The 56684-nt window shown below is 65.7% G+C and carries 50 protein-coding genes, 1 tRNA gene and 1 riboswitch (2 of these 52 running past the window's edge); of the genes, 24 read left to right on the top strand and 27 right to left on the bottom strand.

The genetic code is table 11. The features are described from left to right. Window positions 1–496: the beginning of a pyridoxal phosphate-dependent decarboxylase family protein gene (locus tag EP376_RS14635; protein WP_127656357.1), read on the bottom strand. It extends 899 nt beyond the left edge of the window; the window shows 496 of its 1395 coding nt (coding positions 1–496); the start codon lies at window positions 494–496; the stop codon falls past the left edge of the window. Window positions 497–753: 257 nt separating this feature from the next. Between EP376_RS14635 and EP376_RS14630 the strand changes: the two genes are divergently transcribed. Together EP376_RS14630 and EP376_RS14625 are read left to right on the top strand one after the other, a co-directional pair. Beyond that, on the top strand, window positions 754–2028 hold the full coding sequence (locus EP376_RS14630; protein ID WP_164744943.1) for a sulfite exporter TauE/SafE family protein: 1275 nt from the start codon (window positions 754–756) through the stop codon (window positions 2026–2028). Next, window positions 2025–2852, top strand: a complete 828-nt coding sequence (locus tag EP376_RS14625; protein ID WP_127656355.1) for a serine/threonine-protein kinase — start codon at window positions 2025–2027, stop codon at window positions 2850–2852. The genes EP376_RS14630 and EP376_RS14625 overlap by 4 nt, the downstream gene beginning before the upstream one ends. Here the strand turns inward: EP376_RS14625 and gcvP are convergent. The 3 genes from gcvP to gcvT are packed head-to-tail and all read right to left on the bottom strand — an operon-like array spanning window position 2831 to window position 7216. Continuing rightward, window positions 2831–5671, bottom strand: a complete 2841-nt coding sequence (gene gcvP, locus EP376_RS14620; RefSeq protein WP_127656354.1) for an aminomethyl-transferring glycine dehydrogenase — start codon at window positions 5669–5671, stop codon at window positions 2831–2833. The two genes, EP376_RS14625 and gcvP, sit on opposite strands and share 22 nt — an antisense overlap. 55 nt (window positions 5672–5726) lie before the next feature. Continuing rightward, window positions 5727–6086: a glycine cleavage system protein GcvH gene (gene gcvH, locus EP376_RS14615; RefSeq protein ID WP_127656353.1), complete on the bottom strand. Its 360-nt coding sequence runs from the start codon at window positions 6084–6086 to the stop codon at window positions 5727–5729. 8 nt (window positions 6087–6094) lie between these two features. Next, complete coding sequence (gcvT, locus tag EP376_RS14610; protein ID WP_127656352.1) at window positions 6095–7216, bottom strand: glycine cleavage system aminomethyltransferase GcvT; 1122 nt, start codon at window positions 7214–7216, stop codon at window positions 6095–6097. 183 nt (window positions 7217–7399) lie between these two features. After that, a riboswitch (glycine riboswitch) is annotated at window positions 7400–7500 on the bottom strand. Window positions 7501–7831: 331 nt separating this feature from the next. Here gcvT and EP376_RS14605 point away from each other — a divergent pair. Next, a complete protein-coding gene (locus tag EP376_RS14605) occupies window positions 7832–9196 on the top strand; it encodes a Do family serine endopeptidase (RefSeq protein ID WP_238928803.1) in 1365 nt (454 codons plus the stop codon). A gap of 61 nt (window positions 9197–9257) precedes the next feature. Here EP376_RS14605 and EP376_RS14600 read toward each other — a convergent pair whose 3' ends face one another. Next, a complete protein-coding gene (locus tag EP376_RS14600; protein ID WP_240652468.1) occupies window positions 9258–9728 on the bottom strand; it encodes a peptidoglycan-binding domain-containing protein in 471 nt (156 codons plus the stop codon). 300 nt (window positions 9729–10028) lie between these two features. Between EP376_RS14600 and EP376_RS14595 the strand changes: the two genes are divergently transcribed. Continuing rightward, window positions 10029–10352, top strand: coding sequence for a 2Fe-2S iron-sulfur cluster-binding protein (locus tag EP376_RS14595; protein WP_127656349.1), 324 nt, complete (start codon window positions 10029–10031; stop codon window positions 10350–10352). 3 nt (window positions 10353–10355) lie between these two features. Next, complete coding sequence (locus EP376_RS14590; RefSeq protein WP_127656348.1) at window positions 10356–11093, top strand: FG-GAP repeat domain-containing protein; 738 nt, start codon at window positions 10356–10358, stop codon at window positions 11091–11093. A 10-nt stretch (window positions 11094–11103) separates the two neighbouring features. Here the strand turns inward: EP376_RS14590 and cobS are convergent, their stop codons facing one another. Then, window positions 11104–11877, bottom strand: a complete 774-nt coding sequence (gene cobS / locus EP376_RS14585; RefSeq protein WP_127656347.1) for an adenosylcobinamide-GDP ribazoletransferase — start codon at window positions 11875–11877, stop codon at window positions 11104–11106. 71 nt (window positions 11878–11948) lie between these two features. Between cobS and cobT the strand changes: the two genes are divergently transcribed. Further along, window positions 11949–12965 (top strand): nicotinate-nucleotide--dimethylbenzimidazole phosphoribosyltransferase, encoded by a 1017-nt coding sequence (gene cobT / locus EP376_RS14580; protein ID WP_127656346.1) that lies wholly within the window; start codon window positions 11949–11951, stop codon window positions 12963–12965. Here cobT and EP376_RS14575 read toward each other — a convergent pair. Continuing rightward, window positions 12952–14886, bottom strand: a complete 1935-nt coding sequence (locus EP376_RS14575) for a cation:proton antiporter domain-containing protein (protein ID WP_127656345.1) — start codon at window positions 14884–14886, stop codon at window positions 12952–12954. The genes cobT and EP376_RS14575 overlap by 14 nt on opposite strands. 211 nt (window positions 14887–15097) lie before the next feature. Beyond that, window positions 15098–15556 (bottom strand): Lrp/AsnC family transcriptional regulator, encoded by a 459-nt coding sequence (locus EP376_RS14570; RefSeq protein WP_127656344.1) that lies wholly within the window; start codon window positions 15554–15556, stop codon window positions 15098–15100. 135 nt (window positions 15557–15691) lie between these two features. Here EP376_RS14570 and hppD point away from each other — a divergent pair, with 135 nt between their 5' ends. Then, the gene (hppD, locus tag EP376_RS14565) at window positions 15692–16801 is read left to right on the top strand and encodes a 4-hydroxyphenylpyruvate dioxygenase (RefSeq protein WP_127656343.1); all 1110 of its coding nucleotides are present in this window, start codon (window positions 15692–15694) and stop codon (window positions 16799–16801) included. An 84-nt stretch (window positions 16802–16885) separates the two neighbouring features. Here hppD and EP376_RS14560 read toward each other — a convergent pair whose 3' ends face one another. Next, window positions 16886–20449 carry a hypothetical protein gene (locus EP376_RS14560; RefSeq protein ID WP_127656342.1) on the bottom strand — a complete coding sequence of 1188 codons (3564 nt, stop codon included), beginning with the start codon at window positions 20447–20449 and terminating at the stop codon, window positions 16886–16888. Between the two features lie 184 nt (window positions 20450–20633). Between EP376_RS14560 and EP376_RS14555 the strand changes: the two genes are divergently transcribed. Continuing rightward, window positions 20634–21347, top strand: coding sequence for an SIMPL domain-containing protein (locus EP376_RS14555; protein WP_127656341.1), 714 nt, complete (start codon window positions 20634–20636; stop codon window positions 21345–21347). Between the two features lie 42 nt (window positions 21348–21389). On the opposite strand, the gene EP376_RS14550 is transcribed toward EP376_RS14555, so the two are convergent. Continuing rightward, entirely contained in the window at window positions 21390–22688 is a 1299-nt protein-coding gene (locus EP376_RS14550; protein ID WP_127656340.1) for an O-acetylhomoserine aminocarboxypropyltransferase/cysteine synthase family protein, read from the bottom strand. 188 nt (window positions 22689–22876) lie between these two features. On the opposite strand from EP376_RS14550, the gene EP376_RS14545 reads away from it, so the two are divergent. Then, window positions 22877–23332, top strand: coding sequence for a hypothetical protein (locus EP376_RS14545; RefSeq protein WP_164744942.1), 456 nt, complete (start codon window positions 22877–22879; stop codon window positions 23330–23332). Here EP376_RS14545 and EP376_RS14540 read toward each other — a convergent pair. After that, window positions 23329–24330, bottom strand: coding sequence for a hypothetical protein (locus tag EP376_RS14540; protein ID WP_127656464.1), 1002 nt, complete (start codon window positions 24328–24330; stop codon window positions 23329–23331). The two genes, EP376_RS14545 and EP376_RS14540, sit on opposite strands and share 4 nt — an antisense overlap. 112 nt (window positions 24331–24442) lie before the next feature. On the opposite strand from EP376_RS14540, the gene EP376_RS14535 reads away from it, so the two are divergent. Further along, entirely contained in the window at window positions 24443–24934 is a 492-nt protein-coding gene (locus EP376_RS14535; protein WP_127656338.1) for a hypothetical protein, read from the top strand. Between the two features lie 9 nt (window positions 24935–24943). On the opposite strand, the gene EP376_RS14530 is transcribed toward EP376_RS14535, so the two are convergent. The 3 genes from EP376_RS14530 to EP376_RS23025 all read right to left on the bottom strand — a co-directional run bounded on the left by EP376_RS14530 (window position 24944) and on the right by EP376_RS23025 (window position 27910). Beyond that, the gene (locus EP376_RS14530) at window positions 24944–25618 is read right to left on the bottom strand and encodes a sulfotransferase family protein (protein WP_127656337.1); all 675 of its coding nucleotides are present in this window, start codon (window positions 25616–25618) and stop codon (window positions 24944–24946) included. Window positions 25619–25752: 134 nt separating this feature from the next. Then, window positions 25753–27507 (bottom strand): NAD(P)/FAD-dependent oxidoreductase, encoded by a 1755-nt coding sequence (locus EP376_RS14525; RefSeq protein WP_127656336.1) that lies wholly within the window; start codon window positions 27505–27507, stop codon window positions 25753–25755. Between the two features lie 319 nt (window positions 27508–27826). Continuing rightward, a tRNA-Tyr gene (locus EP376_RS23025) sits at window positions 27827–27910 on the bottom strand. A 146-nt stretch (window positions 27911–28056) separates the two neighbouring features. Here EP376_RS23025 and rlmB point away from each other — a divergent pair. From rlmB to EP376_RS14505, 4 genes are all read left to right on the top strand, one after another. Beyond that, window positions 28057–28860, top strand: coding sequence for a 23S rRNA (guanosine(2251)-2'-O)-methyltransferase RlmB (rlmB, locus tag EP376_RS14520; RefSeq protein ID WP_127656335.1), 804 nt, complete (start codon window positions 28057–28059; stop codon window positions 28858–28860). Further along, window positions 28857–29168 carry a hypothetical protein gene (locus EP376_RS14515; protein WP_127656334.1) on the top strand — a complete coding sequence of 104 codons (312 nt, stop codon included), beginning with the start codon at window positions 28857–28859 and terminating at the stop codon, window positions 29166–29168. Before rlmB ends, EP376_RS14515 begins: the two co-directional genes overlap by 4 nt. A 103-nt stretch (window positions 29169–29271) precedes the next feature. After that, window positions 29272–29730: a YHS domain-containing (seleno)protein gene (locus tag EP376_RS14510; RefSeq protein WP_127656333.1), complete on the top strand. Its 459-nt coding sequence runs from the start codon at window positions 29272–29274 to the stop codon at window positions 29728–29730. A 220-nt stretch (window positions 29731–29950) separates the two neighbouring features. Then, a complete protein-coding gene (locus EP376_RS14505) occupies window positions 29951–30430 on the top strand; it encodes a CoA-binding protein (RefSeq protein ID WP_127656332.1) in 480 nt (159 codons plus the stop codon). Here EP376_RS14505 and EP376_RS14500 read toward each other — a convergent pair. From EP376_RS14500 to hisA, 3 genes are read right to left on the bottom strand one after another with little or no spacing between them, the layout of a single operon-like run. Next, on the bottom strand, window positions 30427–30738 hold the full coding sequence (locus EP376_RS14500) for a phosphoribosyl-ATP diphosphatase (protein WP_127656331.1): 312 nt from the start codon (window positions 30736–30738) through the stop codon (window positions 30427–30429). The two genes, EP376_RS14505 and EP376_RS14500, sit on opposite strands and share 4 nt — an antisense overlap. Further along, the gene (gene hisF, locus EP376_RS14495) at window positions 30735–31496 is read right to left on the bottom strand and encodes an imidazole glycerol phosphate synthase subunit HisF (RefSeq protein ID WP_127656330.1); all 762 of its coding nucleotides are present in this window, start codon (window positions 31494–31496) and stop codon (window positions 30735–30737) included. The genes EP376_RS14500 and hisF overlap by 4 nt, the downstream gene beginning before the upstream one ends. A 56-nt stretch (window positions 31497–31552) precedes the next feature. Then, window positions 31553–32281 carry a 1-(5-phosphoribosyl)-5-[(5-phosphoribosylamino)methylideneamino]imidazole-4-carboxamide isomerase gene (gene hisA, locus EP376_RS14490; protein ID WP_127656329.1) on the bottom strand — a complete coding sequence of 243 codons (729 nt, stop codon included), beginning with the start codon at window positions 32279–32281 and terminating at the stop codon, window positions 31553–31555. 126 nt (window positions 32282–32407) lie between these two features. Between hisA and EP376_RS14485 the strand changes: the two genes are divergently transcribed. Beyond that, window positions 32408–32803: a DUF2147 domain-containing protein gene (locus EP376_RS14485; RefSeq protein ID WP_127656328.1), complete on the top strand. Its 396-nt coding sequence runs from the start codon at window positions 32408–32410 to the stop codon at window positions 32801–32803. A 9-nt stretch (window positions 32804–32812) separates the two neighbouring features. Here the strand turns inward: EP376_RS14485 and hisH are convergent, their stop codons facing one another. From hisH to EP376_RS14450, 7 genes are all read right to left on the bottom strand, one after another. Further along, entirely contained in the window at window positions 32813–33454 is a 642-nt protein-coding gene (hisH, locus tag EP376_RS14480; RefSeq protein ID WP_127656327.1) for an imidazole glycerol phosphate synthase subunit HisH, read from the bottom strand. Further along, entirely contained in the window at window positions 33451–34038 is a 588-nt protein-coding gene (hisB, locus tag EP376_RS14475; protein ID WP_127656326.1) for an imidazoleglycerol-phosphate dehydratase HisB, read from the bottom strand. The genes hisH and hisB overlap by 4 nt, the downstream gene beginning before the upstream one ends. 106 nt (window positions 34039–34144) lie before the next feature. Then, window positions 34145–34894, bottom strand: coding sequence for a metallophosphoesterase (locus EP376_RS14470; protein ID WP_127656325.1), 750 nt, complete (start codon window positions 34892–34894; stop codon window positions 34145–34147). 211 nt (window positions 34895–35105) lie between these two features. Next, window positions 35106–38423 (bottom strand): error-prone DNA polymerase, encoded by a 3318-nt coding sequence (locus tag EP376_RS14465; RefSeq protein ID WP_127656324.1) that lies wholly within the window; start codon window positions 38421–38423, stop codon window positions 35106–35108. 39 nt (window positions 38424–38462) lie between these two features. After that, complete coding sequence (locus tag EP376_RS14460; RefSeq protein WP_127656323.1) at window positions 38463–40340, bottom strand: DinB/UmuC family translesion DNA polymerase; 1878 nt, start codon at window positions 40338–40340, stop codon at window positions 38463–38465. Between the two features lie 18 nt (window positions 40341–40358). Beyond that, entirely contained in the window at window positions 40359–41033 is a 675-nt protein-coding gene (locus tag EP376_RS14455; protein WP_338068405.1) for an ImuA family protein, read from the bottom strand. 214 nt (window positions 41034–41247) lie between these two features. Beyond that, entirely contained in the window at window positions 41248–42489 is a 1242-nt protein-coding gene (locus EP376_RS14450) for an ROK family protein (protein WP_127656462.1), read from the bottom strand. 172 nt (window positions 42490–42661) lie between these two features. Between EP376_RS14450 and xylB the strand changes: the two genes are divergently transcribed. From xylB to EP376_RS14435, 3 genes are all read left to right on the top strand, one after another. After that, window positions 42662–44101 carry a xylulokinase gene (gene xylB, locus EP376_RS14445; protein WP_127656322.1) on the top strand — a complete coding sequence of 480 codons (1440 nt, stop codon included), beginning with the start codon at window positions 42662–42664 and terminating at the stop codon, window positions 44099–44101. Window positions 44102–44114: 13 nt separating this feature from the next. Continuing rightward, a complete protein-coding gene (gene xylA, locus EP376_RS14440) occupies window positions 44115–45419 on the top strand; it encodes a xylose isomerase (protein WP_127656321.1) in 1305 nt (434 codons plus the stop codon). 152 nt (window positions 45420–45571) lie between these two features. Continuing rightward, window positions 45572–47002 (top strand): sulfotransferase, encoded by a 1431-nt coding sequence (locus EP376_RS14435; protein ID WP_164744941.1) that lies wholly within the window; start codon window positions 45572–45574, stop codon window positions 47000–47002. 3 nt (window positions 47003–47005) lie between these two features. Here EP376_RS14435 and EP376_RS14430 read toward each other — a convergent pair whose 3' ends face one another. From EP376_RS14430 to EP376_RS14420, 3 genes are read right to left on the bottom strand one after another with little or no spacing between them, the layout of a single operon-like run. Further along, window positions 47006–47521, bottom strand: coding sequence for a flavin reductase family protein (locus EP376_RS14430; protein ID WP_127656319.1), 516 nt, complete (start codon window positions 47519–47521; stop codon window positions 47006–47008). Further along, window positions 47521–48414 (bottom strand): aldo/keto reductase, encoded by an 894-nt coding sequence (locus EP376_RS14425; RefSeq protein WP_127656318.1) that lies wholly within the window; start codon window positions 48412–48414, stop codon window positions 47521–47523. The genes EP376_RS14430 and EP376_RS14425 overlap by 1 nt, the downstream gene beginning before the upstream one ends. Further along, window positions 48414–49571: an LLM class flavin-dependent oxidoreductase gene (locus tag EP376_RS14420; RefSeq protein ID WP_127656317.1), complete on the bottom strand. Its 1158-nt coding sequence runs from the start codon at window positions 49569–49571 to the stop codon at window positions 48414–48416. The genes EP376_RS14425 and EP376_RS14420 overlap by 1 nt, the downstream gene beginning before the upstream one ends. A 103-nt stretch (window positions 49572–49674) precedes the next feature. On the opposite strand from EP376_RS14420, the gene EP376_RS14415 reads away from it, so the two are divergent. The 6 genes from EP376_RS14415 to kynU all read left to right on the top strand — a co-directional run. After that, window positions 49675–50394: a GntR family transcriptional regulator gene (locus EP376_RS14415; RefSeq protein ID WP_127656316.1), complete on the top strand. Its 720-nt coding sequence runs from the start codon at window positions 49675–49677 to the stop codon at window positions 50392–50394. A gap of 1 nt (window position 50395) precedes the next feature. Then, window positions 50396–51487, top strand: coding sequence for a Gfo/Idh/MocA family protein (locus tag EP376_RS14410; RefSeq protein WP_240652470.1), 1092 nt, complete (start codon window positions 50396–50398; stop codon window positions 51485–51487). Window positions 51488–51603: 116 nt separating this feature from the next. Beyond that, window positions 51604–52785, top strand: coding sequence for a mannonate dehydratase (gene uxuA / locus EP376_RS14405; protein ID WP_127656315.1), 1182 nt, complete (start codon window positions 51604–51606; stop codon window positions 52783–52785). Beyond that, window positions 52775–55258 (top strand): hypothetical protein, encoded by a 2484-nt coding sequence (locus tag EP376_RS14400; RefSeq protein ID WP_240652467.1) that lies wholly within the window; start codon window positions 52775–52777, stop codon window positions 55256–55258. The genes uxuA and EP376_RS14400 overlap by 11 nt, the downstream gene beginning before the upstream one ends. Window positions 55259–55270: 12 nt before the next feature. Further along, the gene (gene bglB / locus EP376_RS14395) at window positions 55271–56353 is read left to right on the top strand and encodes a beta-galactosidase BglB (RefSeq protein ID WP_127656314.1); all 1083 of its coding nucleotides are present in this window, start codon (window positions 55271–55273) and stop codon (window positions 56351–56353) included. Then, window positions 56350–56684, top strand: partial view of a kynureninase gene (gene kynU, locus EP376_RS14390; RefSeq protein ID WP_127656313.1) — the 5' end (the start) only. Its footprint extends 856 nt past the window's final position; 335 of the gene's 1191 nt are visible here — the first part of the coding sequence; the start codon lies at window positions 56350–56352; its stop codon lies off the right edge, out of view. Before bglB ends, kynU begins: the two co-directional genes overlap by 4 nt.

The following is a 56684-nucleotide window of genomic DNA, read 5'->3' as shown; positions in this document are numbered from 1 at the left end:
CCAGCCCTTCACGGTTCCCGGCCCAGCCCAACGCCTTTTCCCGCATCGTCAGCACGGCACACAGCGTCGCGGTCGACGCGCTGTCCTGGATCGAGCCCGAGAACTGGTCGGGCAGGCCGACGGCCTGCCGCATCCAGTCGATGACACGGGTTTCCAGCTCGGTTGCCGCGGGCGACGTCTGCCAGAGCATGCATTGCGCGGCCATCGTGCTGACGTAATATTCCGCCAGAACGCTGACCGGTGCGGCGTTGGCGGGGAAATAGGCAAAGAACCGGGGATGCTGCCAATGGGTCATGCCGGGTAGGATGATCTCGTCCAGATCCCCAAGGATCGCCTCGATATCTTCGGCGGCATCCGGCGGCTGGTCCGGGATCTTCCCGGCGATCTCGCCGGGGCGTGTCTGGGCCCGGACCGGCCTGTCGCGCAGGCCTGCATGATAATCTGCGGCCCATTGGGCGGCGCGCGCGCCCTGCGTGGCAAAGTCCTTCCACTCCATCGTCTGACACCTCCGGATGTTCGGCCCCAATGGACCTTCTCGCCGGGCCCGACGCAAGGGGCGAGAGCCGATCCGGGCGGGCCCCGGAGTCAATCTTCACTTGCCGCGGCGCGGCAAGTGACACTACACTTGAGACTTGGCCGGATTGGCCGCGGCTTTCGGCCAAAGTTTTTATAACGCTTCTTATTCAGACGGACCTCTGGCCCCTCCATCCGGTCAGAGCGGACCCAAACCGGTCGATGGAACAGGACAGCCCTATGTCGGATCGGACTTCATCACTTCTCGACCCCCAGCAGATGCTTGACGAGGCGTGGAGCGCACGGCTCGATTCCCGCCAGTTCCGGACGCGATCGGCGATCGCGGTTTCGGCCAGTCTGACGGGGATTTGGCTTATCGCCATGATTTCCTTCGATTTGTGGGACAGGGTGATCGGCCTCTGGCCCGCGACGATCACGATGGTGTTCGGCAGCCTTGTTGCCGGGTCCACGCCGCAGGGCGGGGGCGTTGTGGCCTTTCCCGTCTTCACGAAGGTGTTCGGCATGCCGCCCGAGGTCGCACGCACCTTTTCGTTCTGTATCCAGTCGGTGGGCATGATGGCGGCCACGGCGTGGATCGTGATCAACCGCCGTCCGGTCGAATGGCGCACACTCGCCATCGTGACCGCCTCTGCGGTGGCGGGGCTCGCGGTGGCGGGCATCCTGTCGGCACAAAGCGATTTGCCGTTCCGGCCCGCCGCGCTTTCGGCGCCGTATGTGAAGATCACCTTCACCATCGTTCTGATCGCGATGGCCTTTGTCGTCTATGAAGGCACGCGCGTCAGCATCCGGGAGGTCCACCTCGGGCTGCCGGGGCTGAACGGCCGGATGCGGGCCACGCTGGTTCTGTGCGGATTTCTGGGCGGGGTCTCGTCCGCGCTGGTGGGCTCGGGGGCGGATGTGTTCCTCTATCTGGCGCTGGTGCTGTTCTTCGCGGTTGACCCGAAGGTGGGCGTGCCCACCAGCGTGATCTGCATGGCCCTGATCTCGGTGATCGGCATGGTGTATTTCGGTCTTGTCGACGGGCAGCTTCTGGTGGGGCTCAACGACGCGGGGCAGGTCGTCAGCGTGGGCGGCGATCCCGTGGGCCTGAACGAGGCCGGACGCCTGATCTATGGTGAAGGGGCGCCCGCGCCCGCGCGGCAATACGACGTGCTCGGCCTCTGGCTTGCCGCGATCCCGGTTGTCGTCTGGGGCGCGCCCGTGGGCACCTGGATCGCCGCGCGGCTGACCACGAGGAACCTCGTCCGCTTCGTGACCATCCTCGCCCTGTCCGAGGTGATTTCGACCGCGATCTTCCTCAAGCCGCTGAGAACCGACATGTTCCTGTTGTCCTATTTCATTATCGGCGTGGTCCTGACCGTCCTCGTCCTTCGGGTCGTCGCCAACAGGCGCGAGCAGATTTTCAATCTGCCTGAGGCCAACCTCGAGGCCAGTCTTCATGCCGACAGGCTCGATATCGGCGAGGGGTTTCGCCGCGAGGGAGGCACCCGATGAACCTGAGTGACTGGATCGATTACAAGGACCTGACCTATCTGGGCGAAAGCAACCACGGGACCTATTACCGCGCCCGCCCCCCGGCGCGGCTGGGCATCGCGGTCAAGGTCATGCTCAAGGTTTTGTATCGCGGGGCGAGCGATCAGCAATGGCACGCCGTCGCACGCGAAATCCGCCTGCTGAGCGGGATCAAGAGCAAATACGTGGCCTCCCTTCTGGATGCCGGGCACGACAACGGGCGGCTGTATTATGCGCTGACCTATCCCGCGCTGGGCACGCTGGCCGATCCTGTCAGGTCGCTGTCGCAGAGCGAGACCCTTCGCGCGCTCGAGGCCGGGGCACGGGGGCTGGATGTGCTGCACCGCGCCGCCGTGCTGCACCGCGATTTCAAGCCCGCCAAGATCTTCATCGGGGTTGATGGTTGCCGGCTGACCGATCTGGGCACCGCGGACGAGACGCAGGAACGGCAGGGCGCGCCGGTGCCGACCGGCTCCATCGGCTTCATGGCGCCCGAAGTGGCGCGCGGCTATCACGCGAGCGTGGCAAGCGATGTCTTCAGCCTTGGTGCCTCGATGCACCGGGTGCTGACGGGCAGGGACCTGTATCCCGATGTCCCGCGCGAGAACATCGTGGCTGCGCTCCGCCACCTGGCCTCTGCCCCGCCCACCATCATGGTGGAGGGTGTGCCCGAAGCGCTGCGCCCGGTGATGAAGGCCTGCCTTGCCGTCAAGCCGGCAGACAGGCCCGCAAGTGCGGCGATAGTGGCCGACGAAATCGCGGCCGCCATCACCGAAGAGCCGGTCTACTCCGCCGCTTCCTGGTAGCTTTCGACCGGCGGGCAGGTGCACACGAGGTTGCGGTCGCCAAAGACGTTGTCGACCCGGCCCACCGGTGGCCAGTACTTGTCCACCCGGAAGGCGCCGGGCGGGAAACAGCCAACTTCACGCGGGTATTTCCGGTCCCATTCGGCCACGAGATCCTCGACCGTGTGGGGCGCGTGATGCAGCGGGCTGTCGGCGGCCGCGATATCGCCGCGTTCGACCTCGCGCACCTCGTCCCGGATTGACAGCAGCGCCGCGATGAAGCGGTCGATCTCGGCCTTGGTCTCGCTCTCCGTGGGCTCGACCATCAGCGTGCCCGAGACGGGCCAGCTCATCGTCGGCGCATGGAACCCGTTGTCGATCAGCCGCTTGGCCACGTCATCGACCGTGATCCCCACCTCGGCGAAGGGGCGGGTGTCGAGGATGCATTCATGCGCCACGCGACCGCGATTGCCCATGTAAAGGATGTCATAGGCGCCGCGCAGGCGGGCCGCGATGTAATTGGCGTTCAGGATCGCGACCTTGGTGGCCTGCGTCAGGCCCGCACCGCCCATCATCAGGCAATAGGCCCATGAAATCAGCAGGATCGAGGCCGATCCCATGGGGGCCGCGGACACCGGGCCTTCGCCGCCACCGGTTTCGGAATGACCGGGAAGGTAGGGCTCTAGATGGGCTTTCACCCCGATCGGCCCCATGCCGGGCCCGCCGCCGCCATGGGGAATGGCAAAGGTCTTGTGCAGGTTGAGGTGGCTCACGTCCGAGCCGATCTCGCCCGGTTTCACCAGCCCGACCATGGCGTTGAGGTTTGCACCATCCAGATAGACCTGACCACCATGATCATGGGTGATCTGGCAAATCTCGCGCACCGTTTCCTCGAACACACCGTGGGTCGAGGGATAGGTGATCATGCAGGCCGCCAACTTGTCGCCGGCCTGTTGGGCCTTGTCACGGAAATCGTCGAGATCGACATCGCCGTTGGGCGCGGATTTCACCACGACGACCTTCATCCCGGCCATCTGCGCCGAGGCCGGGTTCGTGCCATGGGCCGAGACCGGGATCAGGCAGATATCGCGATCCGCCTCGCCGCGGGCGCGGTGATAGGCGCGGATCGTCAGAAGGCCGGCATATTCGCCCTGCGCGCCCGAATTGGGTTGCATGGACATGGCGTCATAGCCGGTGATCTCGCACAGCCTGTCCGACAGATCGGCGATGGCCTCGGCATAGCCCGCGGCCTGTTCGGCTGGGCAGAATGGATGCAGGGCGCCGAATTCAGGCCATGTGAGCGGCATCATCTCGGCCGCGGCATTGAGCTTCATCGTGCAGGACCCCAGCGGGATCATGGCCCGGTCCAGCGCCAGATCGCGATCCGACAGCCGCCGCATGTAGCGCATCATCTCGGATTCGGCGCGGTTCATGTGAAACACCGGATGCGTGAGATAGGCGCTCTGGCGCAGCATCTCGGACGGGAAGCCGAGTGTGGCGCGATGGGGCGGCGCGATATTGATGCCGAAGGCGCGCAGCACCCGCATCAGCACCTTGTCATCGGTCGTCTCGTCAAGGCTGATGCCCACGCGATCGGTGCCGATCTTACGGAAGTTCAGCCCCTCGGCCCGCGCGGCCGCCAGAATGCCCGCCTGTCCGACCCCCACCTTGACGGTGATCGTGTCGAAAAAGGCCTTCGGGCTGACCTTGGCGCCCGCGGCGCGCAGCGCCTTGGCAAGCCGGACAGTGCGGAAATGCACGCCTTCGGCGATGGATTTCAGCCCCTCTGGCCCATGGAACACTGCGTAAAACGAGGCCATGACGGCCAGCAGGGCCTGCGCGGTGCAGACATTCGACGTGGCCTTTTCGCGGCGGATATGCTGCTCGCGCGTCTGAAGCGACAGCCTGTAGGCCTTGTTGCCGCGCGCATCGACCGACACCCCCACGATCCGACCCGGCATGGAGCGTTTGAGCGCATCCGTGCAGGACATGAAGGCCGCGTGCGGGCCGCCATAGCCCATCGGCACTCCGAACCGCTGGGACGAGCCCACCGCGATATCGGCGCCCATCTGGCCCGGTTCCTTGAGCATGGTCAGCGCCAGAAGATCGGTCGCCACGACGGCAATCGCCTTGGCCGCATGAAGGCCCGCGATGATGTCGGTGAAATCCGTCACATGGCCATAGGTGCCCGGATACTGGAACACCGCGCCAAAGACGGTTTCGGGATCGAGATCCTCGGGGGCGCCGACGACCACGTCGATGCCAAGGGGGGCGGCCCGCGTCTCGACCACGCCGATCGTCTGGGGATGGCAATTGCGGTCGACGAAAAAGGCCGTGGCCTTCGATTTCGATCCGCGCCGCGCCATCGTCATGGCCTCGGCCACCGCCGTTGCCTCATCCAGAAGCGAGGCGTTGGCCACGGGCAGGCCCGTCAGGTCCGACACCATTGTCTGATAATTCAGAAGCGCCTCGAGCCGGCCCTGTGCGATTTCGGGCTGGTAGGGGGTATAGGCCGTATACCACGCCGGGTTTTCGAGGATGTTGCGCTGGATCGCGGGCGGCGTGACCGTGCCAAAGTAGCCCTGGCCGATGAGAGAGGTCATGACGGTGTTCTTCGCCGCGACCTCGCGCATCTTGTCCAGAAGGTGATGTTCGGTCATCGGCGCCCAGGTCAACGGGCGGTCCTGACGGATGCTGTCGGGCACCGTCTCGGAGATCAGCGTATCGAGATCGGGCGCGCCCACGACGGCCAGCATCTCGGCCATCTCGGCGGGCGAGGGGCCGATATGGCGGCGGTTCGCGAAATCGTAGGTGTCATAGGTCGTCGGTTCGAATGTCATCGCAATGTCTCCGGCGGGGGGACCAAAATTCTCGAATTTTGGTGGCGGCCCGTGGTTAGCCGATCAATTCCTGATACTCGTCTTCGGTCATGTATTCGTCGACGACCGACAGGTCGTCGACCTTGACCTTGAAGAACCAGCCTTCGCCCAGCGGGTCGTCGTTCACCAAGGCGGGGTTGTCGCTGAGCGCCTCGTTGACCTCGACGATCTCGCCGTCCACGGGGGCGAGGATGTCCGACGCGGCCTTGACGCTTTCGATCACGACGACCTCGTCATCCTTGGCGACCTGTGTCTCGATCTCGGGCAGTTCGACAAAGACGATGTCGCCCAGCTGCGTGGCCGCATGTTCGGTGATGCCCACGACGATCAGGTCGCCATCGACGCGCAGCCATTCGTGTTCTTCGGTGAATCTCATTGCTGTCCTCAACGTTTGAAGGAGTGGGGGTGGAACGGAAACGTGGTGATGGTGACGGGCAGGTCCTTGCCACGGACGCGGCCCGCAAGTTCGGTGCCCGGGTCGGCCAGCGGCGCAGGGACATAGCCCATGGCCACCGGCGCGCCGACCGAGGGGCCGAAGCCGCCGGAGGTGACCTGTCCGACCTCCGCACCTTGCGCAAGAAGGACCGTCCCCTCGCGCATGGGGGCGCGGCCTTCCGGGCGGAGCGCGACGCGGGCGCGCGCGGCGCCATTGGCCAATTCGCTCAGGATACGATCGGCACCCGGAAAGCCGCCCGCGCGGTCGCCGCCCGCGCGGCGCGCCTTCTGGATCGACCATGCAAGCCCGGCCTCGACCGGGGAGGTCGTCTCGTCGATGTCGTGGCCATAAAGGCAAAGCCCGGCCTCGAGCCGCAGCGAATCCCGCGCGCCGAGCCCGATGGGCAGAACCTCCTCCATCGCCAGAAGCGCGCGGGCAAAGCCTTCGGCCCCGGCGTCGCTCACCGACATTTCGAACCCGTCCTCACCGGTGTAGCCCGAGCGGGAGATCCACAGGCTTCCGAACTCGGGATGGTCGGCCTCGATCACATCCATGAAGCGCATGTCTGCGACCTGCGGCACGAGCCGGGCCAGAGCGGCCTCGGCCTCGGGGCCCTGCAGCGCCAGAAGGCAGCGGTCGGTGATGGCGATCACCTCGGTCGTGTCCGACAGGCCCGCCTGCATCAACGCCAGATCGGCGGTCTTGCAGGCGGCGTTGACGACGACGAAGAGGTCATGCCCGCGATTGGCGAACATCAGGTCATCGAGGATGCCGCCCGTGTCATTCGTGAAGAGCCCGTATCTCTGGCGCCCTTCGGGCAGGCCGAGAACGGCCGCGGGCATCAGCGCCTCGAACGCGAGTGCCGTGGCCTCGGCCCCGCCCTTCGGCACCAGCCGGACCTGGCCCATGTGGCTGACGTCGAACAGGCCCGCATGGGCGCGGCAATGCAGATGTTCGGCCATGACGCCTGCGGCATATTGCACGGGCATGTCATAGCCCGCGAACGGCACCATGCGCCCGCCAAGTTCCTTGTGCAGCGCGTCCAGCGGCAGCTGTTTCGTGTTGCTCATACGTCCCCTCCGACCGGCCCGGGTGCTGGGCCGGGCATCATTGCGATGGCCGGAATGGCCGCCGCGGCGATGCCCCCTCTGTCCCTGTCCTGCCGGCCTGTGACCGGGTCAGACGCCTGAGATCGTTATCCCTTCGGCGGGCGGGCCCGGCATGCGGAACCACCACTCTCCAGAGTGTCTTACGTTCGAGGCACGGTCCTTTTGCCTGAGAGTTTACCGGGGCGGATGCTCCTTCGGCACCGTTTCGACCCTTCGGCCTTGACGGATTCTCCCGAACCTCGCCCCATTGGTAGACGCAAGAACTGGCCCGGCGCAAGAGGTGCCGCGCCGCCGCTTCACATCCTGGTGACAGAGGATCGGTTTATTTGCGTTGCATGACCTTCGGACTACATTCACATTTCGATGAACGACGGACCGCATCCGCCGCGCGCCCGACAACGAGGATTTCAAGGGGAGAGACCCGTGAGAGAACAGGCAAGAGCCATCGCGATAGCACAATCCCGGCAAGAGAGCCGAAAATCCTGGCAAATTGCAGGCACGCTTCTGCTTGGGGCCGCCCTTGCACTGGGCGCCGCGATCGAGACCCGCGCACAGGAGATCGATGCCGCCAACGTCATGCCCGATGGCCGCCCCGTCAGTTTTGCAGAGCTGGCCGAGCGGGTCAGCCCGGCCGTCGTGAACATCACCACCTCGACCACGATCGCCGGGCCGACCGGGCCGCAGGGGCTGGTGCCGGAAGGATCGCCCTTCGAGGATTTCTTCCGCGACTTCGAAAACGGCGGGCCTGACGCGCCGCGCCGTGCCTCGGCCGCGGGGTCCGGCTTCGTGATCGGCGCCGAGGGCCTGATCGTGACCAACAACCACGTGATCGCCGATGCGGACGAAATCCTGATCGAGTTTCAGGGGGGGGACACGCTTCCGGCCGAACTGGTCGGGACAGACCCCACGACCGATATCGCGCTTCTCAAGGTCGAGCCGGAAGAGCCTCTGCCCTTCGTGTCCTTCGGAGACAGCGATGCCGTGGGCAGCCGTGTGGGCGACTGGGTGATGGTCATCGGCAACCCGCTGGGCATCGGCTTCTCGGCCTCGGCCGGGATCGTCTCGGCCCGCAACCGGGCGCTTTCGGGCACTTACGATGACTACATTCAGACCGACGCGACCATCAACCGGGGCAATTCGGGCGGGCCGCTGTTCAACATGGATGGCGACGTGATCGGCGTCGTGACGGCGATCCTGTCGCCCGATGGCCGCTCGATCGGGATCGGCTTTGCTATGTCGTCAGCGGTGGCCACGAACGTGGTCGCCCAGCTCGAGGAATATGGCGAGACGCGCCGCGGCTGGCTGGGTGTGCGCATCCAGAACGTGACGCCTGACATGGTCGACGCGATCGAGGGCCTGACCGAAGCCGCTGGCGCCATGGTTACCGACGTCCCCGAAGGCCCGGCGGCCGACGCGGGCATTCTGGCCGGCGACATCATCCTGACTTTCGACGGGCAAGATGTGGCCGACACCGGAGAGCTGGTGCGCATCGTCGGCAATTCGCCGGTGGGCAAGGTCGTAGATGTCGAGGTTCTGCGCGATGGCGAGATGACGAATGTCGCCGTGACGCTTGGCCGCCGCGAAGAGGCCCAGGGCGTCGAGCCCGAGGTCGAGCAGGAGCCTGAACCCCCGGCACCGGCCGAGATGCAGATGCTGGGCCTGACCCTGTCGGAGCTGAGCCAGGACCTGGCCGATGAATACAGCCTGCCCGAGAGCGAAGGCCTCGTGATCACCGGGATCGAGCCGATGTCGGATGCCGAAGCCAAGGGCCTGTTGCCCGGTGACGTGATTACCGAGGTCGGCCAGCAGGCGGTGACCACGATCGATCAGTTCGAAGAGCGGATCGAGCAGGCGCGCGAGGCGGGCCGGAAATCGATCCTGCTTCTGGTGCGCCGCGCAGGTGACCCGCGCTTTGTCGCTCTGGTTCTCGACGACGAATAGGACCGCTCGACTTTGCTGAAATGGCAGGCACCCCCGGATCGCATCCGGGGGTGTCTCCGCTTCAGGGCCCGGTTCCGAACGGAGAGGCGTTGAGCGCCTCGATCTGTTCGTCGGACAATTCGACAAGGCCCAGTTCCCGGGCCGCGGCGATCCACAGAAGCGGGCTGTCGGGGCCGTCGCGGCGCTGGTAATCCTGCACCGCACGGCCCGTGGCCGTATCCATGACCCCCGTGATCTCCCCGCCATAGAAGCCGCGCGCCCGCAAGGCCCGCTGCAGCGAGGCGACGAAGACCTCGGTATAGGCCGGGGGGCAGAGCGTTTCGAAGGCGACTTCTTCGCGTTCGCGGGTGATCTGCTGGCGGATCGCGCTTTCATAGCGGGCCGGGCTGAGCAGCGTGCCATCCTCGTCATAGGTGGCCTGCTGGACCAGAACCTGCTCGGTCAGGGTTTCGATGATGGCGGGCGTGATGTCGCGCCCATAGCAGCGGCCGTCCTCACCCGCCTCGATCTCGGCGGCGATGAAGCTTGGCACATTGGGGGCCTCCACGGGCGGCAGCTGCGTGCTGCACGCCGCAAGAAACCCTGCGAAAAAGGCAAAAGTTACTGGTTGAACCCTGCTCAAGGGGGCCTCGGTCCGATTTGCTTTTGTACGCGCCATCTAGGACCCCGCTCTGACGCCGGCCAATAGCAGACTGCGCGGCGCTTCAAGTTTGCGCGAATATGTTCCCCCCGGCCCACAAGGTCAGGATGTCTGCCAAATCTTCTGGCCCCCGCGGTCCAGAGGCACTAAATGAGAACCAACCGAAAATCTCTGTGACGGAGCGTAACGAAAATGGCGAAGATCACTTACATCGAACATGGCGGCAAGGAACACGTGATCGACGTGCCGAACGGTCTGACCGTCATGGAAGGCGCCCGCGACAATGGTGTGCCCGGCATCGAGGCCGATTGCGGCGGCGCGTGCGCCTGTTCGACCTGTCATGTCTACGTGGCCGAAGAGTGGGTCGAAAAGCTGCCCGCCAAGGACCCGATGGAAGAAGACATGCTCGATTTCGCCTATGAGCCCGATCCCAAGCGGTCGCGCCTGACCTGCCAGCTCAAGGTCAGCGATGCGCTGGATGGTCTTGTCGTGCAGATGCCCGAAAAGCAGATCTGATCCATGCACCGCGCAGGGCTGGTCGCTGTTCTGGCGCTATGCGCCGGGGCGGCCTCTGCGCAAGACGCGCCCGCGCGGATAGACGGCGCCCGCTATTCAGAACCGACCACGCGTTATGCGCATGGCGTTCTGGGCGATGACGAGGAATGGGGCGCGTTTGTCCTTGATGTCGTGATCTGCCCCGGATGCGCCGAGGAGGCATCGCAGGAGGTCATCATTCGTCTGCCCGAGGCGCGGGTCTTCGAAGATGTGGCCCCCCGGCTTGTTGATGTTGACGGCGACGGCGACCCCGAGGTGATCGTTGTCGAAAGCGACCAGTCACTTGGCGCGCGCCTTGCGATCCATGACGAGACGGGCCTGCGCGCGGCCACGCCATTTATCGGCCAGCGCTTTCGCTGGCTGGCTCCGGTGGGGGCTACCGATCTCGATGGTGACGGCCGGATCGAGATCGCCTATGTCGACCGCCCGCATCTTGCCCGCACCTTGCGTGTCTGGCGGCTGGAGGAGGGCACTCTCGTCCAGCTGGCCGAGATGCCGGGCCTGACCAACCACCGGATCGGCGAGACCGATATCGCAGGCGGCATCCGCGATTGCGGGGCGGGGCCCGAGATGATCGTCGCGGATAGGGACTGGTCCCGCCTGATGGCCGTCACTTTCGACGGGCAGGCCCTGACGGCGCGCGATATCGGGCGGCACGAGGGACGCGCCTCCTTTGCGCGGGCGCTGCGCTGCGAGGGCTAGGTCACCGCGCTCAGCTCGTCAGAACCAGCAGGACGATCCCGCCCGCCATTTCCGACAGAACCTGAGCCGCGCCAAGGATATCGCCCGTCTGCCCGCCGATCCGCCGCATGGCGATCAGCGCCCATGCCGCACCTGCCAGCGCCATGGCCAGAGCCAGAGGAACAGCGTTCACGCCAAGTGCGACAAGCGCGATACCGAGGCCGAGGATCACGGCGATCCCGGTCGTGACGGGCCCCGGGCGACCCACGGTCGCGCTCAGCCCGTTGTCGCGGGCATGGGGCAGGGACGCCATCAGGACAACCATCGACACCCGGCTGGCCGCGCCCAGCGCCACGAGAACCGCGATGGGCGACAGGCCGGTCTCGATGAGGTGGACGAGGATTTGCCATCTGAGCGCGAAGGTCAGGATTAGCCCGGTGACGCCAAAGGCGCCGATATGGCTGTCCTTCATGATCTCGAGCCGCCGGTCCCGCGTCCAGCCGCCCCACAGACCGTCAAGGCTGTCGGCAAGGCCGTCCTCATGCATCGCGCCGGTTGTGGCAACCTGCAGGGCAAGGGCGAGAAGCGCCGCGATTGCGGGGGGCAAACCGGCGGCAAGGGCGACCCATGCGATGGCGCCGGCAAGCGTGCCCACCACCAGGCCGGCCAGCGGCCAGGCCCAGGCCGCCCGCGCACCGCGGGCCACCGCGGCCTCCCCGTTGACGGGGATCGGCAGACGGGTCAGCAGGCCAAGTGCGGCGGGCAGATCGACCGGCGCCAGAATGTCGGTTTTTTCCCGTGCCATGACTTCTCGGGCCTTTCCGCTGCGTGCCGAACCGTTAGACAGATCACCAGACCAGTGCAACGAGGACAAAGATGGCCGCACCCTTCTCCAATTTCGCCGAATTTAGCGAGTGCCTGTCGCGCGCACCATCCCCTGATGCCGCGGCGGCACGCGGGGCCACCGAGCGCAACGCGATGCTGACCAAGCCGCCCGGCGCGCTGGGCCGGCTGGAGGATCTGGCGATCTGGTATGCCGGCTGGCGCGGCGACGCGCGGCCACGGATCACGGCTCCGCAGATCGTGGTCTTTGCCGGCAATCACGGGGTGACGGCGCAGGGTATCTCGGCCTTTCCCGCCGAGGTGACGCACCAGATGGTCGCCAATTTCGAGGCCGGCGGCGCGGCGATCAACCAGCTGGCCCGGACCTTTGGCGCGCGCATGGATGTGGTTGCGCTCGATCTCGACCGGCCCACGGCCGATTTCACCCAGGGCCCGGCGATGACCGAGGCCGAATGCACCGCCGCCCTTGCCGCCGGATGGGAGGCCGTCGACCCTGACGCGGACCTTCTGGTCACCGGCGAGATGGGGATCGGCAACACCACCTCTGCCGCGGCGATCGCGCATGCGATCCTGGGCGGTGCGCCCGCGGACTGGGCCGGGCGCGGCACCGGCATCGACGACGCGGGCCTTGCCCGCAAGGCCGATGTCGTGGCGCGGGGCGTTGCCGTCAATCCAGGGCTCGTCGCCACGCCGCTGGGCGTCCTTCAGGCGCTGGGCGGGCGCGAGATCGCGGCCATGGCGGGGGCGATCGCGGCGGCGCGGGCGGCGCGTATCCCGGTCATCCTCGACGGCTTCATCTGCTCTGCCGCGGCGCTCGTCCTGCACCGGGCGATGGCCGGCGCGCTGGATCACGCGGTTGCGGGACACCTGAGCGATGAGGCGGCGCATGGCAGGATGCTCGATGCGCTGGGCAAGGTTCCCCTGCTGGACCTGGGTCTGCGGCTGGGCGAAGGCTCGGGTGCGGCGTTGGCCATCGGCGTGATGCAGGGGGCCGTTGCCTGCCATTCCGGGATGGCCACCTTCGGCGAGGCCGGTGTCAGCGACGGTTGAGCCCGCCCTTGCTCTGGAACCCGGAGGCGGGCTGCGTATCCGTCCCGTCTTCGGCGGCCTTGCGGACGGTTTCCACGCGACTTGCGAAGATCGTCTCGAGTTCCTTGTTCAATTCGCGCGACCGGGCGACGTATTCCGGATTGTCCGCCGTCTTGACCCCGGGCTTCCACAGGGGGGCCAGCTCGCGCACTGCCGCGCGGTCCCGCTGGTAGAAGGTCACCTCCGCCTCGGCGGCCTCGAACTCGCTCAGCCCGATATTCTCGAGCACATAGCGCCCGGCGCGCAGACTGGAATCGAACATCTCGCGAACGATGTCATTGGCGCCCGCACGGTAGAGTTCATAGACATGCACGCGGTCATAGGCCCGGGCCACGATGTGCAGATCAGGCCGGTCCCGCCGGGCATAGGCCACCAGCCGGTTGGCCGCGTCCCGGTCATCCAGCGCCACGACAAGGACCTTTGCGGTCTGAAGCCCGGCCGCATGCAGGATGTCAGGCCGCGTCGGATCGCCGAAATAGCCGCGAAAACCGAACCGGCGCATGGTGTTGATCGTTTCCATGTCGTGATCTAGCACGACCGTCTGAAAACCCGCGCTTTGCACCATCCGGTTCACGACCTGACCGAACCGGCCGATGCCCGCGATGATGACGGTGCCGGTCTCTTCGATCTTGTCGGCGGGCTGGTCGCTGACGCCGGCATCGACGAATTTCAGCTTTTCAAAGAGGATGAACAGAAGCGGCGTGATCAGCATCGACAGGGCCACGACCAGCAGCATCAACTCTGACATGTCGCGGCTCAGAACGTTCTGTTGCGACGAGAACGAGATCAGGACGAAGCCGAATTCCCCCGCCTGGGCCAGGCCCAGCGTGAACAGCCACCTGTCGCGCCCGCGAAGGCCGAAGGCCATCGCAAGGATCAACAGGATCACGCCCTTCAGGACCATCATCCCCAGCGTGATCGCAAGGATCGTGAGCGGCGCACCCAAAAGGGTGTCGAAATTGATGCCGGCCCCGACGGTGATGAAGAACAGCCCCAGAAACAGGCCCTTGAAGGGCTGAAGGTCGCTTTCCAATTCGTGGCGGAATTCGGAATTTGCCAGCAGCACGCCGGCGAGGAACGTGCCCAGCGCGGGCGAGAGGCCCACCAGCGACATCAGAACCGCGACGCCAACCACCATCAGAAGGGCAAGCGCGGTATACATCTCGCGCAGGCGCGCATGGTGGATATAGCGGAAGACGGGCCGCGTGGCGAAGATACCCAGAAGGATGACAAGCGCGACGGCTGCTACGGTCACCAGCGTCACACCCCAGCCCGGCAGACCCTCGACAAGGCTGATCGCGCCATGCCCGGCGCCGTGGTCCCCGTTATCGATATGGATCGATCCATCGGACTCGAAGACCGGGGCCAGCGTCCCCAACGTCAGGAGCGGGATGACGGCCAGCATCGGGATCACGGCGATATCCTGCGACAGCAGAACCGAAAAGATCGACCGCCCGCCCGGGGTGGTCATGAGGCCCTTTTCGGTCAGGGTCTGCAGAACGATGGCGGTCGATGACAGCGCGAGGATCAGCCCGATGGCCAGCGACGTCTGCCATGGCAGACCAAAGACATAGGCGCCCCCCATCACCGCGAGAGTGGTGATGCCGATCTGCAGTCCACCCAGCCCGATCAGCCGGTTCCGCATGTCCCACAGGGCGCGCGGCTCAAGCTCGAGCCCGATCAGGAACAGCATGACGACCACGCCGAATTCGGCGAAATGGCGCAGGTCCTCGGTCTGGGAGCCGACACCGGGCAGGAACCCGATAACGATGCCCGCCAGCAGATATCCCAGAACCGACCCAAGACCCAGACGCGCGGCAAGCGGCACCGCGATGACCGCGGCGCCAAGGTAAATCGTTGCCTGCAGGAGGAAGACGTCCATGGGATCACCTTCGCAAGCGCCGGACGTATTGGCAACGTCAATGGCGCCGTAAGGCGGCCGGAACCGGACGCCGGGCGGCCCTAACCGGGGTCAGGCGCGCGGGATCGGCCCCGAATTCCGGCCAGTGACAGGGTCGCTGCTCTCCCGCCACGGAAGAACCCTATGATTCAAGTTGGTTAACAGGAGATTAACCATTGGAAATCCGCAAGGGTCACAACGGCAGGGGCGCATCTTTTTTAAGCTGATCCATGACGATCTGGCTCTGGACCCGGCCCACGCCGGGATGCGCGAGAATCACGTCGTGGATGAGCCGGTTCAGCCCGGCGAGATCCGGCGTCCAGACACGCAGCAGGTAATCTGCCTCACCAGTCAGGGTCCAGGCGCTTACGATTTCGGGCCGCCGCTCCACAAGCCGGGCAAAATCGCGCCCGGGGCCCGGACCGTGCTGGCTTAGCTGAACCTGAACGAAGGCCTGCACATCGAGCCCCAGCCGCGCCGGATCAAGCCGCGCGGTGTAATGGGTGATCACGCCGCTCTGCTCGAGACGCAGCTTGCGCCGGCCCGCCTGACTGGGCGAGAGGTTCAGCCGCGCGCCCAGGTCCTGCGATGTCATCTGCGCATCGGTCTGGAGCAGGGCGAGGAGGCGAATGTCGGTGGCATCGAGGTTCATGCGGTGATCATGCGACAGATCCGAGTGATACGCAATTTTTCCGCATCTAGTGCTTCAAGAGGATGAAGAATGCGCACTATCGGCGCTGAGGATCGCGGAAGATCGTGCCACACCGAATTTGAACAGGAGGGTCCCATGGGTCCGTTTCCGCATGACGCGCCACGTGCCAAGATCACCGCAGATAATCCCGCAGGCACCGACGGGTTCGAATTCGTCGAGTTTGCCCATCCCGATCCGGATGTGCTGCGCCGGCTGTTTGCACAGATGGGCTATGCCCACGTCGCGACCCACAAGACCCGCGCGATAGAATTGTGGCAGCAGGGCGATATCACCTATGTGATCAACGACGCGCCCGGCAGCCATGCCCGTGATTTCGCCACGGAACATGGCCCCTGCGCCCCGTCGATGGGCTGGCGGGTCGTCGATGCGGCCCATGCGCTGCGCCATGCCGTGGCGCGCGGGGCCGAGGAATACACCGGCCCCGGCAAGACGATGGATGTCCCGGCCATTCGCGGGATTGGCGGCAGCCTGATCTATTTCATCGACCAGTATTACGAGACCAACCCCTACAACGCAGAATTCGATTGGGTGTCGGACGCGCATCCGCAGGGCGTGGGGTTTCACTACCTCGATCACCTGACCCACAACGTTCACAAGGGAAACATGGATACCTGGTTCCGGTTTTACGGTGACCTGTTCAATTTCCGTGAAATCCGGTTCTTCGATATCGAGGGCAAGTTCTCCGGCCTGCTGAGCCGCGCGCTGACGTCGCCGTGTGGCCGCATCCGTATCCCGATCAACGAGGATCGGGGCGAGACGGGACAGATCGTCGAATACCTCAAGCGGTATAACGGCGAGGGGATCCAGCACATCGCGGTTGGGACGAAAGACGTCGAGATATACGATGCCGTCGACGCCATCGCCGAACGTGGCATCCGCTTCATGCCGAAGCCGCCCGCCAGCTATTACGAGCTGAGCAAGGATCGCGTCCAGGGCCATGACGAACCGCTCGACCGGATGGCGCAACACGGGATCCTGATCGACGGCGAGGGCGTGGTCGACGGGGGAGAGACCCGTATCCTGTTGCAGATCTTCTCGAAAACTGTGATCGGCCCGATCTTTTTCGAATTCATCCAGCGCAAGGGGGATGACGGCTTCGGCGAGGGCAACTTCAAGGCGCTTTTCGAATCGATCGAAGCCGATCAGGTGGCCCGGGGCGTGCTGTCCACCGAACCGGCGGACTAGCTTTGCGCATCTTGCGATGATGTCTTGGGCTGACCCGCGTCCCCGGCCCATTCAGGGCGCGCGGGACAGTCGGGTCTGGGGGGATCAGCCGCTGGGGATTTCCAGCGTCACGTTCCGACCGCTCTTGACGTAGCTGAGCGTGTTGTCCTCGATCGCGGCCACCCGGCCGCCGTCAAGCCTGTCTCCGACCCCGACCCGCACATAGCGGCCGTTCGATAGCCGGACAAGCGCGCGACGATCGCTGGGCCGCCCATAGACGCCGATCAGGTTGATCTGGCGGAGGTTGATCGCGTTTTCCTGAGTTGCGGCAGAGGCGACGGTCTGTGGCACGGGGCCGGTCGGTTGCGCGGCCGCGTTCGACACCGCCTCGGGTTCGGATGCTGCCGCGGGGGCAGATGCGGCGGGAGCCTGGCTCTGTCGGGAACGGGCCTGCTGAACGACACGATCGAAATTGTTGGGCCGGCTGTCGGGCCGGATCGCCGAGGCAACGGCGTTCGGTGTCGCCGAGGCCAGAGGATCGGCCGCGCCCTGGAGAATACCGGCCAGCGCATCCTCCACCTCGTTGGCGGGGGGCGCCTCTTCTTCCGCCGGGGCCTCGGCCGGATCAGGCTCGGGCGCCAGGCCTTCGGGCCGCGGCGACGGGCGCGGGCCTGCAAAGGCGGCAAGCTGCACTTCGGGCAGCAGGTCTTCGGGAACGGCGTCGTCAGGCCGAACGTTCGGACGGATACCGTTGAGCGAGATTGCAGCAGCATTCAGCGAACCGGCGGTTGAGATCCGCGCATCGGGCCGGACGGGCGCCTGCTCCAGAACGGCAAGCGCCTGAGGCGCGAGGCTCTCGGTCGCGTCTGCGACGATCGGATCTGCGGGGGCGGCTGGTTCGGGCTCGGGCAGAGCGGCTGCAAGGTCCGTAGCCTCCGAAGACGCCTGTGGCGTCTCTTCGACCGGGGCGGGGGCCTCGGCGATTTCAGCTGCGGGAGGAGCTTGCGGCTCAGCGATGACCGGCGGCGTGCCCGGGCGCGTCGGCGGCACGATGGAGGGCGATCCGGCATAGATGGTCAACCCGTAGGGCGTAACCGTGCCTTCGGGCGTGGCAAGCAGGAAGCCCCTGTCATCCCGTTCAAAGCGCATATCCGGCGGCGGCGGGTTTACTTGGGCGACAAGGACCGCATCGGGTGCGGTCTGCGGCAATTGCGGTGTCGGGCCCAGGGCGGGCGGCACCTCGCTCAGGGTGCGGACCACGGTGCCGAGAGGCTCGGGTTGCGGCTCGACCGGCAGGCGCGGTGCGCGGAGCCAGACGCCCGTGGCCGCGTAGAACCGTTCGGCGGCGGCGGGGCTCAGCACCGCGCCTGGCACCTCGGCCACGGCCTGTGCCGGGGTCGGCGCAGACAAGGCCCGCAGAAGATCGGGGTCGGGCAGCAGGGAGCCCGTCTCGGACAGCAGCATGTCACCCGAAGGCACGCTGCCGGGAGCCAAGGGCGATTCGTCCGCCGGCAGGGGCGTCGGCTCGAAGGCCGGGGCGGCCGGCACGCTAGCCTGCGGCGGCGTTGCGGCCAGGGTCGGCGCGGCCTCATCGCCCGCGTCGGCGGCCATCGTGGGGGTGTCATCCAGACCGAAGAACCGGGCAAAGCTGTCGCTGGAAATCGTGGCCCACGCCGCCACGGCGGCCATGAGCAGCAGCAGAACCGCCGTCAGGATAAGCCCGAGGAACCTCGGTTTGCCGCGCACGTTTTCGTCCTTGCGGCGCGCGCCGAAGATGGTGAGCCGCTCTTTCTCGCTCTCGCTGCGCACGGCTTCTGGCTTGGCGGTGACCGGCTCCGGCGGCGCGCTCCGCGCGGCGGGTGCCTTGGCCGTCAGGTCCGGGGCCTTGTCCTTCGTGCGGCCACGCCCAATCAGACCAAAGCGGCGTTTGCCGCCCTTGTCTTGTGACGGCGATGCGCCGGCAGGCCCAACGGAGGCCGAAAGCGAGGCTGCGACCTCTGCGGGTGGCGCGGGTATCGCCGTTTCGGACGTGCTGACGGGGGGCGATTTCGGCATCTGCCGCACGGGCGGCGGGACATCCGATCGCGACGGCGCGGACGGAAGGCTGGGCGGCGCGGATGATACCGGCGCCTGCGGCCCTGCACCCGGGATCGGCCGCGCGGCGGCTGCCCCGTTGATCGGAGGCAGATCTGGGCTGTTCTGCACCCGTCTGAGCGCCTTGGACACCGCGGGCGGCGGTGGCGTCGCGGGGCGGAAGGCCGGAGGACGTTCTTCCGTGCCCGCACCGGCTCGCGGCGGGACGGCCTCACGTTGCCCGACCTTTTTCATGGCCTCGGCAACCGCGGGTGGCATCGGTGTGCCCGGTTTGGCCACCGGATCGATTCGCGGTGTCGCGGCGAAGGCCGGTTGGGCGGCGGATTCCGCGGCGGGCTGTGCGCCGACCGAGCCATTCGGAAGGCGGACGCTTGGGGACCTGCCGGAGGATGCCGGCGGTATGTCGAGTTCTTCACGGACGCTGCGCAGCCGCGAGGAAAAGACCGGCTCGGCCAGCGCCGGTTCGGGCGAGTCAGGCTGCGCGGCAGGCTCTTGATCGGGGTCGGGTGCCTCGTCGCGATCCGGCCCGGTTGAGGCTGGCTCGGCCGTTTCGGTCGGTTCCTCCGACGGGCTTTCTTCGGGGTGTTCTGGTTGGGCGGGGGCGGTTTCGGGCGCCTCGGCCTGCTGAGACGCCTCGCGCTCGGAGATCTCCGGCGTGACCGGTTCGTCGCTTGCGGCGCCGATGGCCATCCCGTCGTCTTCCGGGGCGCTGTCAGCCTGTGATGCTACGGTCTCCGGTTCGCTGTCAAAGCTGGCCGGTGGAGTTGTCTGCGCGTTGTCTTCGAAGGACGCGGCCTCTGGTTCGATCTCGTCGGGCGTCGGTTCAGAGGCATCTTCCTCGGAGGGCGCCTCTTCGGTCGACAGGTCCGGCCCGGAGGAGGCAGAAGGCACATCCGTCACATGAGCTTCGACCTCCTGTGCCTTGATTTCATTTCCACTTTGTTCTTCTGAGGCCTCGGCATCTGTGTCGCTCTGCGGGGCCTCGGAGACAGATTCCACCTCTTCCGAAGCGGTCTCCGGCGCGGTGGGCTGGTCGACACCGGCAGATGCCGACGGGATCGTGGTCAGTGGAACGGGCGTCTTGTCGCGGGTGACCCGTGTGCCGGACGCGGCCTTGGCCTTGCCGAAAAAGGGCTCACCCGGGAAGCCGTCGGGGTCGGGCACGGCGACAAAGGAAACAGGTCCGAACTCGTGTTCGGCGGCAAAGGCCTCTGCCTCTTCGAGCGTTTCGTTGGCGATGGCGGCAATGGCGGTGCCGCTCTCATGCTCGGAGAAATCGTAGCTGAGTTCTTCGACGGCGTAGGGCGTTGCCCCTTCGAGGGCGGCGCGAACGTCGGCATCCTTCAGCCCTTTTCCGGGCAGGTCGAGGTATTTGATCTGGTCGTTGGGAATGATCAGTTTCGATCTGATCCCGTCGGGCGCGAGTTCGAGAGCCTCGGCGCGCAACGCCGCAAGAGACCCGGACAGATCGGCATCCTCGAGCGAGACGGAGCCGACCTCGCTCCAGCCGGACTTACCGCGATACAGAAGGCTGATACCGTCAAACGAAAGTGACAGGGAAAAATTCGGTTTCATGTAGCGGCTTTAGCATCCCAGGTGGCAGCGCGATAAGAACCCCACATCGCAAGCCCGGAACTTATAGCAGTTTCCCGCCGATGCAAAGAACGTGCCATATTGTGGTATATCCGCCGCCATCCCCAAGGAGCATGGTCCGGGAGACGTCCAAGCAGATGAAACACCCGGACGACAGGAGCACGACATGACCCGATTCCGAAGACTGATTCCCCTTGTTTTGGCCGCTTTCGCAGCGGTTTCGCTAAGCGTCGGCCCCCTGCAGGCCGACGAACGGCGCATCACCGTTGTGGGCGAAGGCGGCGTTTCGGCCGCGCCCGACATGGCGATGATCCAGATCGGTGTGAGCGAAGAGGCGCCGACAGCCGCGGAGGCTCTGCGCGCCATGAGCGCTGCGGGGGAATCAATTCTTGCCCGGCTGACCGAGGCAGGCGTCGAGTCGCGCGACATCCAGACATCCGGTCTGACCCTGCGGCCACGCTATCAATCCCGCGTAGATCGCGAGGCGCCCGAGATCACCGGATTCGTGGCGGAAACGCGATTCGGCGTCAGTGTCCGGGACCTGGCAGGTCTTGGCACGATCCTGGACAGCGTCGTGACCGAGGGCGGGGCAAACACCCTGCAATCCGTCGAATTCACCCTCTCAGACCTGCGTCCGATGCGTGACGCTGCCCGGCGCGACGCAGTGGCCGACGGCCGTGCCAAGGCAGAGTTGTTCGCCGAGGCAGCGGGCGTGACCTTGGGCGCGCTGCTGACCCTCAACGAGGACAGCGGGGGCTTTGTGCCCGCCCCGATGATGGAGATGCGGATGATGGATGCGGCCTCCGGATCGGTGCCGGTCGCCGAAGGCGAAGTCACGATCGAGGTGCGGGTGACGATGGTCTATGCCATCGCACAATAGGGGGCGCGGCCCCGGCGCAACCGCCGGGGCCGCCTGTCATGGTCAGGCCGAAGCCTTGTTCAGCGCCTGATCCAGATCAGCGATGAGATCGTCGGCTGCTTCGATCCCGATCGAGAGGCGCACGACATTGGGGGCGGCACCCGCCGCCTCCTGTTGTTCGGGCGTCAGCTGACGGTGGGTCGTCGAGGCCGAATGGATCACGAGGCTGCGTGTGTCGCCAAGGTTGGCGACATGGCTGAACAATTCGAGGGAATCCACGAATTTTACGCAGGCCTCGTATCCGTCCTTGAGAGCGATGGTGAACAGGCTGCTGGCGCCCTTGGGGCAAACCTTCGCGATCCGGTCGTAATAGGGCGAGGAGGGCAGGCCCGCGTAGGTTACCTTTTCCACCGCGGCGTGGCCTTCAAGCCAGCTGGCGATCTTGACCGCGTTCTCGACATGCCGCTCCATGCGCAGGCTCAGCGTCTCGATCCCCATCAGGGTGTAATGCGCCGCCTGCGGGTTCATCGTCATGCCAAGGTCGCGCAGGCCGATGGCGATGCCGTGGAAGGTAAAGGCCATCGGGCCCAGAACCTCGTGGAACTTGAGCCCGTGATAGGCGGGCTCGGGTTCGCTGAGCGACGGGAACTTGCCCGAGGCCGACCAGTCGAACTTGCCCGAATCGATGATCGCGCCGCCGGTGACCGTGCCGTTGCCGGTGAGGTATTTCGTCGTCGAATGCACGACCAGTGTCGCGCCCAACTCGATCGGGCGGCACAGATACGGCGTGGCGGTGGTGTTGTCGACGATCAGCGGCAGGCCCGCGCCATCGGCCACCTCGGCGATCGCGGGGATATCGGTGATATAGCCGCCCGGGTTGGCGATCGATTCACAAAAGATCGCGCGGGTGTCGTCGTCGATCGCGGCGCGCACAGCGTCCACATCGTTGAAATCGACGAACTTCGCCGACCAGCCGAACTTGCGGATCGTGTTGGTGAATTGCTGGACCGTTCCGCCATAAAGCCGGGTTGAGGCGACCACGTTGGTGCCCGGCCCCATCAGCGGGAACAGCGCCATGATCTGCGCGGCGTGCCCCGACGAACAGCAGACCGCGCCCGCACCGCCCTCGAGCGTCGCGAGCCGTTCCTGAAGGGCCGCGACCGTCGGGTTGGTCAGGCGGGAATAGATGTATCCGACCTCTTGCAGGTTGAACAAGGCGGCCGCGTGATCGGCGTCGCGGAACACATAGGCCGTGGTCTGGTAGATCGGTACCTGACGGGCGCCGGTTGCCGGATCGGGCTGTGCGCCCGCATGGATCTGAAGCGTTTCAAAGCCGTACTTTGGCCCGGTTTCGGTGGACATGGTCTTCTCCCTTGAGATGTGTTGTGCGGACGTTAGCGCCGGAAAGGGCAGGCCACAACGGGTCAGCGCCAGGCAAGGTCCGCCTGACTTGCCCTGCGCTGCGCATCTGGTGTCAAGTCTGCCCTATGGAACCTGAATCGTATCGTGCCTCACCGCTGCTTGGACCCGTCATCGGCGGAATGCTCGGGGTGATTTACTTGGTCATCATCGGTCTGCCGATGCTGACCGAAAGCGGCAGTGACGACTTCGAGAAAGACAGCATTGTCATCTTCGCCGTGACATGGGTGATCGCGACGCTCCTCTTCACGATCGTCGGGATGCGCATTGTTCTGCGGGTGGACGAGACGGGAATCACCGCCCGCGGGCGCAAGATGGCGTGGGAGGATATCGCCTCTATCGAACGCGAGGACCGGGTCGTCCGATATTCCGGCTACAACAGCTCCACCGGCCTTACCCAGCGAAAGACCCAGCAGGATTTGGTCATCTTCAGTCCGAAAGATTCCGATGTGCCGGCTCTGAAGATCAACGCGGCACTGATGTCTTCGGGCGCGGATGCGTTGGCGGAGCGGATGCGCGGCCACCTCGCAACCTACGGGACGCCTGCCGAGATGTCACCCGATGCCGGACCGGACCCGGACCCCTAGCGCATCCACCATCCCTTGGCCCGCAGCACGCGTCGGATATCCTTTTCCTGCGCAGGCAGGTTCGACTGGTCGAATTCGGCGCGTGCCTTGCGGCCCTGTCCGTGGAACACCATTTTCCGGATAGGGATGTAATCCTTGAGAATGCGCTTGATCCGGTTTGGGGCTGCAAGTTCCTCGAGCAGATCGACCGTCGCGTCCCGCTCCTTGGCATAAAGCAGGGGGAAGGTCCGGTAATGGCAGGTAACGTCCCCATCGAGACCGTCCCATTCGGGACCGGGCCGACCACCGCCCAGTGTATGGACGACGAGGGGAAGCGCCACCTGGTCGAGCCATGGATCAAGCGGCTGGATCACCAGCTCGGGCGGGGCATCGCCCCGGATCGCCCGCGCATAATCGAGGAACAACTTGCCAAAGGCGGCGGGGTCGGGGCCCAGAAACCAGCCCGCGTTGAAATAGAGATATCTCTGCCAGTATTCATCGGGCTGCGACAGGTCGAGAGAGCTTTCGAAATCCAGCCCGAACTTGTCATAGAGCGATTTCCAGATCGCGGTATAGCCCGGCCAATACAGCTCTTCGACGGGCCATGTGCCCTCGCGTTTCATGGAGGCGGTCGGCCGGCTGAAGTCGCGGGGCAGGGTGGTCAGGTCTCCGGTGATCAGCGTGTCGGTATCGAGAAACAGGAACGGCTCTCCGGGTGGCAGAACGGACAGGGCCTCGATCTTGTTGCCATTGGGATATCTCTCGCCGAAATGCACGGCCCTGAAGGGCGCGATCTCGATGTCGAGGGAGGTGAGTATCTCGCGGATATCGGGCCGGATCGCAGTTTCCTTGCGCCAGGCTCCGGCGCGCTCGGGTTCCGCCACGATCACGCGGCCCGGGAAGTCGGGGGACGATCGGCGCAGTGACAGGGCAAACAGCAGCGCCTCGTATTGCAGACGGCCGGCCTGTGCGACCACGAGGATGTTCACAGACTGGTCAGACCCGACCTTTGACGCCATAATTTCACTGCCCACTCTGGATTTTTGGCCAGTATAGGGTGCGGAGGTCTGTCTAGAAAGTCATTGCTTGGGCCTTCGATTGTCAGGGGGGGCCGTTTTTCGGAGATGTGTTATGATCCAATTGTTTATTCCCTTCCTGATCGGCATCGCGCTTGGCCTGCCGGTACCGGAGGGCGGCCCCGATCTGGCGGCTGCCGATCCGGTGGCGCCGATTGTCCGCGAACCCGAGCCACAGGTGCCCACCGGAAAATTCACCACGGCGATCGAGGTCAAGCCGATCCTCGGCATGACGAAACAGAACTGGGTTGCGGTTCGTCTCTACGAGGGGAATGACCTCGTCTATTTCACGCATCTTCTGGCGTGGCGCTGCGGGCTTTGGGAAATTCGCTACAGCATCAACAGTGACGAGACGCTGCAATCCTTCCCGATGGAGCCCTGCCACGAGGAGACCGCCCAGCCCAATGCGATGACGGATGTGGTCAATTTCCTGCCCTACATCACGCTCCCGCCCGAAAGCGTGGAGACGATCTATGTGGAGCTGGTCTTCGACGACGGCACGACGGATTTCGCCGTCTTCACCCGGCCCAATGTCCTGATGCCCTGATCGGCCGGATCACCCCTTCGAGCGGCCGAATTCCTTCATCCGCTTGAGCCGTGCGACCGTGCGGGCCATGGCCTCGCGGTCGTTGGTCTTGGGGAAGGCGCCCTCGCGATAATCGACACCAAGGAATTTGGTCAGCGGGCCCCATCCCTGATCGGCGCTGAACACCAGAAGCCGGTCGGCGGGGATCGTGTCCATCACTTCCTGAGTGTGTTCGTTGTAGCGTGCGATTGCGGCATCGCGATCGTCCATGGTGCCGCGCAGCATCCCTTCCCAGACGATCTCGTTCATCAGGTCGTTGACCTTGCGGCCGAATTCGGTGCTTCCCGCCGGCCCCATGCCGCCATAAATCGTGTTGATCGTGCTTTCATACCATCCCTCGGGGCCCTTGGGATGATGCGTGAGGATGACCTTCGAGTCGGGGAACGCCTCGGAAAGCTCTTTCCAGAACGCCGAACCGGGGAAATCGATCGTTGCGTCGAAGCCCTCATAGAGCTTGCTCCAGTCGATCTTGCTGCGGTCTTCCGTGGCCCATGCCGACCGCCAGAAATCGATATCCGATTTTCGATCGGCGCTGAAAAGCACCTCGGACATGTGGTAACAATTGTACCCCAGATCGCCGAGGGCCTCCCGTACGGAGGAGGTTCCAGTACGGCCGAAACCGGCGCCTATGATCTTCAAATCCATGACAGTTCCAAACGGGTAGATCTACGATGGCCCAGACCTATTCGGGGAGCCGGGTCTGGGCAAGGCGAAAGGCCCAATCGCGACAATGCGCCAGCCTTGCGGACCGGCGCATTCATTGGTTTCGCGGGCGTCCTTCAGGCGGCTTCTTCAACCACGCTGAGGTTGAACAGCTGGTAAAGGGGTTCCTCGAAATGGGATAGATCGCGCGGCTCTGTCGTTGGCTTGAACAGCCCGCGCTCTTCCCATGTGGACGGGTCGAGGCTGATGGCCCAGGCGTTGATCCAGGTATCAGCGACCTTGTGATAGAGTTCGGGATGGCAATCCCTGACCGCGATACGGAACAGCACGATGGCCATCTCTTCGACCAGCTTCATGTTCAGTTTCTGATCCTCGACCAGTTCGTCGACGGACTTCCCGGCCTTGAGGTTCCGGTCGCGCATCCGGCGCACTTCGTCGACGGCGAAATAGTCGATCCACTTGTAACCGATATCGCCCTTGCCGCCCTTTGCCGCCCAGTCACCGAAGAAGTTGTTCATCTGAAGCGACATGTAGAAGAAGTTGCGGCTAACCGCGCGCACGGTCTTGTGTTTCTGGCCGTCGAGGAAGGTTTGCCCGAAGAACAACGGCTGCACAAAGGACCAGCCCGCGAGGATATCCCAGAACAGCTTGGCCGCCATCACGTTGGGATGACCCAGCAGGTGATAGTTGATCTGGATCGAGCGCGTCAGAAGCTCCCCGAACGAGATCACGAAACGGCTTTTCTCTTCGACATCCGCATCCGTGAGTTCGCCTGTCATATCCTTGGCGACCAGATGCGAAATGCAGCAATTGGCAAAGGCGATCAGGTCGGCGCCGGGGGCATACATCGGATCGGCGAAAACGCCGGCATCGCCGGTGCAGGCCCAGCGGTCGGCCGAGAACACCTTGTCGGAGGTGTGGCTGTAGGCGCGCATGACGCCGAAATCGACGAATTCCTTGTCGGCGATCAGCTTGGCGAAATCGGGCTCGTTCTGTTCCAGCCATTCACGCGACTTTTCGCGTGTCCGGAAGGTTTCGAGCGGGTGATAGGCCTTGTCGGCCACGATGCCCACGCTGGTGTAGCCGGACGACAGCGGAATGATCCAGACCCAGTAGCCGGTATCGACGAGGTGATTGGTCGAGAAATACCGGATTTCGCCGGGGACCCGGTCATGCCATTCCGTATTCTCGCGCGGAACGAGGTCGTCCATGTCGACGCGGCCCTCGACCCGGAACCAGACGGCGTGGTGATCGGCCTCGCGCCGTTTGCCCAGACCCAGCTGACGCTGGATCATGCGCATCCGTCCTGCGGCATCGACGACCCAGCGGCATTCCATCTCCTGAAGGTCGGGACCGTCCGCATCGCGGAAGAACGTGACCTTGTGCGGTTGATCACGCTCGTTGATTTCGATCGTTTCGATCCGGGCGCCCTCGATCAGCTGCACGCCCATATCTTCGACCATGGCGCGCAGGTCATTCTCGAACCGGCCCCTGTCGATCTGGTATGACGGGACGGTCGCGAATTTCGACAGGCCCACTTCGGGGCGGTCGGCGAAGTCTTTCGAATCGTCATCCTTGAAGAAGAACCGCAGCCCCAGTTTTCTGAGATGACGATCATCCATGTAGTCGGCAAGCCCGAGGATGTCGCGCATGTAATGCGCGGCCAGTTCGACGGTCGACTCTCCGATCTTGAATGCCGCTTCGGGGAAGGGACGTTCCAGTTTGTCGAGGATCGCGACCGTCGCCCCGGGAACTTCGCGGCGGATCTGTATCGCGAGCGTCAGACCGGCGAATCCGCCACCGCAAATCAAGACATCAACAGGCTTATCGAAATTGGCGCGGGCAGAGGCGCCACTCAGATCAAGAGACATCAAATCACTCCCGGTTTTGGGGCTGGCAAACGCAGCTAATTAACGACAAAAAAGTCAATGTTGTGACGACCCATCGCCCCTGCGGAAATCACGCGGGCTAACTAAAGTTACATCATTTGCACACTTTCGATCCAGTCTTTTCGTGACGCAACGTCAAGGAAGGTCCGGAAAACCGCACCTTCCTGACCAAGAGTTCGGATCTTTGCCGATTGTTTCAACAATCGAAGAATTTCGCAGGCATAAGACACAACCACAGGTCGTGTCTTCGCGCAAAAAACACCGCGTGGGTGCTGAAGCCAGATCATTTTCAGGATGAAAGTGGTGGGCGACCCTGGAATCGAACCAGGCGTGCGTCTCCGCGAGGGAGTTACAGTCCCCTGCCACACCTTGCGGCCTGTCGCCCACTATTCGCCGGTTGCCCGCGCGAACAGCGGGTGAATATGCAAAGCGGTGCGGCCCGTCAAGACGCGCCAACACGGAAAATCCGTCAGAACCTTGCACCCGGCGGCCTTGGGGCGCACAAGCCTGAGCAAACAAGGGAATCCGCCGATGAAAAAGCCGAAATGGGTCGTGGAAAAGGAACAGGCCAAACGCGCCGCCGCCAATGAGACGGTCTGGCTGTTCGGGCTTCATGCGGTGCGGGACGCGCTGATGAACCCGCGACGCGAGCGGCTGCGCCTTATCGTGACGCGCAATGCGGCCGCACGGCTGGAAGAGGCGATCGCCGCGGCCGGCATCGAACCCGAAATCGCCGATCCGCGAAAGTTCCCTGCGCCGATTGATCCGGGCTCGGTTCATCAGGGCGCGGCGCTGGAGGTGCGGCCCCTCGACTGGGGCAGCCTCGAGGAGGTGGCGACCTCCCGCGGTGTCGATCCTGCGCGCATCGTCCTGCTCGACCGGGTCAGCGATCCGCACAACGTGGGCGCGATCCTGCGCTCGGCCGAGGTGTTCGGCGCGCGCGCCGTGATCGGCGTTCAGCGCCATGCCGCGCCCGAAACCGGCGCGCTTGCAAAGACGGCCAGCGGCGCGCTGGAACGGCAACCCTATCTGCGGGTCCGCAACCTTGCCGAGACGATGGAGGCGCTCAAGGCGATGGGCTACCTCGTCCTCGGTCTTGACGGTGAGGCCGAGTTGACGATTGCTGCGGCCATGGCGGGCCACGAGGATCGCCCGGTGGCCCTTGTTCTCGGGGCCGAGGGGCCGGGCCTGCGCGAACGGACCCGCGAGACCTGCGATTACCTTGTCCGAATTGACGCAGCCGGTGCATTCGGTTCGCTCAACGTCTCGAATGCGGCGGCGGTCTCCCTATATGCCACAAGACAAGGTCCGATACGGGGTGACGGCACGACATGAACGGAACAAAGATCGCAACCTGCTGCTACTGCGGCACGCGCGCCGCGCTGGTTCTGACCGGGAAGACCCGGCATGAACTGAGTTGCGCTGCCTGCGGGGCGCAGCTTCACGATCTGAAAATGTTACCGAAACGCGACGAGCCGCGCCCGGTGCAGCAAGCCCATACGCCCCGTCCGGGCCTGTCCTCGCATGAGCGGGCGATGGCGAAAACGCCGGATCGCTACCATAAGAAACCCAAGAAAAAGAAAAGCTTCCGGCGTAAGTTCCTCGAGGAGATATTCGACGTGGTCGAGGATATCTTCGACTGAAACAATTCATCGCGTGTTGTCACGCCTTGGCGAGGCGGCTTTGCAGGCGGCAGGGATTCGCCCATCTTGATCCTCGACACGGATCATTGACGGAGAAAGACAGATGCTGACCCGCCGCGCCCTTCTCGGGGCTTCGCTTGCCCTTCCGGCCCTTTCCCTGCTGACCCGCCCCGCGATGGCGTCGGAACCGCCGGTCTTCTCTGATGGGGGCATCGCGATCCGTGGCGCCGATCCCGTGGCCTTCTTCACCGAGGGCGCGCCCGTGCAGGGCAAAGCGGATCACGCGCTGATGTGGGATGGCGCGATCTGGCACTTTGCGAGCGCGGCCAACATGGAACGGTTCGAGATGAACCCCACCGCTTATGCACCGCAATACGGCGGCTACTGCGCCTTCGCGATGTCGCGCGGGTATATCGCCTCGTCTGTCCCCGAGGCCTGGACGATCCACGAAGACCGGCTTTACCTCAACTACAGCCTGTCGATCCGGGATCGCTGGTCCCGCGACATACCGGGCAACATCCAGAGTGCCGACGGCCACTGGCCTTCGATCCTTGATGCATGAGCCCTTGGGCTCAGCCCGTGCGCTGATCACAGTTTCATGAGCAGGATCTTTCACCGCGGCAGGGGCGTTCCTATGTAAATGTCAAGAATGGGCCCCAGGAACAGGTCCATTCGGTTTCACTGTCCCTCGTTCCGCACCTGTGCGCCCGGAGGTCCTCCCTTCGGGCGCTTTTTCGTCTGCGGGACTTTTCGGCGGGCCGAAACTCGGGCACATCTGTGGGATGAAACCTTCCGATGCTATCCTGCGCGCCGTCTTTGACCGGACCCGGACGATCGCCCTTGTCGGGGCCTCGCCCGATCCGCTGCGCGCCTCATATTTCGTGGGCCGTTACCTGACGCAGCGCGGATACCGGGTGATCGGCGTCAATCCCAAGGCGGCGGGTCAGGTGCTGTTCGGGGAAACGGTTCGCGCCTCGCTCTCCGAGATCGAGGCCGAGATCGACATGGTCGACATCTTTCGCCGGTCCGAGGCGGTGCCGCCTATCGTGGAAGAGGCGCTGTCGCTCTGGCCCGGGCTGGGAACCGTCTGGATGCAGATCGGCGTGCGCAACGCCGAGGCCGCCGACATGGCGCGCGCGCGTGACGTGACGGTGATCGAGGATCTGTGCCCGAAACAGGAATACCAGCGCCTTGCCGGCGAATTGCGGATGGGCGGCTTTGCCACCGGTCGGATATCGTCGAAACTGCCGGGCCGGTTCTAGCCGCCCTTGCGAGCGGCCTTTTCGGCGAGGCCCGAGGTGCCGTCGCGCCGGGTCAGTTCGGCCTCGATATCACCGAGCGTCACGCCGCGGGCCGCGCACATGACCAGAAGGTGATAGATCGCATCCGCCGCTTCGGAGGTCAGGCGTTCGGGGTCGTTCTTCACGGCCTCGATGATCGCCTCGACCGCCTCTTCGCCGAATTTCTCGGCGGCCTTTTCCGGATTCGCGAGGAGCTTGGCCGTCCAGCTTTCGGACGGGTCGGCATCCGCACGCGCGGCGATGGTGCGGGCAAGGGCCGCGATGCTCATGTCAGCCTCATGGGAATGCCGGCCGCGGCCATATGGGCCTTGGCCTCGGCGATGGTGTAGGTGCCGAAATGGAAGATCGAGGCGGCCAGAACCGCGCTCGCCCCGCCTTCGGTCACGCCCTCGACGAGGTGATCGAGCGTGCCGACACCGCCGCTTGCGATGACGGGGATGTCGACGGCATCCGCGATCGCGCGGGTGAGGGGGATGTTGAAGCCCGCCTTGGTGCCGTCCCGATCCATCGAGGTCAGAAGGATCTCGCCCGCGCCCTTGGCCGCCGCGGTGATCGCGAATTCGACCGCGTCGACCCCCGTCGGTCTGCGCCCGCCATGGGTGAAGATCTCCCACCGGCCGGGCTCGACCGTCTTGGCGTCGATCGCGCAGACGATGCATTGCGAGCCGAACCGCAACGCGGCCTCGGTCAGGACATCGGGGTTGGCGACGGCGGCGGAATTGAAGCTGACCTTGTCAGCACCGGCCAACAGCAGCGCGCGCACGTCCTCATGCGTCCGGACCCCGCCGCCCACGGTGAACGGCATGAAGACCGTCTCTGCCGTGCGGGTCACCAGATCGAACATGGTGCCGCGGTTTTCATGGGTCGCGTGAATGTCGAGAAAGCATAGCTCATCCGCGCCCGCCGCATCATAGGCGCGCGCCGCGTCCACCGGATCGCCCGCATCCACCAGATCGACGAAATTTACGCCTTTCACCACGCGGCCGTCGGCCACGTCGAGACAGGGGATGATGCGCGATTTCAACATGGGATTTCCCTAGACCGTTGTGTCCCCCCGGGCAAGCGCGCGCCGAGGGGCTGCGATCACGCGGCCGGTTCGCGCAGCAGCGCCAGTGCCGCGCCCAGATCGAGCGCGCCGTCATAAAGCGCGCGGCCCGAGATGGCGCCCGAGATCACGCCCGTTGCCTTGAGCCGTGTCAGATCGTCGATGCACGACACGCCGCCCGACGCGATCACCGGGATCGAAACCGCACGCGCCAGCGCCTCGGTCGCGGCGACGTTGGGCCCGCCCATCGCGCCATCGCGGTCGATGTCTGTATAGATGATCGCGGCCACGCCCGCGTCTTCGTAGCTGCGCGCAAGGTCGGTGGCATTGACGTTCGTCTCTTCAGCCCAGCCGCGTGTGGCCACCTTGCCGCCGCGCGCGTCGATTCCCACGGCGATGCGGCCGGGGTGGGCCGTTGCCGCCTCGCGCACCAGATCGGGGTTCTCGACCGCAACGGTGCCGAGGATCACCCGGGCGATGCCCTTGTCGATCCACATGTCGATGGTGGCCATGTCGCGGATGCCGCCGCCCAGCTGCGTGGGGATCGAGGTGGCCGCAAGGATTGCCTCGACAGCCGCGCCGTTGACCGGGCTGCCCGCGAAGGCGCCGTTCAGATCGACGAGGTGGAGCCAGTCGCAGCCTGCCTCCTGAAACTTGCGGGCCTGCTCGCCGGGGGCATCGCTGAACACGGTGGCCTTGTCCATGTCGCCGCGCAGAAGCCGGACGGCCTGACCGTCCTTGAGGTCGATGGCGGGGTAAAGGATCATCTGTCTGTCCCTGTGCGTTGGTCGCGGGCCTTATGGCCCCGCGCGCATGCGGATGCAACGCGACCCGGCGTCATTCTTGCCAAGTGGCCCGCTACGGATAAGGCTGCGGCCAAAGAGGAGGACTCCATGACACCAAAAGCAATCGCAGCCGCCCTCGCGGTTCTTGTCCTGTCGGCCGGGGCCGCGCTCGCCGATCCGCTGGAAGGCACCTGGCGGACGGCGCCGGACGACAATGGAAATACCGGCCTGATCGAGGTGGCGCCTTGCGGCACCGCGCTGTGCGGTACGCTGGTCGCGGCGTTCGACGGGGGCGGTGCACAGGTCTCGTCGCCCAATGTCGGCCGTCTGATCATATCCGAAACGCAGGCGCAGGGTGGCGGTGAATACCGCGGCAAGGTCTGGTCGCCCGACCGGGACCAGACCTACAATTCACGTCTGAGGTTGCAGGGCGACACGCTGTCGGTGTCGGGGTGTGTCCTGGGCATCTGCCGCGACGGCGGCACCTGGCAGCGCGCCCAATAGACAGTCGCGTCAGGGCGCCCAGGTCAGGAAGTTCGCGATCAGCCGCAGGCCCGTCGCCTGGCTTTTCTCGGGGTGGAACTGGGTGCCCACGATATTGTCGCGCCCGACGATCGCGGTGATGTTGCCGGCATAATCGACATGGGCCAGCAGCTCTTCGGGTTTCGCAACCCGCATGGCCCAGCCATGCACGAAATAGGCGTGATCGCCCGTGGCAATTCCGTCGAGCACCGGGTGGGGCGCGTCGATCACCAGATCGTTCCAGCCCATATGCGGCACCTTAAGCGCGTCATCTGCCGGTTCGATCCGCGTGATCTCGCCCTCGATCCAGCCGAAACCGTCAGTCAGTTCGTATTCGTGGCCGCGCGTGGCCAGCATCTGCATGCCGACACAGATGCCGAGGAAGGGCCGGCCCTTGACCTCGACGGCCTCGCGCATCGCATCCGCCAGACCGGGCACCGCGTCGAGCGCGCGTTTGCAGGCAGGAAAGGCGCCATCGCCGGGCAGGACGATCCGGTCGGCGCGGGCCACCACGTCGGGGTCCGATGTGACGATGACATCGCCGCCGCCCACCTCGCGCGACATCCTCTCGAACGCCTTCTGCGCCGAGTGCAGGTTGCCGCTGTCGTAATCCAGAACCGCCGTCAGGCTCATAGGCTGCCCTTGGTCGATGGAATCGCGTCGGCCTTGCGGGGATCGGTCTCGATGGCCATGCGCAGCGCGCGGGCCACGGCCTTGAACGCGGCCTCGGCGATATGGTGGCTGTTGATGCCATGACGCTGATCTATGTGCAGCGTGATGGCACCATGGGTCGACAGTGCCTGAAAGAATTCGCGCACCAGTTCCGTATCGAAGGTGCCGATCTTGGCGGTGGGCATGTCCAGCGTGCAGATCAGGTAGGGCCGCCCCGACAGATCGAGCGCGCAGGCCACCTGCGCGTCATCCATCGGCAGGACGCATTCGCCATAGCGGCGGATGCCGGTCTTGTCGCCAAGCGCCTGCGCCAGGGCCTGGCCCAGCGCGATGCCCACATCCTCGACGCTGTGATGGTCGTCGATATGCAGATCGCCCTTGCAGCGCACGGTCATGTCGATCAGCGAATGCCGTGACAGCTGGTCGAGCATGTGGTCGAAGAAACCGATGCCGGTGCTGTTGTCATAGGTGCCGGTTCCGTCGAGATCGATCTCGACGGAGATGTCGGTTTCGGCGGTCTGTCTCGTGATCTGTGCGCGTCGCATGTGGAGCGTCCTCGGGCGATGGTCGGTCTTGCTATAGGCGCTTGGCGGTGACGCGCCAAGACCCGGCGGCAACGGGCCTGCGATTGGGGCCGGAAATCAACACCTTCTAGGTATCCGCGGGTGGGCGGAGCGCGACGCGGCCTTCCGGGGTCAGGATGAAGATGCGATCATCCTCGAAGATGGCCGCCGTCAGCGGCCCGCCATAGGCCGCCCCGGTGTCGAGGTTGACCCGGTTGCCATAATGCATCGGTTCGTCCACGGGCGTGTGGCCATGCACGACCAGCACCCCCAGATCGCGTTTGTGACCGTGAAAATCGCGCCGGATCCACATCAGGTCGGTGGGATCCTGCTCCCCGATCGGGATGCCGGGGCGGATCCCCGCGTGAACGAAGAGGATACCGGGGATCTGATGCGTCAGGGGCAGGCCCTCGATGAAGGCGCGGTGGCTGTCGGGGACACGATCCTGCGCCTCGGACCAGATCTCGGCCGGATCACGTTCGGGCGTGACCTCGATCCCGTAGCTCGCCAGCGTCGTGTCGCCGCCGAGGCGGGGATCTAGCCAGCTCAGATCCGCCCGCAGCCCCGGATCCTTTGACACGGGGTCGCGAAGGAACAGCTCGAACATGTAATCGTGGTTGCCCTTGATCGTGATCCACGGCTTGCCGTTCATCGTGCCGGCCACGAGGTATTCCAGCACTTCGGCGCTTTCGGGGCCGCGATCGATCAGGTCGCCCAGATGGATCACCGGGGCGGACATGTCGCCCGTTTCGGCGCGATCGGCGGCGATCAGGGCATGGGCCTGCACCAGCAGATCAAGATGGCCGTGAATGTCGCCGATGGCATAGGCGCGGGTCATGAAAAAGCGTCCGATATCAGAAAGGAAACAGGGGTCTCGCGTCCCTTAACGCAATCTCGGGGGGAGGTCACGCGATCGGATGGGCCGGTGTCTCGTCTGTGCCCCGGTTGCGGCATTTCGGGGTCGGCGTGTCCTGCGATGCCGTCGTGAGCCGTGGATCGGGGCTTGCGGCCGGACGGGGCGGTCATGCCCAAGACCGGGTTTCTGGTGTCTAGTGGAAATCCCGGCTCTTGGGGATGATCGCGGCGTCTCTGGGGTGGCGCGAGGTCGGCGCGGCAAGCCGGCCCTGAACGGGACGGTTGACCTCGTCGGCATGGGCGATGGCGGGTTTCAACCCGTCGGGTGACAACCGCAACAGCGCGTCGGACCGATCCTCAAGATGGGTGGCGACAAGGTGGATGATCTCCACGTCGCGCTGGATATAGCCATGCACCGCCAGAAGCCGCGATTGCATGACGACCTTGCGATACTGCTCCATCACCTTGGGCCAGACGACAAGGTTGGCGACGCCCGTCTCGTCCTCGAGCGTGATGAAACAGACGCCGTTCGCGCTGCCGGGGCGCTGCCGGATCAGGACAAGGCCCGCAAGCCGGACCTTCTGCCTGTCGCGGCTGTCGTGCAGGCTGCGCGCGGTGGCATAGCCGGATTTCGTCAGGCTCTTGCGCAGAAAGGCCATGGGATGCGCCTTCAGGCTGAGCCTGAGCGTCTGGTAATCGGCCACCACCTGTTCGCAGACGGGCATGGCGGGCAGGGCGACGGGCCGTTCGGCCCCCTCGTCGCGGGTCTCACGGAAAAGCGGCAGGTCGGGCGCGTCGCGCAGGCCCTTGGCCTCCCACAGGGCCTGCCTGCGGTCGATGAACATCGAGCGCATGGCATCGGCCTCGGCCAGCCTGCGGATATGGGCGGCGCTGATGCCCGCGCGGGCCTTGAGATCGGCCAGATCGCGATAGGGCGCCTCACGCGCGGCCATGATCCGGGCCGCCACATCCTCGCGCAGGCCGGTGACCTGTCGGAAGCCCAGCCGGACGGCGAATGCGCCCGCGCCCACCGGTTCAAGCGTATTGTCCCAATCCGAGAAGTTCACATCCGGCGGCCGCACCGTCACCCCGTGTTCGCGGGCATCGCGCACGATCTGCGCGGGCGCGTAGAACCCCATCGGCTGCGAGTTGAGAAGTGCCGCGCAAAACACTGCAGGATAATGACATTTCAGCCAGCTGGAGACATAGACCAGATGCGCGAAACTGGCCGCGTGGCTTTCGGGAAAGCCGTATTCGCCAAAGCCCTTGATCTGGTTGAAACAGCGCCGCGCGAAATCCTCGTCATAGCCGCGCGCCACCATCCGGCCCACCATCTTTTCCTCCAGAAGCCCGATCGTGCCCTTGGACCGGAAGGTGGCCATGGCCTTGCGCAGCTCATTGGCCTCGGCGGGGCTGAATTCCGCGGCCTCGATCGCGATCTTCATCGCCTGTTCCTGAAAGATCGGCACACCCAGCGTCCGGCCGAGGATGTTCTTCAGCTCGGCCGGATCATGGGGCGCGCCGGGCGCGGGATAGTCCACCGCTTCCTCGCCGTTGCGGCGGCGCAGATAGGGGTGGACCATATCGCCCTGGATCGGGCCCGGGCGCACGATGGCGACCTCGATCACGAGGTCGTAGAATTCCCGCGGGCGCAGGCGCGGCAGCATGTTCATCTGTGCGCGGCTTTCCACCTGGAACACGCCCACGCTGTCGCCCCGGCACAGCATCTCGTAGACGCGGGGGTCTTCGCGCGGGGTGGTGGCGAGGGTGAACTCCTCCCCGTAATGCGCTGAAATCATGTCGAATGCCTTGCGGATGCACGTCAGCATTCCAAGCGCGAGGATATCCACCTTCAGGATCCCCAGTGCGTCGATATCGTCCTTGTCCCATTCGATGAAGGACCGGTCCGGCATCGCGCCATTGCCGATGGGCACCGTCTCGGTCAGGGGGCGTTCTGTCAGGATGAAGCCGCCCACATGCTGGCTCAGGTGGCGCGGCATCCCGATCAGCTGCCGGGCCAGGATGATCGTGCGCCGCAAGACCGGGTCCGACAGGTCGAGCCCGGCCTCGGCCACGTGGCCTTCGGCTACATCCTTGCCCCACGACCCCCAGATCGTCTTGGCCAGCGCGCCCGTCACATCCTCCGACAGGCCCATCACCTTGCCGACCTCGCGGATGGCCGAGCGGGGTCGGTAATGGATCACCGTGGCGCAGAGCCCCGCGCGATCGCGGCCATATTTGTCATAGATGTGCTGGATCACCTCTTCGCGGCGCTCGTGTTCGAAATCGACGTCGATATCGGGCGGTTCCTTCCGCTCTTCCGAGATGAAGCGTTCGAACAGCAGCTGGTGCTGCGCCGGATCGACGGCGGTGATCCCCAGAACATAGCAGACCGCCGAATTTGCGGCCGAGCCGCGACCCTGGCAAAGAATAGGCTTTTCAAGGTCTTCGCGGGCGAACTTGATGATGTCGTGGATCGTCAGGAAATAACGCGCGATATCGAGCTTGGCGATCATCGCCAGCTCCTTGCGCAGGACGGCGCGCGTCTCATCGGGCACGCCGTCCGGATAGCGTTCGGCCGCGCCCCGCCATGTCAGCTCTTCCAGCCAGTCCTGCGGTGACATGTCCTCGGGGATCACCTCGCGGGGGTACTCATAGGCCAGTTCCGACAGGTCGAACGTGATCCGGTCGGCGATCTCGCGGCTGGCACGGATCGCATGCGGCCATTCGGAGAACAGGCGCATCATCTCGGCCGGGCCCTTGAGATGGCGCTCGGCATTCTGTTCGAGCCGGAAGCCCGCCTCGGTCAGGGTGCATTTCTCGCGGATGCAGGTCATCACGTCCTGCAGGGGGCGCCGCTCTGGCACATGATAGAGCACGTCGTTGGTGGCCAGGATCGACAGTCCGTGCCGCTTTGCCAGCCGGTCGAGCGCGGTGATCCGCGCCCGGTCATCGCCGCGATAGAGGTAGGAGGCCGCGATATGGCCCATCTCCGGCAGGTGCCGGACCAGCCGTGGCAGCGCCTCGCCAAAGGCCGTGATGTCATCGCCCGGCACCGCGATCAGGATCAGGCCATGGGCCTCGCGGGCGAGGTCATCCAGCGCCAGGTCGCAGATACCCTTCTGCTGCCACGCGCCCCCGGCATCCTGCATCTTGCCCTTCGACAAAAGCCGCGACAGCCGGCCATAGGCCTCGCGATCGGTGGGATAGGCCAGGAATTCTTCCCCTGTCAGAAGGCCGATCCGGCATCCGGTAAGCGGCCGGACCTGCGCCTTGTGCGCCTCGACATGAAGCCGCACCACGCCCGCGAGCGTGTTCAGATCGGCGATCCCCAGGGCGTCATAGCCCAGCTGCCAGGCCTGCCGGACCAGATCGACCGCGTCCGAGGCCCCGCGCAGGAAGGAAAAGCACGAGGCGAGCCCCAGTTCGACAAAGGGCGCGCGGGCGTTGCGGGTAAAGACCCCGTCCTCCGGCAGGGTCCGGCGCGGATGCTGATGGTCATTCTCGGGCATGGCGGGTCATACCTCCTTGTCGCGGGTCATCCGGCGCCCTCATCCGAATATCCCGTGAATGAACCAATCCGGGCTGCCGCCGCGCCCATCGCCCAGGATGCCCTCGCGGTAGATCCAGAACCGCGCGCCCTGATGATCCTCGATCCGGTAATAATCCCTCAGCCGGGTGCCGGGCCTGTCGGCCCACCATTCCGGGGCGATCCGCTCGGGGCCGGCATAGCGGGTGACGCGGTGGGTCTGGCGACGCCAGATGAATTGCGCGGGCGGCCCGTCGGGGACGGCATGAACAACGGTCACCTGTTCGGGCGGTTCCAGCAGTCGCAGGGGGCGCGGGCGGGGTGCGGGTTCGGGCCGGCGGGGCAGACCCGCCATGGCGGGCGCCCAGGCCTCGCGCCGCTCGGGGATGTGGCTTTCGCGCATGGCGGGCCGGCGCAGCGCCTGCGCCCCGAACCGCGCCGAAAGCCTGTCGATCAGCCGGCCCGTATCGGGCCCGGCCTCGGGCCCGCCGTCCAGCCGGGCCTGCGCGGTGGTCATCTTTTCGGCCTGCGATGCGGCCAGCGTGATCAGGTCGAAGCCGAAGCCCGGGTCGATCCGGTCGAGCTTGCCCTCGAACAGGCGCGCCAGATGGGCGGGGTCGCGGCTGGGTTGCGAGGTGGCGGCCGCGGCCTCGCTGACCTCGCCGTCGCTGCGGTAGATGGTCAGCGTGATGCGCCGCGCACCAAAACCCGCCGCGGCCAGCCCCTCGCACAATTCGGCGCAGAGGCCGGGGATCAGGGGGACCGGGTCCATCACCGTCTCGGACAGCTGGGATTGCACGGCAAAGCGGGGCGGGTCGTCGGGCGAGGCCACGGGTTCCGCCAGCCGTCCCATCATCTGGTCGAGCCGGAGAAGCGGGTTTTCCGGCAGCGCCGCGCGCGAAAAGCGCCGCGCCAGCGACAGGCGCGGCACGGCGGCCAGATCGCCCACGGTCTTGAGCCCCAGCCGTTGCAGCAAAAGCCGCGTCTCGCCCGTCAGGCGGAGGGCGGCCACGGGCAGGGGGGCCATGCGCGCGGCCAGTTCGTCCGCCGCGCAGCATTCGCGCACCCCGCCCAGCCGCGCCAGCGCCCAGGCCGCGCCGCGGGTGGGCGCGATGGCCAGCTGCGCCGAGATGCCGAGCGCGGAGAGCCGCGCCTCGATATCGCGCAGCATCGCCGCCTCGCCGCCCCAGAGGTGATCCGAGCCGGTCGTGTCCATCACGACGCCTGCGCCGTGCATCGACAGCCCGTCCACCACCGTCCAGGGGCACCAGCGCCGGCACCAGCGCATCAACCGCTCGAGGGCCGCAGCATCGCCACCGGGATCGGCGTAATCGAGCCGCAGTTCGGGCACCAGCGCGCGCATGTCGACCACGCGGGCCCCCAGTTCGATGCCGGCAAGCCGGGCGGCCCGGTTGAGCGCGTGGATCACCGGCCCGTGCGGGCCTTCCATGGCGAGGGCGTGGGGGATGTCCTGCGGCAATTCGGCATTGGTGCGGGCGGCATGCCGCTGCCAGCGCTCAATGGCGAAATCGGGCATGTGCAGCGACAGGAACCGCCGGGCAAGCGGATCGCGGTCCCCGGGCGGGGCAACTGCGCCTGCGGCGACACCCGCCCGCCCGGGCCTTGCCGCGCCCATGTCGGAGGGCGCGTCCGGCCCGGCGCGCCAGCGCGGCCGGGGCGGGCCGACGGGGGTGAAATCGGTGTCGTCGGTTTCGGTCCTGTTCGGGCGGGGCAAATCGCCGCCATCGCGCGGGGCCGGCGCCGTTATCGCGGCCTCGGCCTCGCGCAGTGCGGCGATGGCCCGGGCCAGATCGGCGGGGGCCGTGCGATCCGGTTCGGTCTGGTGTCTTGCGGGCCGGGGCAGGGTGGCGAGGACCGGCAGCTTGTCCTCGCGGCTCATGAGCCGTGGCCCCCGTGCCTATCCGGCGGCCTGCCGCCCGGTTTCGTCAATCGTCGCGGGGCGCGCCACCCCATGGTCAAAGACGATCTCGCCCGTGCCCGCGTCATGGCGCACCACCCAGTCGCCGGGCGTCCGCCAGCGCGCGCGGAACAGCTCCGCCCGCCATTGCGGCCGCCCCGGCGCGCGGGGATCGTCCGGATCGGTCAGCGAGGGCAGGGAGGAGAGCCGCCAGCGTTCGCGTGCCGCACTCAGATCGGCCTCCGCCCCGCGCCGGATCAGCCAGGCCGGCACGCCATGCGCCTCGGCCCTGAGCGCGAGACGTTTGCTGGCGGTGAAGTCGAGCGCCGGGGGATTGCCCCATATCTCGCCCACCACGGCCGAAAGTGCCGCGCAGCCCAGCCCCTGTTCCATGGCCCAGAGCACATCGACCGCGCGCGACACGACAAGGCAGAGCATCTCGGGCGGGCGGGCAAAGCCCGCAAGGTAGGGCCGGCCGGTTTCGCGGATCGACTGCCGGTCCTGTATCCACAGGACGGGGCCGCGCGCCGCGCGCGTCACGTGAGCCGCAACGAAGGCGGGCGCCGCCCCGTCTGTCGCCCGGACGGGAAACACCTCCGACAGGGTCGGGGCGGCATCGGCCTGTTGCGCGGTGCAGCGCGTGGGGTGGGGCAGACGGTTTTGCAGACACGTCACGGCGACTCGCATCTCTGTTTGTTCTTCTTTTGTTCTAGTTTGGGATTGCCGCTCCGTCAAACGGCTTGTCGTGGTGTGGCGTCCTGTATGGAGGGCAGCGTCTGCGGCACGCAATTTCCGAAGAATGTTCGAAAAGTGAAAGTATGGATCAAAAAATTGCACAATCAGGCATTCAAAAGCAGAAAAAGTGTGACTGAATCCGTCGCGGGAGACCTCAGGCGCGTTCCAGAACCTGTTCCGTTACCGCGGAAAGCGCCAGCGCCGCGCCGCCGCGGGCCCAGGTGAAATCGCCGCGCGGGCGAATCTCGACCCGGGCGCCCGGATGCCGGCCCGAGGGCGACAAAGCGGCCACATCGGCGAGGATCGCCTCGGGATCGGCATGGTCGCGGGTCATCCGGTCGCTCGAGACGATGATCAGCTCGGGATCGAAGATCTGGATCACGTTCGACAGCCCGATGGCCAGATAGCGCCCCGCGCGCCGAAAGATCGACTGCGCGGCCTCGTCCCCCGCGCGGGCCGCGGCGCCAAGCGCGTCGAGCATGGCGTTGGGGCTGTGTTCGGCGCGGATCGAATGGCCAAGCGCCGTCGCTGCCTCCCGCGCCAGCGCGTAATCGGCCAGATAGGCCTCGAGACAGCCCCGGCACCCGCAGCGGCACAAGGCCCCGTCAAGCTGAACCTTGGTGTGGCCCAGCTCGAGCCCGGTGCCACGCGCCCCGCGATAGAGGGCATTGTCGATCACAACACCCATGCCGACGCCGTTCTCGATCGTGACGACGGCGAAATCGTCCAGTTCACGCCCGGCGCCGAACCACAATTCGGACAGCGTCAGGAGGTTGGCGTCGTTATCGACGAAAACCGGCCGGCCGAGCCTGTTTCGCGCCGCGGCGCGCAGGTCGAAGTCACGCCCGTCGAGGATCGGAGACCAGAGCACCGTGCCCGCGTGATGATCGACCAGTCCCGTGATGCCGATGCCGATCCCCGCCACCTGATCAAGCGGCAGCGCCACCTGAGACAGGAGCGCCGCGACCAGCGCCTCCAGTTCCGACAGGATCCGGGCGGGCGGTTTGCGCAGGTTCGAGGTGGGGTGGGCGATCTCGGCGAGGATCGTGCCCGCGAAATCGGCGAGAATGGCGGTATGGGTCTCGTCCGAGAGTTTCAGCCCGATGACGAAGCCTGCACGCCCCGTCACTGCAAGACCCACGGGCGGGCGGCCGCGTGCGGCGTCGCGCGGGGGCGCGGTTGCCCCCTCTTCGAGAAAGCCGTCATTGATCAGATCTGCTGTCACCGCCGTGACCGAGGCGGCGCTGATCCCCAGCGCCCGCGCGATCTCGGCCCGAGGCAGGCAGCCAAGACTGCGCACGGCCTCGAAGACCTGAAGCCGAAGCGGCCGGCTGTCGGAGGCTTTCCTGAGCCTTGGGCCGCAGCCTGCCGGCTCGGCCGGCCCGGTTTCGGTCATATCGTTCACTTGTGAAACTATTCCTTCAGGGTCGACGCAGGATCGGACGCTATTGCGCCGGCTTCCAAGAGGAGAATGCCACGATTTGCCGATTGCGGCCATTATTTTCTTTGACGGCTGAATTAAATTGGGGCAAGCATGAGACCGGGGAGCAAAGAGGGAGGACAGCGCCATGTTCATCGGATTGGATCTGGGCACATCCGGGCTCAAGGCCGTCGTGATCGACGAGGCCCAGAACGTGCTGGCCGAGGCGACCGCCTCCCTGACCGTCAGCCGGCCCCATGACGGCTGGTCCGAACAGGATCCCGCCCACTGGATCGCCGCGACCCGCAGCGTTATGGCCGAACTGGGTGCCCGCGTCGATCTGTCTGCCGTTCGGGGCATCGGCCTGTCGGGCCAGATGCACGGGGCGACCGCGCTGGATGCCGAGGGCGAGGTTCTGCGGCCCTGTATCCTGTGGAATGACACCCGCGCCTATCGCGAGGCGGCTGAACTCGATGCCGATCCGCGGTTTCGCGCGCTGACCGGGAATATCGTCTTTCCGGGCTTTACCGCGCCCAAGCTCGTCTGGATGAAAAACAACGAGCCCGCGCTTTTCGCCCGCGTGGCGAAGGTTCTTCTGCCCAAGGATTATCTACGCCTATTCCTGACGGGCGAGGCTGTGGCCGAGATGTCGGATGCCGCCGGGACGAGCTGGCTCGACGTGGGCCGCCGTGACTGGTCCGACGATCTTCTGGCGGCGACAGGGCTCAGCCGTGATGCCATGCCCCGGCTTGTCGAAGGCTCCGAGGTGTCGGCCACTCTGCGCGACGATCTGGCGCGGGACTGGGGTCTTCCGGCGGGTGTCGTCGTCGCGGGCGGTGGCGGTGACAACGCGGCAAGCGCCGTGGGCGTCGGTGTCGTCAAACCGGGCGAGGCCTTCGTGTCACTGGGAACCTCCGGCGTGCTTTTTGCCGCCAGCGCGGCATATCAGCCCGATCCGGCAAGCGCGGTGCACACCTTCTGTCATGCGCTGCCGGGGACGTGGCACCAGATGGGGGTGATCCTTGCGGCCACCGACGCGCTCAACTGGTATGCCGCGCTGACGGGCGAGGATGCGGCGGTGCTGACGGGCGATCTGGGAGCTCTGCAGGCACCGGAGCGGACGCTGTTCCTGCCCTATCTGGGCGGCGAGCGCACGCCACATAACGATGCGCAGATCCGGGGGGCGTTCCTCCATCTCGACCACGGCTCCGACAGGGCGGCGCTGACGCGCACCGTTCTCGAAGGGGTCACCCATGCCTTCCGCGACAGTTTCGACGCGCTCACCGGAACCGGGACCCAGATCGAACGGCTGATCGCCGTGGGCGGCGGGTCGCGGTCGGATTACTGGCTCAAGGCCATTGCCACATCGCTCGACATGCCCGTCGAGCGGCCCGTCGCGGGCGATTTCGGCGGCGCCTTCGGGGCGGCCCGGCTTGGCCTGATGGCCGCGACCGGCGCCGGGGCCGAAATCGCCACACCGCCCAGGATCGAAGAGGTGATCGAACCGGACCGGACGCTTACCGATGCCTTTGCAGAGGCCCATTCCCGATACCGCGCCAGCTTTGCCGCGCTGCGCAATCTGACCTGAGGAGACCAGACCGATGACCGACTTTTTCAAGGGCATTCCCAAGATCGCCTACGAGGGCGGGGACAGCCGCTCTGACTATGCCTTCCGCCATTACAACCCCGACGAGGTCGTCATGGGCAAGCGGATGGAAGATCACCTGCGGTTTTCCGTGGCCTATTGGCATTCCTTCGCATGGCCGGGCGGTGACCCGTTCGGCGGCCAGACCTTCGAGCGGCCCTGGTTCGGCGAGACAATGGAACTGGCCAAGCTCAAGGCCGACGTCGCCTTCGAGATGTTCGAGATCCTCGGCGTGCCGTTCTTCTGTTTCCACGACGCCGACGTGCGCCCCGAGGGCCGCGACTTCGCCGAGAACACCGACCGCCTGAAGGAAATGACGGATTACTTCGCGGGCAAGATGGAGCAAACCGGGGTCAAGCTGCTTTGGGGCACAGCGAACCTGTTCTCGCATCGCCGGTTCATGGCCGGTGCGGCCACGAACCCGGACCCGGATGTGTTCGCCTTCTCGGGCGCCACGATCAAGACCTGCATGGATGCGACCAAGGCGCTGGGCGGCCAGAACTACGTCCTGTGGGGCGGGCGCGAAGGCTATGAGACGCTGCTGAACACCGATCTGAAACGCGAACGTCAGCAGGCGGGCCGGATGCTTCAGATGGTGGTCGATTACAAGCACAAGATCGGCTTTGAGGGCGCGATCCTTGTCGAGCCCAAGCCGCAGGAGCCCGCCAAGCATCAATACGATTACGACGTTGCCACCGTTTACGGCTTCCTCAAGGAATTCGGGCTCGAGGGCGAGGTGAAGATGAACATCGAGCAGGGCCACGCGATCCTTGCCGGTCATTCCTTCGAGCACGAGCTGGCGATGGCGGCGAGCCTCGGCATCCTCGGCTCCATCGACATGAACCGCAACGATTACCAGTCGGGCTGGGATACGGACCAGTTCCCCAATTCCACGCTCGAGGCGGCGCTGGCCTATTACGAGGTGCTCAAGTCCGGGGGCTTCACCACGGGCGGGACGAACTTCGATGCCAAGCTGCGGCGTCAGTCGCTCGATCCCGAAGACCTGATCCTCGCCCATGTGGGCGGGATGGATGTCTGTGCCGCAGGGCTCAAGGCGGCGGCTGCGATGCTCGAGGATGGTGGCCTCGAGGAGGCCCGCGCCGAGCGCTATGCCGGATGGGAGACCGATGCGGCCAAGGCCTATCTGACAAGCGCCACGCTCGAGGATCTGGAGACGGCTGTCCGCTCCGGGCCGATCACCCCCGAGCCGCGGTCGGGTCGGCAGGAGCGGCTGGAAAACTACGTCAACCGCTTCGTCTGAGGTGGGGCGCCCTCGATCCGCAGGATATACGCCCGCCCGGTGGCATCCGGGCGGGTCAGCGCCGGATGCCCCTTGGTGAGATCGCGCTCTGATCCGGGCTGAGCACCATTAACCGGGCATCAGGATTTCTGCTGCAATGCTCCGGCATGGATATGAGCAGAACGCCCCTTGCCCGGACCACGCCCGACCTTCGCAATCAGGGCTATCCCGCCATACGTGACCGGGTCGTGGCCCGGATCGATGCAGAGCGGTTCCGCGACGCACTTTCCATCCTGATGGGGCTTCGCGATCTCTTCTCGGCGGACCCGGATTACCTTGGCGATCTGGCGCTGTGTCATTGGGGGCTGGACGAGGCGCAGATCGCGATCGACCTGATGCAGATCGCGCTTCGGGCGTCGCCCGACCGCGCCGCGTTTCATGGCAGGTTGGGCTCCATGTATCTGTCGCTGGGGCAGGTCGATGACGCCCGGTTAGCATTTGAGCGGGGGTTGCGGCAGACCCCGAAATCGGCCCAGCTGATCGCCGCACTCGACAGGGCCTCTCCGATCGGCCGCAATGATCGCCGGACCGAGATTTTGCGTCGCATCACGCGTTCGTCCCGGCTAACGCCCGAGGAAAAGGCCACCGCCGCGAATACGCTGGGGCGGATCGAGGAAAGGGCCTGCAATTTCCAGGCGGCCTTTCGCCATTTTACCCGAGCCAATGCGCTCTTGCCCGGGGGCTATGATCCCGGCGCGATCGATCGCCATGTGGCGGCTCAGGTGGCGCGCTTTGTCCCGCCGCCGGATCTGGGCGCCCGGACCGTTGGGCTGAGGGTCATCTTTGTCGTGGGCATGCCGAGATCGGGCACGACGCTGGTCGATTCGATCCTCGAACGCCATCCCGACACGGCAAGCATCGGCGAAAGCCAGGCCCTGCCGCGCGCGCTAGCCGCCTGCCGGGCGGCGCGACTGGCCGCTGACGCACGTTCTGCCTGGGATTGGCAGGATGGGCTGAGCGCTGCGGATCGCGCCCGGTTCCGGGCGATCTATTTCGATCATGCGTTGCAGCGATTTCCCGGTGACCCGCCCGAGGTGATCATCGACAAGCTGCCGCTGAATGCGCTCGAGGTCGGGTTTGCGACCCATATCCTGCCGGACGCGCGCATCATTCACCTGTCGCGCCATCCGCTGGATCAGGGCCTGTCGAATTTCGTGACCAATTTCCAGCGGGCCAATGCCTTTTCCCGGCGGCTCGATCATATCGCCCATCTGACGGGGTGCGTGGCGGCATCGGCTCAGGATTATGCCCAGAAGCTTGGCCCCGCTTTTCGCCTGCAATCCTACCGCGCGCTGGTCGAGGAACCGGAGTGTCAGATACGCCAGATGCTGGATCATGCGGGCCTGAGATGGTCGGCCGATTGCCTATCACCGGAACAGGGAACACGGATCGTGCGGACGGCGTCGGTTACGCAGGTGCGGCGCGGGATCAACCGCGACGGGCTTGGCAAATGGCGCCGGTTCGCGCCCGAGCTTGCCCCCCTGATCGACGCGCTGGGCGGGCCCTATGCAATCGCCACATGGGAGGAGAACGACAGGGGCTGATCCCTAACCCCGGGGCGCGAACCCGCCGAACTGGCCTGCATGAAACACCAGAGGCGCCTGCGGATCATGCGCCACGCGGGTGACGCGGCCCACGATGATCAGGTGATCGCCCGCGTCGTGACTGGCCTCGAGCGTGCATTCGAACCGGGCCGCCACCCCGTGGATCAGCGGAACGCCATGGGCATTCTCGCTCCAGTCGAGCGCGTCGAAGGCCGAATGCGCGCGGGAAAATCCTTCGCAGATCGCGTGATCGCCCGCGCCCAGAACATGGATCGCAAAATGTGGCGCTGTGGCGAAATAATCGAACCGGCGCGAGGCCTTGGCGGGTGACCACAGCACAAGCGGCGGATCGAGGGAGACGCTGGCAAAGCTGTTTGCCGTGATGCCGACGGGGCCATCGGGGCCCGGGGCCGTCACGATCGTGACACCGGTCGCGAACGACCCCAGCGCCCGGCGAAAGGCCAAGCTGTCGGTGTCGGGCGAAAACACCGTCTCGGCGCCGGCGGCGGTGGCATCCATCAGGCGACCTCGTGGCCGAGAGCCGCCTCATAAAGGGAAAACCACCGTTCCCGTCCCATCTCGACCTTCAAGGCCTCCGACAGGGCCGCGATCCGGCCGAGGTTGTTGGTGCCCATCACGGGCAGGATGCCCGCCGGATGCGCCAGCAGCCAGGCCACCGCGACGGACGACGGGTCGACACCGTCGACGCCCGCAATCTCGCGCAGTTTTTCGGTCACGCGGGGGGCGGCGCCCGCCAGAAGGCTGCCACCGGCCAGCGGGGACCATGCCATGATCGGTTTGCGCGCCTCGTGGAGAAAGGCCACGTCGCCGTTCACGAAGCTCTCATGCGCCAGAAGGCTCAGTTCGATCTGGTTCGTGGCAAGCGGAGTCGTCATCCGGCTTTGCAGCAGCTTCCAGTCCCACGGCCGGAAATTCGACACGCCGACGGCGCGGACCTTGCCCGCGGCCACCAGATCATCGAGCGCCGGGCCGGTCTCGTCCGGATCCATCAGCGGATCGGGGCGGTGGATCAGAAGCAGATCGATCTTGTCCACGCCCATCAGCCGCAGCGAGGCATCGACGGACGCCTCGATATGGGCGCGGCTGGTGTTGTAATGCTTGACCGCAGCCCCCGCATGGCGCCCGGCATTGACGACGATATCGCACTTGGTGACGATCTCGATCTTGTCCTTCAGCTGAGGCGCGGCGCGCAGGGCATTGCCCATGATCTCTTCGGCCATGTATCCGCCATAGATATCGGCCTGATCCATCGTCGTGATGCCCTGTTCGAGGCAGGCCTCGATCTTGGCCTGCACATGGGCGGGCGAGGTGTCGGCATCATCGCCAAGACGCCACATGCCATAAACGATGCGCGAGAAATCGAGGGTTTCTGCGATGCGGACGCGATCCATCAGCGGCGGTCTCCTGTTCCCAAGGGGGTGGCGGGCGTCGTGTCGGGGACGCGCCCGTATTCATGCGGAAGGGAGCAGGTCTTCAGCTGCGGCAAGACCCGGCTCCCGAAGTGCCGCGCCTCGTCTATATGGGGATAGCCCGACAGGATGAAGGCCCGAATGCCCATCTTTCGGTAGGCCTCGAGTTCGGACAGAACCTGATCGGTAGAGCCCACGATCGCCGCGCCACAGCCCGATCTTGCCCGGCCGACGCCCGTCCACAGATGGCGTTCGACATAGCCGAACTTGTCGGCCAGTTCGCGTGCCTTGGCCTGATGGGCCACGCCGAGAGAGATGGAATCGTGTGCCCGGTCGCGGATCAGCTGGCCGTATTCGTCATCGAGTTTGCTGACAAGGTGTTCGGCATAGTCCCGGGCCTCGGCCTCGGTGTCGCGCACGATCACATGGACGCGCAGGCCGTAATCCAGCGTCCGGCCATATTCGGCGGCGCGGGCGTGGACGTCGCGCATCCGCTGGGCCAGCTGTTCCTTGGGTTCCGGCCACATCAGGTAGACGTCACAGGCAAAGCCGCACAGGTCGAGAGCGGCAGGTGAATAGCCCCCGAAGTAGAGAAGCGGCCCGCCGTTCTGCTGATAGGGGCGGGCCGGATCGGTCGGCACGCCCTTGAAGCTGTAGATCTCGCCCTCGTAGTTGATCTCGTCCTGCGTCCAGGCCTGGCGCAGGATCTCAACCACTTCGCGCGAGCGTTGATAGCGATAGGCGCTGTCGGCCACCTCGCCCGGAAAATCCGAAGAGATCACGTTCAGCGTGAGCCGGCCTTCGAGCATGTGGTCGAGCGTCGCCACGGTCCGGGCCAGCATGATGGGCTGCATCTCGCCGCAGCGGATCGCGGCCAGGAAGTTCATCTTCGAGGTCAGCGGAGCCATCGCGGCCACGAAACTCAGCGTGTCCTGACCCACCTGGTAGGACGAGGGGGCCAGGATGTTGCGAAAGCCCTGAGACTCGGCCTCGAGCGCGATGTCGCGGCAATGCTCGAATGACGATCTCAACGCGCCGTCGGGCACGCCCAGATAGGCATAATCATCTGAACACAAGGCAGAAAACCACGATACCTCGGCGGCATCCAGATCCGCGCTGGTGACCGGTACGATTGTCATCTGTTCCCCCTTTGGCCGGCCGCAGCGGGCCGTCTTTTCCCGCTTGCCTAGCATCGGGTCTTGTGTAAATCAATGATGGATCAATCGGGCCTGGGGAGGGCAGATGGACCGCAGGGGAGGAAGGACGCCGGAGCAGGGGCGGTTGCCGCTTTATGTCCGCCTGTCGGAGCGTCTGATCCGCGAGATTGCCTCTGGTCAGCTGCCCGACGGAAGCCGTCTGCCCCCCGAACGTGACATGGCGCGCGATCTGGGCGCCTCGGTGGGCACCTTGCGCAAGGCGCTGGCCGATCTGGCGTCCAAGGGGTTGCTGGACCGGATACAGGGGTCGGGCAATTACGTGCGCTATCGGGCCGACGTGGCCTCGGTCTATGCGTTCTTTCGGCTCGAGCGGCGCGAGGGGGGCGGATTGCCCACGGCCGAAATCCTTGATCTCGCGTCCGGGATCGCGCCGCCCGAAGAGGCGGGTTTTGCCACGGGGCACCGCATCCGGCGGCTGCGCCTTCTGGAGGGGGATCCGGTCGCGCTCGAGGAGATCTGGCTGGATGCACGCCGGGCGGAGCGGCTGGACGCGGCCGCGATATCGGAATCGCTCTACCTCTATTACCGCGATGTTCTGGGGCTGGTGGTCGCGCGCGTCGAGGATCGCGTGGGGCTGGGGCAGGTCCCGGACTGGACCAGACCGGCCTTTGATCCCCCCGCCGGATCGACCTGTCCCTACGTCGAACGCCGCAGCCGCGACGCTTCGGGGCAGGTGATGGAATATTCCGGCACGTGGTTCGATAATGAAAAGGCGCGCTATGTGTCGCGCATGGGAAGAGGCTGAAATATTGCAAAATGTAAACTATGGTCTGATCGGCTGCGGCATGATGGGGCAGGAGCATATCCGCAACATTGCCCTTGTTCCCGGTGCCCGCGTGACCTGCGTCTATGATCCGGTTCCCGAACTCGCCGAAGCCGCAGCGCAGCTGGCGGGCGGCGCCGCGATCGCGCCCACGCTGGCCGGACTGCTGGCCGATGAGGGCCTCGATGCGCTCGTCGTGGTCAGCCCCAATCACCTGCATGTGGCCCAGCTTGCCCAGATCGCCGAGACGCGGCCCCTGCCGCTCCTGATGGAAAAGCCGCTCTTTACCGATCCGACGGACAGGGCGGGTGTTGAACGGATCGCGGCGGATTATCCCGCGCCGATCTGGGTCGCCATGGAGTACCGCTACATGCCGCCGATCGCGGCGCTCATCGACGAGGCGGCGTCCGCCACGGGCGGTGTCCGGATGCTGAGCCTGCGCGAACACCGGTTTCCCTTCCTGCCCAAGATCGGCAACTGGAACCGGTTCAACGCCAATTCCGGCGGCACCTATGTCGAGAAATGCTGCCATTTCTTCGATCTGATGCGGCTGATCCTGCGATCAGAACCGGTGCGCATCATGGCCACGGGCGGGCAGGCGGTGAATCATCTGACCGAAACCTATGACGGCCGCACGCCCGATATCTGGGATCATGGCTATGTCATCGCCGATTTCGCCAATGGCGCGCGGGCGATGCTGGAATTGTGCATGTTCGCCGAAGGCAGCCGCTTTCAGGAGGAAATCTGCGCGCTGGGCCCCGAGGGCAAGATCGTGGCGCGCGTCCCGGGGCCGGGCCGGTTCTGGCCAGAGACGGCGGGGCCCGCGCCTGTCCCCGAACTCGAGATCAGCCCGCGCCATCCCAAAGGCCCGATCCTGCGCGAGATCCCCGTGGACCCGGCGCTGCTGACAGCGGGGGATCACAACGGATCGACCTTCTACCAGCATCAGCGGTTCAACGCGGTGGTGCGGGGCGAGGGCCGCGTCGAGGTCGGCGTCGAGGACGGGATCCGCGCCGTCGCCATGGGCCTTGCGGCGCAGGAATCGGCAACGACCGGCCGGGCCGTCGAGCTGTGACGGCGCCAGCCAACGGAGCAATTCCCGAATTGCATTCCAGGCAGCCCTCACCCTATCCATGACAGCGCGGGAGTCGCGGCACAGGGAGGCGGAACGATGACCATGGGAGCAGCAACATGATCGAGAGCTGGCGCTGGTTCGGTCCGCTGGACCGGATTTCGATTTCCGAGATTGGCCAGACAGGCGCACGGGGGATCGTGACTTCGCTGCACGAGGTGCCCTATGGCGAGGTCTGGACCCGCGAGGCCATCGCCACGCGGCGCGCCGAGATCGAGGCCGCGCCCGGCGGGTTGCATTGGGCCGTGGTCGAGAGCGTGCAGGTCCATGACGCGATCAAGAAGGGTGACGGCCCTCTGGATGCGCTTTATGGCGCCTACCGGGAGACCATCGCGAACCTCGCCGCCGAAGGCGTGCGCGTGATCTGCTACAACTTCATGCCGATCCTCGACTGGACGCGAACCCGGCTTGATGCGGCCTTGCCGACCGGTGGCACGGCGCTGAGGTTCTCGGCCGTCGAGATGGCGGCCTTCGAAGTGCATATGCTGGGCCGCGACGGGGCGGAGGCGGATTATCCCGACGCCGTGCTGGCGCAGGCGTCCGACTGGGCGAAACAGGCCACGGAGGCGGATCGCGAACGGCTGCTTTCTTCGATCATGGCCGGGCTGCCGGGGTATTATAACCGTTTTGATATCAAGCAGTTGCAGGATATCCTTGAGGAATGGAAAGGCATCACCGAAGCCGATGTCACCGCCAATCTCAAACGGTTCCTGTCCGAGGTCGTGCCCACGGCCGAGGAACATGGCGTCCGCCTTTGTGTTCATCCCGATGATCCGCCAAGGCCGCTTCTGGGGCTGCCCCGGATCGTGTCGAACGCGACGCAGATCGCGGAGCTTCTGGGCGCGGTCGACAGCCCTGCCAACGGGCTGACGCTCTGTTCGGGCTCGCTGGGCGCGAACCCCGACAATGACGTACCCGCCATCGCCCGCCGTTTTGCCGACCGCATCCATTTCGCCCATCTGCGCAACGTCACCAAGGAGCCGGACGGGTCCTTTCAGGAGTCCGCCCATCTGGAAGGTGATACCGACATGGTGGCACTGGTGAAGGTCCTGCTGGACGAAGAGGCCCGGCGTCGCGCCGAGGGCCGCGCAGATGCCGAGATCCCGTTCCGGCCGGATCACGGGCATGAATTGTTGTCCGATATCGGCGCGGGGACCCATCCGGGCTATCCGATGATCGGGCGACTGCGGGGGCTGGCGGAACTGCGCGGGGTGATCGCGGGCCTGTCGCATGCCGGCTGAGCCTGCCCGAGCCGAATTCACCGTTCGGCCGGGCGAGACGATCACGGCCATGGCCCTTGGCCCCCTGATCGAAGAGAGTTTTCCGGGGGACAGGCGGCGCCATCCCGACACGGTCGATTACGTCTTTGTCAACGGCAACACGGCGGTGGGTGATCTGCCGTGCCGCGATGCCGTGCGCGCTTTTGTCGAGGCCCGCGGCATACCCGACCTTGCGTCGTTCGAGATCGCGGCCGTGGCGCTGCCGGGGTTCAACCGGCGTCTCGAATTCTCGGGTTTCTGGCATCTGCCCACCCGGTTGGCCCGCTGGGGCCGGGCGCGGCTGACACCTGGTTCCGGGGCCACGCAGATCGTTTTGCGCACCTGCGGCGGCGTTCATATCTGGATCGACGGGGCGCATGTCGCGGGTTTCGAACCCTATACGCGGAATTCGGCGGCGGAATGCAGGGTCGACCTGCCGCTCCGTCCCGAAGGTTCGGAGCTGGTCGTCCTGATCGAGGATATGGCCGAGCGCGACACCGTCTATTTCGCCGAACTGGAATGGCAGGGCGACGCGCCTTTGCGGGTGTCGGTGCCGGGGGAGGCCGCACCCGACGTTCTGGATGACCTGATGCAGGTCGCACGCGATATCCGTCCGGCGAAGGTCGCGTTTCAAGGGGCGGACAGTCTGGACCTGCTGGTCGACACGGGCCCTAGGCGCGACGTCGCGATTTCTGCCCGGATCAGACCCTCGGTGCATCTGGGCCACCTGCCACCGATCCTCGAACGTGAGGGGCGGCTTGTGGCGGGACAGACCCGGGTGTCGCTCGGCCCGCTTTCGGGTCTGGCTGATGGCTATCATCCTCTGGATCTGGTGCTGCGGTCCGGCAGCACGACACTGGAGCGCCAGATCGCATTCGCCTCGATCAATGACATGGTGCCGCAGGTGCTTCCGCCCGCGCTGGCGGATCGCAAGCGATTGGCGCAGGACCACGCGGCCGCCTTCGGAGAGCCGCGGGCGGGGCGGCTTCTGGCCCGGCTCGATCGCGGCCTTCCGTGGGATGCGACCGCACAGGCGATCCTTGACGACACGTTGGGCGACATCACCGCCTGCAAGGATTGCTCGGATTTCGTGATGGTCCCGCTTCTGTGGGCCTATGCCGCCCATGCGGAGGCCTTCCCCGATGCGGCGCGGCGCGCGACCGAAGAGGCGATCCTCGGCTATCGCTACTGGATGGACGAGCCGGGCAATGACGTGATGTGGTTCTGGTCGGAAAACCACGTCCTGTGCTTTCACGTGAGCGAGCTTCTGGCGGGGCAGCTGTTCCCCGACCGGGTATTCCCGAACTCCGGCCTGACCGGGGCGGATCACGTGTTGCTGGCCGAACAGCGCCTGTCCCGCTGGTTCGACGCGGCAGAGCGGGACGGGTTCGCCGAATGGAATTCGGCCGCCTATTACCCGATCGATTTCATTGGCCTGTTCGGCCTGTTGCGCTGGGCAGGGACGGAGATCGCGGCCCGGGCCGAAGGGCTGCTTGACCGGCTGTTCGAGATGATCGCGTTACACAGCTCGGGCGGGGTCGCGGCGGGCAGCATGGGCCGCGCCTATGACAAGGAATTGCGCGCGGGCCCCCTGACAGAGCTTGCCCCCTTTGCCGCCGTGGCCTTCGGTCAGGGCTGGTTCAATCCGGGCGTGGCGGCGCTTCCGATGTTCTGCGCCTGCGACTATGCCCCGCCCGCCGCGCTGGCCGATCTGGCCAATCCGGCGGACGGGACGGTGATCGAGGCGCGTTACGTGCAGGGCCATGGTCAGGCCGCGCGGCTGGCCCTTTACAAGACCGCCCATGTCCAGCTGTCGGCCAGTGTCGACGGGGCGCCCGGCCAGCCGGGCCATCAGCAGCACATGATCGACGTGCAGGCCGCGGCCGCGCCCTTTGCCCGGGTCTGGCTCAATCATCCGGGCGAGGACGATCCCTGGGGCAGCAACCGGCCGTCCTATTGGGCCGGCAACGGGATCATGCCGCGCGTGGCGATGGATGCGCCCATGGCCTTTGCGCTGTTCGATCTGGGGGCTGCGCCGCGGCTGCCCTTCACACATGCCTATGCGCCGCTTTCGGTCTTTGATGAGCGGCGGGCGGGCGCGGACTGGCTGGTCCTGCGCTCGGGCCGGGCGGGTATCCTTCTCAAGGCGACCGCGCCGATTGCCGGAGTGGAGCGCGGACCGGGGCAGGGGATCGAGTTCCGGGTCGGGGGCGCGCAGATGGGCTGGGTCGTGCAGGTGGCCGATCTGGAGGGCACGGATCTCGACGCACTCGCCACCGAGGCCGAAGCCATGCGGCTCACGCTCGGGTCGTCGCCTCTCAGCCTTCGGCTGGACCGCCCGTCGGGACCGGGCTACCTGCTTGACTATGAGGCGGGCTTGTTCCGGGATGGCAAGGCCGTGCCCTTCCCGACCGATGACGTGCGTCCGCAGGTTGCGGTGCGACGGGGCCAATAGGGGAGCTGTCCGATGAGCGATGACCGCGCCACGCTGCTTGCGCAACTCGATCAGGTGGCCACGGGCCTTGCCCGGCTGCGCGGCATTGACGAGACCGCGCCGCTGGCGGGCGAGGGGTTCTCGCTCCAGTTCGATGAATGGGATTGGGAGATCGGGGTCGGTGTCTATGGGCTGTTCCGCCATGCGGAGGCCACCGGGAACGCCGCGCTGATAAAGGCGCTGGCCGATTGGTACGACTGGCAGATCGGGCGTGGCCTGCCGCCCCGGCAGGTCAATTCATCGGCGCCGATGCTGGCGCTGGCCGGCCTGATCGACCACGTCGATCGCCCCGACTGGGAGGCGCTGGTTCAGGACTGGGCCGATTGGCTGATGACGGGGCTGGCCCGGACGGAAGAGGGCGGTTTCCAGCATGTGGTGAAGGAGCGGATGAACGACGGCGAGTTATGGGACGACACGCTGTTCATGACCTGCCTCTTCCTCGCACGCGCCGGGCGCCGGTTCGACCGGCCCGACTGGATCGACGAGGCGGTGAGCCAGTTCCTGATCCACACGCGATATCTGTCCGACCCGAAGACCGGGCTGTGGTATCACGGCTGGACGTTCAATGGCCGTCACAACTTTGCCAATGCCTTCTGGGGGCGCGGCAATGCATGGATCACGATCGCGATCCCCGAGCTGTTTTCCATCCTGCCCGAGCTTGGCGGCCCCGCCCGCCGGTTCCTTGGTGCGGTGTTCACCGCTCAGGTCGCGGCGTTGCGCCGGCTTCAGAATTCGGACGGCTTCTTTCACACGCTGCTTGATGATCCGGCCTCCCCGATCGAGGCCTCGGCCACGGCGGGCATCTCCTACGGGGTGTCGCGGGGGATCGCGCTGGGCCTGCTGGACGAGGGCGACCGCGCCATGGCCGATGCCGCCTTCGCCGCCGTCGTCGATTGCATCGGCGAGGACGGGATCGTGGCTCATGTCTCGGACGGGACGCCGATGGGCCATGACCTGCAATTCTACCGAGATATCCCGGATATCCCAGCACCTTATGGACAGGCGCTGACCATGCTGATGCTGGTCGAGCGGTTGTCACGAACGGAGACCACATGACCGATCTGCCGCGCAAGCACCTCTTCGATCTGCCCGATGGCGTCATCTATCTCGACGGCAATTCCCTTGGCCCCTTGCCAAGGGGTGCGGCCGAACGCGCGGGCGAGGTCATCACGCGGCAATGGGGGCAGGAACTGATCCGGGCGTGGAATTCCGCGGGCTGGATGGAATTGCCGCGGCGGGTCGGCGACCGGATCGCGCCGCTGATCGGAGCGGCGCCGGGCACGATCGCCACCGGCGACACCCTGTCGATCAAGGTCTACCAGGCATTGGCCTCGGCCCTGAAGATGCGGCCCGACCGGCGGGTGATCCTGTCCGACAGCGGAAATTT

The sequence above is a fragment of the Alexandriicola marinus genome (assembly GCF_004000435.1).
GTDB lineage: Bacteria > Pseudomonadota > Alphaproteobacteria > Rhodobacterales > Rhodobacteraceae > Alexandriicola > Alexandriicola marinus.
This window is presented reverse-complemented; position numbering and strand designations above follow the sequence as displayed.

Bases quoted from the DNA above. Each gene is read 5' to 3' on its own strand.
- EP376_RS14605 (WP_238928803.1), top strand. From the start codon at position 7,832: ATGCCCGATGGCCGCCCCGTCAGTTTTGCAGAGCTGGCCGAGCGGGTC.
- EP376_RS14515 (WP_127656334.1), top strand. From the start codon at position 28,857: ATGAACGGAACAAAGATCGCAACCTGCTGCTACTGCGGCACGCGCGCC.
- EP376_RS14560 (WP_127656342.1), bottom strand. From the start codon at position 20,449: ATGAAACCGAATTTTTCCCTGTCACTTTCGTTTGACGGTATCAGCCTT.
- gcvT (WP_127656352.1), bottom strand. From the start codon at position 7,216: ATGAGCAACACGAAACAGCTGCCGCTGGACGCGCTGCACAAGGAACTT.
- EP376_RS14430 (WP_127656319.1), bottom strand. From the start codon at position 47,521: ATGGATGCCACCGCCGCCGGCGCCGAGACGGTGTTTTCGCCCGACACC.
- gcvP (WP_127656354.1), bottom strand. From the start codon at position 5,671: ATGACATTCGAACCGACGACCTATGACACCTACGATTTCGCGAACCGC.
- cobT (WP_127656346.1), top strand. From the start codon at position 11,949: ATGGCCGCACCCTTCTCCAATTTCGCCGAATTTAGCGAGTGCCTGTCG.
- hppD (WP_127656343.1), top strand. From the start codon at position 15,692: ATGGGTCCGTTTCCGCATGACGCGCCACGTGCCAAGATCACCGCAGAT.
- EP376_RS14550 (WP_127656340.1), bottom strand. From the start codon at position 22,688: ATGTCCACCGAAACCGGGCCAAAGTACGGCTTTGAAACGCTTCAGATC.
- EP376_RS14420 (WP_127656317.1), bottom strand. From the start codon at position 49,571: ATGACAATCGTACCGGTCACCAGCGCGGATCTGGATGCCGCCGAGGTA.
- EP376_RS14435 (WP_164744941.1), top strand. From the start codon at position 45,572: ATGAGCAGAACGCCCCTTGCCCGGACCACGCCCGACCTTCGCAATCAG.
- EP376_RS14400 (WP_240652467.1), top strand. From the start codon at position 52,775: ATGCCGGCTGAGCCTGCCCGAGCCGAATTCACCGTTCGGCCGGGCGAG.
- hisF (WP_127656330.1), bottom strand. From the start codon at position 31,496: ATGTTGAAATCGCGCATCATCCCCTGTCTCGACGTGGCCGACGGCCGC.
- EP376_RS14590 (WP_127656348.1), top strand. From the start codon at position 10,356: ATGCACCGCGCAGGGCTGGTCGCTGTTCTGGCGCTATGCGCCGGGGCG.
- hisA (WP_127656329.1), bottom strand. From the start codon at position 32,281: ATGATCCTTTACCCCGCCATCGACCTCAAGGACGGTCAGGCCGTCCGG.
- cobS (WP_127656347.1), bottom strand. From the start codon at position 11,877: ATGGCACGGGAAAAAACCGACATTCTGGCGCCGGTCGATCTGCCCGCC.
- hisH (WP_127656327.1), bottom strand. From the start codon at position 33,454: ATGAGCCTGACGGCGGTTCTGGATTACGACAGCGGCAACCTGCACTCG.
- uxuA (WP_127656315.1), top strand. From the start codon at position 51,604: ATGATCGAGAGCTGGCGCTGGTTCGGTCCGCTGGACCGGATTTCGATT.
- EP376_RS14625 (WP_127656355.1), top strand. From the start codon at position 2,025: ATGAACCTGAGTGACTGGATCGATTACAAGGACCTGACCTATCTGGGC.
- xylB (WP_127656322.1), top strand. From the start codon at position 42,662: ATGTTCATCGGATTGGATCTGGGCACATCCGGGCTCAAGGCCGTCGTG.
- EP376_RS14575 (WP_127656345.1), bottom strand. From the start codon at position 14,886: ATGGACGTCTTCCTCCTGCAGGCAACGATTTACCTTGGCGCCGCGGTC.
- EP376_RS14630 (WP_164744943.1), top strand. From the start codon at position 754: ATGTCGGATCGGACTTCATCACTTCTCGACCCCCAGCAGATGCTTGAC.
- EP376_RS14555 (WP_127656341.1), top strand. From the start codon at position 20,634: ATGACCCGATTCCGAAGACTGATTCCCCTTGTTTTGGCCGCTTTCGCA.
- EP376_RS14530 (WP_127656337.1), bottom strand. From the start codon at position 25,618: ATGGATTTGAAGATCATAGGCGCCGGTTTCGGCCGTACTGGAACCTCC.
- bglB (WP_127656314.1), top strand. From the start codon at position 55,271: ATGAGCGATGACCGCGCCACGCTGCTTGCGCAACTCGATCAGGTGGCC.
- EP376_RS14510 (WP_127656333.1), top strand. From the start codon at position 29,272: ATGCTGACCCGCCGCGCCCTTCTCGGGGCTTCGCTTGCCCTTCCGGCC.
- EP376_RS14540 (WP_127656464.1), bottom strand. From the start codon at position 24,330: ATGGCGTCAAAGGTCGGGTCTGACCAGTCTGTGAACATCCTCGTGGTC.
- EP376_RS14595 (WP_127656349.1), top strand. From the start codon at position 10,029: ATGGCGAAGATCACTTACATCGAACATGGCGGCAAGGAACACGTGATC.
- rlmB (WP_127656335.1), top strand. From the start codon at position 28,057: ATGAAAAAGCCGAAATGGGTCGTGGAAAAGGAACAGGCCAAACGCGCC.
- EP376_RS14450 (WP_127656462.1), bottom strand. From the start codon at position 42,489: ATGACCGAAACCGGGCCGGCCGAGCCGGCAGGCTGCGGCCCAAGGCTC.
- EP376_RS14425 (WP_127656318.1), bottom strand. From the start codon at position 48,414: ATGGATCGCGTCCGCATCGCAGAAACCCTCGATTTCTCGCGCATCGTT.
- EP376_RS14570 (WP_127656344.1), bottom strand. From the start codon at position 15,556: ATGAACCTCGATGCCACCGACATTCGCCTCCTCGCCCTGCTCCAGACC.
- xylA (WP_127656321.1), top strand. From the start codon at position 44,115: ATGACCGACTTTTTCAAGGGCATTCCCAAGATCGCCTACGAGGGCGGG.
- EP376_RS14505 (WP_127656332.1), top strand. From the start codon at position 29,951: ATGAAACCTTCCGATGCTATCCTGCGCGCCGTCTTTGACCGGACCCGG.
- EP376_RS14470 (WP_127656325.1), bottom strand. From the start codon at position 34,894: ATGACCCGCGCCTATGCCATCGGCGACATTCACGGCCATCTTGATCTG.
- gcvH (WP_127656353.1), bottom strand. From the start codon at position 6,086: ATGAGATTCACCGAAGAACACGAATGGCTGCGCGTCGATGGCGACCTG.
- EP376_RS14500 (WP_127656331.1), bottom strand. From the start codon at position 30,738: ATGAGCATCGCGGCCCTTGCCCGCACCATCGCCGCGCGTGCGGATGCC.
- EP376_RS14460 (WP_127656323.1), bottom strand. From the start codon at position 40,340: ATGAGCCGCGAGGACAAGCTGCCGGTCCTCGCCACCCTGCCCCGGCCC.
- EP376_RS14465 (WP_127656324.1), bottom strand. From the start codon at position 38,423: ATGCCCGAGAATGACCATCAGCATCCGCGCCGGACCCTGCCGGAGGAC.
- hisB (WP_127656326.1), bottom strand. From the start codon at position 34,038: ATGCGACGCGCACAGATCACGAGACAGACCGCCGAAACCGACATCTCC.
- EP376_RS14415 (WP_127656316.1), top strand. From the start codon at position 49,675: ATGGACCGCAGGGGAGGAAGGACGCCGGAGCAGGGGCGGTTGCCGCTT.
- EP376_RS14525 (WP_127656336.1), bottom strand. From the start codon at position 27,507: ATGTCTCTTGATCTGAGTGGCGCCTCTGCCCGCGCCAATTTCGATAAG.
- EP376_RS14535 (WP_127656338.1), top strand. From the start codon at position 24,443: ATGATCCAATTGTTTATTCCCTTCCTGATCGGCATCGCGCTTGGCCTG.
- EP376_RS14485 (WP_127656328.1), top strand. From the start codon at position 32,408: ATGACACCAAAAGCAATCGCAGCCGCCCTCGCGGTTCTTGTCCTGTCG.